The sequence below is a fragment of the Streptomyces sp. NPDC045431 genome (assembly GCF_040646655.1).
Taxonomy (GTDB): Bacteria; Actinomycetota; Actinomycetes; order Streptomycetales; family Streptomycetaceae; genus Streptomyces.
The window spans coordinates 402,514-459,328 of sequence record NZ_JBEZAQ010000004.1 but is presented as its reverse complement, the minus strand read 5'-3'; the positions used below and the strand labels follow the sequence as shown (position 1 = coordinate 459,328).

Annotated in this window: 53 protein-coding genes, 2 tRNA genes and 1 riboswitch (2 of these 56 running past the window's edge); of the genes, 35 read left to right on the top strand and 20 right to left on the bottom strand. The window is 71.7% G+C overall.

Features of this window, described 5'->3' with window-relative positions:
- The 4 genes from AB0A69_RS13185 to nudC form a co-directional block, all read left to right on the top strand.
- On the top strand, window positions 1-12 hold the end of the coding sequence (locus AB0A69_RS13185; protein WP_361419522.1) for an ATP-dependent DNA helicase. It extends 3,492 nt beyond the left edge of the window; 12 of the gene's 3,504 nt are visible here — the last part of the coding sequence; the start codon falls outside the window, past its left edge; the stop codon is at window positions 10-12.
- An 89-nt stretch (window positions 13-101) separates the two neighbouring features.
- Window positions 102-3,761 (top strand): UvrD-helicase domain-containing protein, encoded by a 3,660-nt coding sequence (locus AB0A69_RS13180; protein WP_361419519.1) that lies wholly within the window; start codon window positions 102-104, stop codon window positions 3,759-3,761.
- A 10-nt stretch (window positions 3,762-3,771) separates the two neighbouring features.
- Window positions 3,772-5,226, top strand: a complete 1,455-nt coding sequence (locus AB0A69_RS13175; protein ID WP_361419516.1) for a dipeptidase — start codon at window positions 3,772-3,774, stop codon at window positions 5,224-5,226.
- Between the two features lie 37 nt (window positions 5,227-5,263).
- Window positions 5,264-6,208: an NAD(+) diphosphatase gene (gene nudC / locus AB0A69_RS13170; protein ID WP_361419513.1), complete on the top strand. Its 945-nt coding sequence runs from the start codon at window positions 5,264-5,266 to the stop codon at window positions 6,206-6,208.
- A gap of 80 nt (window positions 6,209-6,288) precedes the next feature.
- On the opposite strand, the gene AB0A69_RS13165 is transcribed toward nudC, so the two are convergent.
- Window positions 6,289-6,531, bottom strand: a complete 243-nt coding sequence (locus AB0A69_RS13165) for a mycoredoxin (RefSeq protein ID WP_355362642.1) — start codon at window positions 6,529-6,531, stop codon at window positions 6,289-6,291.
- A gap of 192 nt (window positions 6,532-6,723) precedes the next feature.
- On the opposite strand from AB0A69_RS13165, the gene AB0A69_RS13160 reads away from it, so the two are divergent.
- From AB0A69_RS13160 to AB0A69_RS13140, 5 genes are all read left to right on the top strand, one after another.
- On the top strand, window positions 6,724-8,904 hold the full coding sequence (locus AB0A69_RS13160) for an ATP-dependent DNA helicase UvrD2 (protein WP_361419510.1): 2,181 nt from the start codon (window positions 6,724-6,726) through the stop codon (window positions 8,902-8,904).
- A 166-nt stretch (window positions 8,905-9,070) separates the two neighbouring features.
- A complete protein-coding gene (locus AB0A69_RS13155) occupies window positions 9,071-9,403 on the top strand; it encodes a hypothetical protein (protein ID WP_361419507.1) in 333 nt (110 codons plus the stop codon).
- Window positions 9,404-9,572: 169 nt separating this feature from the next.
- Window positions 9,573-9,941 (top strand): WhiB family transcriptional regulator, encoded by a 369-nt coding sequence (locus tag AB0A69_RS13150; protein ID WP_361419504.1) that lies wholly within the window; start codon window positions 9,573-9,575, stop codon window positions 9,939-9,941.
- Window positions 9,938-10,267 (top strand): hypothetical protein, encoded by a 330-nt coding sequence (locus AB0A69_RS13145; protein WP_361419501.1) that lies wholly within the window; start codon window positions 9,938-9,940, stop codon window positions 10,265-10,267. The genes AB0A69_RS13150 and AB0A69_RS13145 overlap by 4 nt, the downstream gene beginning before the upstream one ends.
- A 113-nt stretch (window positions 10,268-10,380) precedes the next feature.
- Window positions 10,381-10,578, top strand: a complete 198-nt coding sequence (locus AB0A69_RS13140; RefSeq protein WP_361419498.1) for a hypothetical protein — start codon at window positions 10,381-10,383, stop codon at window positions 10,576-10,578.
- 46 nt (window positions 10,579-10,624) lie between these two features.
- Here the strand turns inward: AB0A69_RS13140 and AB0A69_RS13135 are convergent, their stop codons facing one another.
- On the bottom strand, window positions 10,625-12,001 hold the full coding sequence (locus AB0A69_RS13135; protein ID WP_361419495.1) for an AarF/ABC1/UbiB kinase family protein: 1,377 nt from the start codon (window positions 11,999-12,001) through the stop codon (window positions 10,625-10,627).
- A 63-nt stretch (window positions 12,002-12,064) separates the two neighbouring features.
- Window positions 12,065-13,213, bottom strand: a complete 1,149-nt coding sequence (locus AB0A69_RS13130) for a TOMM precursor leader peptide-binding protein (protein ID WP_361419492.1) — start codon at window positions 13,211-13,213, stop codon at window positions 12,065-12,067.
- 202 nt (window positions 13,214-13,415) lie between these two features.
- On the opposite strand from AB0A69_RS13130, the gene AB0A69_RS13125 reads away from it, so the two are divergent.
- The 4 genes from AB0A69_RS13125 to AB0A69_RS13110 all read left to right on the top strand — a co-directional run bounded on the left by AB0A69_RS13125 (window position 13,416) and on the right by AB0A69_RS13110 (window position 17,239).
- Window positions 13,416-13,991, top strand: a complete 576-nt coding sequence (locus tag AB0A69_RS13125) for a M48 family metallopeptidase (protein WP_361419489.1) — start codon at window positions 13,416-13,418, stop codon at window positions 13,989-13,991.
- Window positions 13,992-14,099: 108 nt separating this feature from the next.
- On the top strand, window positions 14,100-15,770 hold the full coding sequence (locus AB0A69_RS13120) for a TerD family protein (protein ID WP_361419486.1): 1,671 nt from the start codon (window positions 14,100-14,102) through the stop codon (window positions 15,768-15,770).
- 13 nt (window positions 15,771-15,783) lie between these two features.
- Complete coding sequence (locus AB0A69_RS13115; RefSeq protein WP_361419483.1) at window positions 15,784-16,464, top strand: AIM24 family protein; 681 nt, start codon at window positions 15,784-15,786, stop codon at window positions 16,462-16,464.
- A 19-nt stretch (window positions 16,465-16,483) separates the two neighbouring features.
- A complete protein-coding gene (locus AB0A69_RS13110) occupies window positions 16,484-17,239 on the top strand; it encodes an AIM24 family protein (RefSeq protein ID WP_361419480.1) in 756 nt (251 codons plus the stop codon).
- 50 nt (window positions 17,240-17,289) lie between these two features.
- On the opposite strand, the gene AB0A69_RS13105 is transcribed toward AB0A69_RS13110, so the two are convergent.
- Entirely contained in the window at window positions 17,290-17,811 is a 522-nt protein-coding gene (locus tag AB0A69_RS13105; protein WP_361419477.1) for an NUDIX hydrolase, read from the bottom strand.
- Window positions 17,808-19,232: a zinc-dependent metalloprotease gene (locus tag AB0A69_RS13100; RefSeq protein ID WP_361419474.1), complete on the bottom strand. Its 1,425-nt coding sequence runs from the start codon at window positions 19,230-19,232 to the stop codon at window positions 17,808-17,810. The genes AB0A69_RS13105 and AB0A69_RS13100 overlap by 4 nt, the downstream gene beginning before the upstream one ends.
- Window positions 19,233-19,421: 189 nt before the next feature.
- Here AB0A69_RS13100 and AB0A69_RS13095 point away from each other — a divergent pair, with 189 nt between their 5' ends.
- From AB0A69_RS13095 to AB0A69_RS13080, 4 genes are all read left to right on the top strand, one after another.
- Window positions 19,422-20,534, top strand: coding sequence for an SDR family oxidoreductase (locus AB0A69_RS13095; RefSeq protein ID WP_361419471.1), 1,113 nt, complete (start codon window positions 19,422-19,424; stop codon window positions 20,532-20,534).
- Window positions 20,535-20,635: 101 nt separating this feature from the next.
- On the top strand, window positions 20,636-21,097 hold the full coding sequence (locus AB0A69_RS13090; protein ID WP_361419468.1) for a molybdenum cofactor biosynthesis protein MoaE: 462 nt from the start codon (window positions 20,636-20,638) through the stop codon (window positions 21,095-21,097).
- A gap of 161 nt (window positions 21,098-21,258) precedes the next feature.
- The gene (locus tag AB0A69_RS13085) at window positions 21,259-21,429 is read left to right on the top strand and encodes a hypothetical protein (RefSeq protein WP_361419465.1); all 171 of its coding nucleotides are present in this window, start codon (window positions 21,259-21,261) and stop codon (window positions 21,427-21,429) included.
- A gap of 71 nt (window positions 21,430-21,500) precedes the next feature.
- Window positions 21,501-22,589, top strand: a complete 1,089-nt coding sequence (locus AB0A69_RS13080; RefSeq protein ID WP_361419463.1) for a PDZ domain-containing protein — start codon at window positions 21,501-21,503, stop codon at window positions 22,587-22,589.
- Between the two features lie 198 nt (window positions 22,590-22,787).
- On the opposite strand, the gene AB0A69_RS13075 is transcribed toward AB0A69_RS13080, so the two are convergent.
- Window positions 22,788-23,345: a PPA1309 family protein gene (locus tag AB0A69_RS13075; RefSeq protein ID WP_361419460.1), complete on the bottom strand. Its 558-nt coding sequence runs from the start codon at window positions 23,343-23,345 to the stop codon at window positions 22,788-22,790.
- 137 nt (window positions 23,346-23,482) lie between these two features.
- On the opposite strand from AB0A69_RS13075, the gene AB0A69_RS13070 reads away from it, so the two are divergent.
- The 4 genes from AB0A69_RS13070 to AB0A69_RS13055 all read left to right on the top strand — a co-directional run bounded on the left by AB0A69_RS13070 (window position 23,483) and on the right by AB0A69_RS13055 (window position 28,838).
- The gene (locus AB0A69_RS13070; RefSeq protein ID WP_361419812.1) at window positions 23,483-26,467 is read left to right on the top strand and encodes a UPF0182 family protein; all 2,985 of its coding nucleotides are present in this window, start codon (window positions 23,483-23,485) and stop codon (window positions 26,465-26,467) included.
- A 37-nt stretch (window positions 26,468-26,504) separates the two neighbouring features.
- A tRNA-Met gene (locus tag AB0A69_RS13065) sits at window positions 26,505-26,578 on the top strand.
- Between the two features lie 209 nt (window positions 26,579-26,787).
- The gene (locus AB0A69_RS13060; RefSeq protein WP_361419457.1) at window positions 26,788-28,674 is read left to right on the top strand and encodes a tetratricopeptide repeat protein; all 1,887 of its coding nucleotides are present in this window, start codon (window positions 26,788-26,790) and stop codon (window positions 28,672-28,674) included.
- A gap of 90 nt (window positions 28,675-28,764) precedes the next feature.
- Window positions 28,765-28,838: transfer RNA gene (locus AB0A69_RS13055), tRNA-Met, on the top strand.
- 169 nt (window positions 28,839-29,007) lie between these two features.
- On the opposite strand, the gene AB0A69_RS13050 is transcribed toward AB0A69_RS13055, so the two are convergent.
- Window positions 29,008-29,424, bottom strand: coding sequence for a Fur family transcriptional regulator (locus AB0A69_RS13050; protein WP_355362603.1), 417 nt, complete (start codon window positions 29,422-29,424; stop codon window positions 29,008-29,010).
- A gap of 143 nt (window positions 29,425-29,567) precedes the next feature.
- Between AB0A69_RS13050 and AB0A69_RS13045 the strand changes: the two genes are divergently transcribed.
- Window positions 29,568-31,019 carry a catalase gene (locus tag AB0A69_RS13045; protein WP_361419454.1) on the top strand — a complete coding sequence of 484 codons (1,452 nt, stop codon included), beginning with the start codon at window positions 29,568-29,570 and terminating at the stop codon, window positions 31,017-31,019.
- 118 nt (window positions 31,020-31,137) lie between these two features.
- Here AB0A69_RS13045 and AB0A69_RS13040 read toward each other — a convergent pair whose 3' ends face one another.
- On the bottom strand, window positions 31,138-31,545 hold the full coding sequence (locus AB0A69_RS13040; RefSeq protein WP_361419451.1) for a CBS domain-containing protein: 408 nt from the start codon (window positions 31,543-31,545) through the stop codon (window positions 31,138-31,140).
- A 159-nt stretch (window positions 31,546-31,704) separates the two neighbouring features.
- Window positions 31,705-32,505: a histidinol-phosphatase gene (gene hisN / locus AB0A69_RS13035; RefSeq protein ID WP_361419448.1), complete on the bottom strand. Its 801-nt coding sequence runs from the start codon at window positions 32,503-32,505 to the stop codon at window positions 31,705-31,707.
- Window positions 32,506-32,625: 120 nt separating this feature from the next.
- On the opposite strand from hisN, the gene AB0A69_RS13030 reads away from it, so the two are divergent.
- Window positions 32,626-33,261: a TetR/AcrR family transcriptional regulator gene (locus tag AB0A69_RS13030; RefSeq protein ID WP_361419445.1), complete on the top strand. Its 636-nt coding sequence runs from the start codon at window positions 32,626-32,628 to the stop codon at window positions 33,259-33,261.
- Here the strand turns inward: AB0A69_RS13030 and AB0A69_RS13025 are convergent.
- The 4 genes from AB0A69_RS13025 to AB0A69_RS13010 form a co-directional block, all read right to left on the bottom strand.
- Window positions 33,153-33,482: a multidrug efflux SMR transporter gene (locus tag AB0A69_RS13025; protein WP_361419442.1), complete on the bottom strand. Its 330-nt coding sequence runs from the start codon at window positions 33,480-33,482 to the stop codon at window positions 33,153-33,155. The two genes, AB0A69_RS13030 and AB0A69_RS13025, sit on opposite strands and share 109 nt — an antisense overlap.
- Before the next feature lie 105 nt (window positions 33,483-33,587).
- The gene (gene rsgA, locus AB0A69_RS13020) at window positions 33,588-34,601 is read right to left on the bottom strand and encodes a ribosome small subunit-dependent GTPase A (RefSeq protein ID WP_361419439.1); all 1,014 of its coding nucleotides are present in this window, start codon (window positions 34,599-34,601) and stop codon (window positions 33,588-33,590) included.
- Between the two features lie 4 nt (window positions 34,602-34,605).
- A complete protein-coding gene (aroA, locus tag AB0A69_RS13015; protein WP_361419436.1) occupies window positions 34,606-35,925 on the bottom strand; it encodes a 3-phosphoshikimate 1-carboxyvinyltransferase in 1,320 nt (439 codons plus the stop codon).
- 86 nt (window positions 35,926-36,011) lie between these two features.
- Window positions 36,012-36,725, bottom strand: coding sequence for a M50 family metallopeptidase (locus AB0A69_RS13010; protein WP_361419433.1), 714 nt, complete (start codon window positions 36,723-36,725; stop codon window positions 36,012-36,014).
- A 130-nt stretch (window positions 36,726-36,855) separates the two neighbouring features.
- Between AB0A69_RS13010 and AB0A69_RS13005 the strand changes: the two genes are divergently transcribed.
- The 8 genes from AB0A69_RS13005 (at window position 36,856) to def (ending at window position 44,333) form a co-directional block, all read left to right on the top strand.
- Entirely contained in the window at window positions 36,856-37,671 is an 816-nt protein-coding gene (locus AB0A69_RS13005) for an SOS response-associated peptidase (RefSeq protein WP_361419430.1), read from the top strand.
- 39 nt (window positions 37,672-37,710) lie between these two features.
- A complete protein-coding gene (locus tag AB0A69_RS13000) occupies window positions 37,711-38,361 on the top strand; it encodes an alpha/beta family hydrolase (RefSeq protein ID WP_361419427.1) in 651 nt (216 codons plus the stop codon).
- A gap of 255 nt (window positions 38,362-38,616) precedes the next feature.
- Complete coding sequence (locus tag AB0A69_RS12995; protein ID WP_355362581.1) at window positions 38,617-39,273, top strand: sigma-70 family RNA polymerase sigma factor; 657 nt, start codon at window positions 38,617-38,619, stop codon at window positions 39,271-39,273.
- The gene (gene rsrA / locus AB0A69_RS12990) at window positions 39,270-39,581 is read left to right on the top strand and encodes a mycothiol system anti-sigma-R factor (RefSeq protein WP_355362579.1); all 312 of its coding nucleotides are present in this window, start codon (window positions 39,270-39,272) and stop codon (window positions 39,579-39,581) included. The genes AB0A69_RS12995 and rsrA overlap by 4 nt, the downstream gene beginning before the upstream one ends.
- A gap of 152 nt (window positions 39,582-39,733) precedes the next feature.
- Complete coding sequence (locus tag AB0A69_RS12985) at window positions 39,734-41,272, top strand: HD-GYP domain-containing protein (protein ID WP_361419423.1); 1,539 nt, start codon at window positions 39,734-39,736, stop codon at window positions 41,270-41,272.
- The gene (locus tag AB0A69_RS12980) at window positions 41,269-42,537 is read left to right on the top strand and encodes an HD domain-containing protein (protein ID WP_361419420.1); all 1,269 of its coding nucleotides are present in this window, start codon (window positions 41,269-41,271) and stop codon (window positions 42,535-42,537) included. The genes AB0A69_RS12985 and AB0A69_RS12980 overlap by 4 nt, the downstream gene beginning before the upstream one ends.
- Before the next feature lie 111 nt (window positions 42,538-42,648).
- A complete protein-coding gene (locus AB0A69_RS12975) occupies window positions 42,649-43,629 on the top strand; it encodes a hypothetical protein (protein ID WP_361419417.1) in 981 nt (326 codons plus the stop codon).
- Between the two features lie 71 nt (window positions 43,630-43,700).
- Window positions 43,701-44,333: a peptide deformylase gene (def, locus tag AB0A69_RS12970; protein WP_361419415.1), complete on the top strand. Its 633-nt coding sequence runs from the start codon at window positions 43,701-43,703 to the stop codon at window positions 44,331-44,333.
- A gap of 53 nt (window positions 44,334-44,386) precedes the next feature.
- Here the strand turns inward: def and AB0A69_RS12965 are convergent, their stop codons facing one another.
- From AB0A69_RS12965 to AB0A69_RS12940, 6 genes are all read right to left on the bottom strand, one after another.
- Window positions 44,387-45,400 (bottom strand): ribonucleotide-diphosphate reductase subunit beta, encoded by a 1,014-nt coding sequence (locus AB0A69_RS12965; RefSeq protein WP_361419412.1) that lies wholly within the window; start codon window positions 45,398-45,400, stop codon window positions 44,387-44,389.
- A complete protein-coding gene (locus AB0A69_RS12960) occupies window positions 45,400-47,769 on the bottom strand; it encodes a ribonucleoside-diphosphate reductase subunit alpha (protein ID WP_361419409.1) in 2,370 nt (789 codons plus the stop codon). The genes AB0A69_RS12965 and AB0A69_RS12960 overlap by 1 nt, the downstream gene beginning before the upstream one ends.
- 160 nt (window positions 47,770-47,929) lie before the next feature.
- A riboswitch (cobalamin riboswitch) is annotated at window positions 47,930-48,006 on the bottom strand.
- Window positions 48,007-48,095: 89 nt separating this feature from the next.
- A complete protein-coding gene (locus AB0A69_RS12955; RefSeq protein WP_361419406.1) occupies window positions 48,096-48,641 on the bottom strand; it encodes a GNAT family N-acetyltransferase in 546 nt (181 codons plus the stop codon).
- A gap of 76 nt (window positions 48,642-48,717) precedes the next feature.
- Complete coding sequence (gene mctP, locus AB0A69_RS12950) at window positions 48,718-50,346, bottom strand: monocarboxylate uptake permease MctP (protein ID WP_355362564.1); 1,629 nt, start codon at window positions 50,344-50,346, stop codon at window positions 48,718-48,720.
- Window positions 50,343-50,588 carry a DUF3311 domain-containing protein gene (locus AB0A69_RS12945; RefSeq protein WP_361419403.1) on the bottom strand — a complete coding sequence of 82 codons (246 nt, stop codon included), beginning with the start codon at window positions 50,586-50,588 and terminating at the stop codon, window positions 50,343-50,345. Before AB0A69_RS12945 ends, mctP begins: the two co-directional genes overlap by 4 nt.
- 252 nt (window positions 50,589-50,840) lie before the next feature.
- The gene (locus tag AB0A69_RS12940; protein ID WP_361419809.1) at window positions 50,841-51,608 is read right to left on the bottom strand and encodes a GntR family transcriptional regulator; all 768 of its coding nucleotides are present in this window, start codon (window positions 51,606-51,608) and stop codon (window positions 50,841-50,843) included.
- A gap of 322 nt (window positions 51,609-51,930) precedes the next feature.
- On the opposite strand from AB0A69_RS12940, the gene AB0A69_RS12935 reads away from it, so the two are divergent.
- From AB0A69_RS12935 to AB0A69_RS12920, 4 genes are all read left to right on the top strand, one after another.
- Entirely contained in the window at window positions 51,931-53,208 is a 1,278-nt protein-coding gene (locus tag AB0A69_RS12935) for an extracellular solute-binding protein (RefSeq protein WP_361419400.1), read from the top strand.
- A 71-nt stretch (window positions 53,209-53,279) separates the two neighbouring features.
- The gene (locus AB0A69_RS12930) at window positions 53,280-54,287 is read left to right on the top strand and encodes a sugar ABC transporter permease (protein ID WP_361419397.1); all 1,008 of its coding nucleotides are present in this window, start codon (window positions 53,280-53,282) and stop codon (window positions 54,285-54,287) included.
- 113 nt (window positions 54,288-54,400) lie between these two features.
- A complete protein-coding gene (locus tag AB0A69_RS12925; RefSeq protein ID WP_361419806.1) occupies window positions 54,401-55,192 on the top strand; it encodes a carbohydrate ABC transporter permease in 792 nt (263 codons plus the stop codon).
- Between the two features lie 8 nt (window positions 55,193-55,200).
- Window positions 55,201-56,718 carry a glycoside hydrolase family 3 protein gene (locus AB0A69_RS12920; RefSeq protein WP_361419394.1) on the top strand — a complete coding sequence of 506 codons (1,518 nt, stop codon included), beginning with the start codon at window positions 55,201-55,203 and terminating at the stop codon, window positions 56,716-56,718.
- Window positions 56,719-56,799: 81 nt separating this feature from the next.
- Here AB0A69_RS12920 and nagB read toward each other — a convergent pair whose 3' ends face one another.
- Window positions 56,800-56,815 carry the 3' portion of a glucosamine-6-phosphate deaminase gene (gene nagB, locus AB0A69_RS12915; protein WP_361419391.1) on the bottom strand. Its footprint extends 770 nt past the window's final position, so only the last 16 of its 786 coding nucleotides appear in the window; its start codon lies beyond the right edge, outside the window; the stop codon is at window positions 56,800-56,802.

Sequence of the window (56,815 nt, the reverse complement as noted above, 5' to 3'; positions counted from 1 at the left end):
ATCGTCGAGTGATCGCCGAGTGATCGTCGGCCGACCGTCGGCTGATCGTCGGCTGATCGTCGGGTCGGGACTGTCAGTGGGGCCGGTTAGCCTCGATGACCGTGACCACTCGCCTCACCGACCCCGAGCAGCTCAAGGAGCTTCTCGGCATCCCGTTCACCCCGGAGCAGACGGCCTGCATCACCGCGCCGCCCGCCCCGCAGGTCATCGTGGCCGGCGCCGGCTCCGGCAAGACGACGGTGATGGCCGCCCGGGTGGTCTGGCTGGTCGGCACCGGACAGGTCGCGCCCGAACAGGTCCTGGGTCTCACCTTCACCAACAAGGCGGCCGGCGAGCTCGCCGAGCGCGTCCGCAAGGCGCTCGTACGGGCCGGGATCACCGACCCCGACGTCATCTCCCCGTCCCACCCGTCACCCGGTCACCACCCCTCAACGACGGCGCAGAGCGCCGACCCCTACTACCTGCCGGGCGAGCCCCGCATCTCCACGTACCACGCCTTCGCCGGCCAGTTGCTCACCGACCACGGCCTGCGCCTCGGCCTGGAGCCCACCGCCCGCCTCCTCGCCGACGCCACGCGCTACCAGCTGGCCGCCCGCGTGTTGCGCGAGGCACCCGGCCCGTACCCGGCGCTGACCAAGTCGTTCCCGGCGCTCGTCAGCGACCTGCTCGCCCTCGACTCCGAGCTCGCCGAACACCTCGTACGCCCCGCCGACCTCCTCGCGTACGACTCCGACCTCCTCGCCGCCCTCGAGAACGCCCGCCTCACCAACGCCGACCTGCGCAAGGTCCCCGAGGCCGCCGCCGCGCGCCGCGAGCTCGCCGAACTCGTCATCCGCTACCGCGCGGCCAAGCGCGAGCGCGACCTGCTGGACTTCGGCGACCAGATCGCGCTCTCCGCCGAGCTCGCCATGACCCGCCCGGAGGTGGGGCGGATCCTGCGCGACGAGTTCCGTGTCGTCCTCCTCGACGAGTACCAGGACACCTCCGTCGCACAGCGCCTGCTGCTGTCCGGCCTGTTCGGCGGCGGTACGGGCCACCCCGTCACCGCCGTGGGCGACCCCTGCCAGGCCATCTACGGCTGGCGCGGCGCCTCCGTGGCCAACCTCGACGACTTCCCCGAGCACTTCCCGTACGCGGACGGAACCCCAGCCACCCGCTTCGCGCTCAGCGAGAACCGCCGCAGCGGCGGCCGCCTCCTGGACCTCGCCAACGGCCTCGCCGCCCCCCTGCGCGCCATGCACGCGGGCGTGGAGGCCCTGCGCCCCGCGCCCGGCGCCGAGCGCGACGGCACGGTGCGGATCGCGCTGCTGCCCACCCAGGCGGAGGAGATCGCCTGGCTCGCCGACTCCATCGCCCACCTCGTACGGACCGGCAAGGAGCCGGGTGAGATCGCCGTCCTGTGCCGTACGGCGACCGACTTCCCCGAGATCCAGGCCGCGCTCGTCGCACGCGACATCCCCGTCGAGGTCGTGGGCCTCTCCGGGCTGCTGCACCTCCCGGAGGTCGCCGACCTGGTCGCCGTCTGCGAGGTCCTCCAGGACCCGGGTGCCAACGCCTCCCTCGTACGCCTCCTCACCGGCCCGCGCTGGCGGATCGGCCCCCGCGACCTGGCGCTGCTGGGCCGCCGCGCGCGGCTCCTGGTCCACCGGGACCGCGACGGCGCCACGGACCCCGACGAGCGGCTGGCCGCGGCGGTCGAGGGCGTGGACCCGGCCGAGGTCGTCTCCCTCGCCGACGCCCTCGACACCTTCCTGGACGGGGGCGGCGCGGACGACGGCCTGCCCTTCTCCGCCGACGCCCGGGTCCGGTTCGCCCGCCTGGCCGCCGAGCTGCGCGACCTGCGCCGCTCCCTCGCCGACCCGTTGATGGACGTCCTGCACCGGATCCTCGCCACCACCGGCCTGGAGGTCGAGCTCTCCGCCTCTCCGCACGCCCTGGCCGCCCGCCGCCGCGAGACCCTCTCGAACTTCCTCGACATAGCCGCCCGCTTCGCGTCCCTGGACGGTGAGGCGACGCTGCTGGCGTTCCTGGGCTTCCTGCGCACCGCGGCCCAGTACGAGAAGGGCCTCGACAACGCCCTGCCCGGCGGCGAGAACACCGTCAAGGTCCTGACCGCCCACAAGTCCAAGGGCCTGGAGTGGGACGTCGTCGCCGTCCCCGGCCTGGTCACCGGCCAGTTCCCCAGCACCAGGTCACGCGAGTCGTGGACGGCCCAGCCGCAGGTCCTGCCGCACGCGTTGCGCGGTGACGCCCCCACCCTCCCGGCGATCGAGGACTGGGACGCGAAGTCGCTCACGTCCTTCAAGAACGCCATGAAGGATCACCAGCACACCGAGGAGCTCCGCCTCGGCTACGTGACCTTCACCCGCCCCCGCTCCCTCCTGCTGGCCTCCGCGCACTGGTGGGGCCCCACCCAGAAGCGCCCGCGCGGCCCGTCCCCGTTCCTGCACGCCCTGTACGACCACTGCGCGGCGGGCTTCGGCGAGATCGAGGCCTGGGCCGACGAACCCGAGGAGGGCGCCGAGAACCCCTCCCTGGAGGAGTCCGCGGCGGACCGCCCCTGGCCCCTGCCGCTGGACCCGGCGTCCCTCACCCGCCGCCGCACGGCCGCGGAGCGGGTGCTGCGGTACCTGGACACCGAGGGCGATGCGGCGCCGCCGTCGCCGACCGCCGCGGGCCCCGACCCCGACGAGCCGTGGCCCGACGAGCCCGTCGACCCGGACGAACCCGCCGACGTGGACGAACCCGTTGATCCGGACGAGCCCGTCGACCTCGACGAAGCCTGGCCCGACGGCCTCGCGGACTGGGACGACTGGGACGCCGTGGCACCCGGGCCGCCCTCCGCCGGTACCGACCGCGGGGCCGGACCCGGGGCTGACGCCGATACCGGCTCCGGCTCCGGCTCCGGCACCGCCACCGGCACCGGTGCCGGAGCCGTGCCCGCGCCCCGGCGCGCGGGAGCCGCCGACGGCCCCGCCGCGCGCCCCGGGGGCGTACCCCCGGTTCCGGGAAGGGGCGGACGGGTGGGGGAGGGGCTCACCCCCGAGGACGCCCGCACCATCGCCTCCTGGGACCGCGACCTCGACGCCCTCACCGCCGAGCTCCTCCGCGCCCGCGCCACCACGCGCGAGGTGCACCTCCCCGCGTCCCTGTCCGCCTCGCAGCTGCTGCGCCTCGCCGCCGACCCCGACGGCTTCGCGCAGGAGCTCGCCCGGCCCATGCCGCGCCCCCCGCAGCCCGCCGCGCGCCGCGGGACACGGTTCCACGCGTGGGTGGAGTCCCGCTTCGACGCGGTGCCGCTCCCGATGCTCGGGCCCGACGAGCTGCCCGGCGGCGAGGCGTACGCCGACGAGCCCGAGATCGCCGACGAACGGGACCTCGCCGCGCTGAAGGAGGCGTTCGAGCGGACCCCGTACGCCCACCTCACCCCGTACCGCGTGGAGGCGCCCTTCCAGCTCACCCTCGCCGGTCGCGTCGTCCGCGGCCGCATCGACGCCGTGTACCGGGACCGCGACAGCGGCGCGTACGAGATCGTCGACTGGAAGACGAACCGCTCCCACACCGGAGATCCCCTCCAGCTCGCGGTCTACCGCCTCGCCTGGGCCGAGCGGCACGGGCTCGCCCCGGAGGCGGTCGGCGCGGCCTTCGTCTACGTCCGCACGGGCGACGTCGTCCGCCCGGACCACCTGCCGGGACGCGCCGAGATCGAGCGCATCCTGCTCCGTGGGACGCCCGGCGGGCCGACCCCCGATCCCGGATAGGCTCAAGGGCATGAGCGACACCCCGGACAGCGCCGTCCAGTACGTACGTGCGTACATAGAGCAGCACCGCGCAGCCTTCCTCGACGACCTCGCCGAGTGGCTGCGCATCCCGTCCGTGTCGGCGCAGCCCGCGCACGCCCCGGACGTACGGCGCAGTGCCGAGTGGCTCGCCGCGAAGCTGACGGAGACCGGCTTCCCGGTCGCCGAGGTCTGGGAGACCGGGGACGGCGCGGGCGCCCCCGCCGTCTTCGCCGAGTGGCCCTCCGGGGACGCGACGGCACCCACCGTCCTGGTCTACGGCCACCACGACGTCCAGCCCGCGGCCCGCGAGGACGGCTGGAACACGGACCCCTTCGAGCCCGTCATCCTCGGAAACCGCCTCTACGCGCGCGGTGCCGCCGATGACAAGGGACAGGTGTTCTTCCACACCCTGGGCGTCCGCGCGCACCTCGCGCTGACCGGCCGCACCGCCCCCGCCGTCAACCTCAAGCTGCTCATCGAGGGCGAGGAGGAGTCCGGCTCGACGCACTTCCGGGAGCTCGTCGAACGGCACCGTGCCCGCCTCGCCGCCGACGCCGTGATCGTCTCGGACACCGGCATGTGGTCGGAGACCACGCCCACCGTCTGCACCGGCATGCGCGGCGTCGCCGACTGCGAGATCACGCTGTACGGGCCCGACCAGGACCTGCACTCGGGCGCCTTCGGCGGCGCCGTCCCGAACCCGGCCACGGCGGCCGCCCGCCTCGTCGCCGCCCTGCACGACGAGGACGAGCGCGTCACGATCCCCGGCTTCTACGACGACGTCGCGGAGCTCACCGACCGCGAGCGCGAGCTGATCGCGGAGCTTCCCTTCGACGAGGCGTCCTGGCTGACCACGGCGAAGTCGTACGCCACCCTCGGCGAGGCCGGCTACACCACCCTGGAGCGGGTCTGGGCCCGCCCCACCGCCGAGGTCAACGGCATCGGCGGCGGCTACCAGGGCCCCGGCGGCAAGACGATCGTCCCGGCCACAGCCCAGGTGAAGCTGTCGTTCCGGCTGGTCGCGGACCAGGACCCGGACAAGCTCGAAGCGGCCGTACGCGACTGGGTCGCCGCCCGCCTCCCGGCGGGCATCCGCCACGAGATCGTCTTCGGCGCCCCCACCCGTCCGTGCCTGACGCCGCTGGGCCACCCGGCCCTCCAGGCGGTCGCACGGTCGATGAGCACGGCCTTCGACGGCGCCAAGATCCGCTTCACGCGTGAGGGCGGCTCCGGCCCGGCCGCCGACCTCCAGGACGTCCTCGGGGCACCGGTGCTGTTCCTCGGCATCTCCGTACCGTCCGACGGCTGGCACGCGCCGAACGAGAAGGTCGAGCTCGACCTGCTGCTCAAGGGCGTGGAGGCGACCGCCCACCTCTGGAGCGACCTCTCCACGGCACTGCCCGCAGCGCCGTCCGCAGCACAGTCCGCCGCCGCGCTCCGCTGAACAGACACCCATTCACCCGGGGGAGTTGGAACCACCAGTGACCACCATGAGCAACGAAGCCCACCGGCCGATCAGCCTGACGGCCCCGAGCGGCATCGACCGCGCGGCACACCACCGCCTCGACGAGGCGTGGCTGGCCGCGGCGTGGAGCCACCCGACGACCCGGGTGTTCGTGGTCTCCGGCGGCCAGGCCCTGATCGACGACACCCCCGACGGCCGCACCGAACTGGTCATGACGCCGTCCTTCGAGGCCCCGGTCACGGAGACCCACCGGTACTTCCTGGGCACGGACGAGGACGGCGTCAGCTACTTCGCGCTGCAGAAGGACGCGCTGCCGGGCCGCATGGACCAGTCGGCCCGCCCGGCCGGTCTGCGCGAGGCGGGACTGCTGCTGTCGCCGCGCGACGCGGGGCTGATGGTGCACGCGGTGGCGCTGGAGAACTGGCAGCGGATGCACCGGTTCTGCTCCCGTTGCGGCGAGCGCACGGTGATCGCGGCCGCCGGCCACATCCGCCGCTGCCCCGCCTGCGGGGCCGAGCACTACCCGCGCACCGACCCGGCGGTGATCATGCTGGTCACGGACGACCAGGACCGTGCGCTGCTGGGCCGCCAGGTCCACTGGCCGGAGGGCCGCTTCTCCACGCTGGCGGGCTTCGTGGAGCCGGGCGAGTCGATCGAGCAGTCGGTCGCGCGCGAGGTCTACGAGGAGGCCGGCGTGACGATCGGCGAGGTGGAGTACGTCGCCAGCCAGCCGTGGCCCTTCCCCTCCAGCCTGATGCTGGGGTTCATGGCGCGCGCCACCTCCTACGAGATCAACGTGGACGGCGACGAGATCGAGGAGGCCCGCTGGTTCTCCCGTGACGAGCTGCGGGCCGCGTTCGAGTCCGGCGAGGTTCTTCCCCCGTACGGGATCTCGATCGCGGCCCGACTGATCGAGCTCTGGTACGGCAAGCCGCTCCCGAGGCCCGGAAATGCGGCCTGATCGGGCTCGGCCCGACCGGTTTCGGCCCGACCGGTTTCGGCCCGGTTTCGGCTCGACCGGTTGGGCCGGACCGGTTTCGGTCAGGCGCCGATCTTCTGCTTGACCTGGGCCAGCGAGGGGTTCGTCAGCGTCGTGCCGTCCGCGAAGAGCACGGTCGGCACGGTCTGGTTGCCCCCGTTGGCCTTCTCGACGAACGCGGCCGACTCAGGGTCCAGCTCGATGTTGATCTCGGTGTACGCGATGCCCTCGCGGTCCAGCTGGCTCTTCAGCCGCCGGCAGTAACCGCACCACGTCGTGCTGTACATCGTCAGGGTGCCCTGCATCGTCTCTGCGCTCCTCGCGTTCACTGGGGGTGGTGCCGGCCGGTTGCGGCACCAGGAGACAGAACGTACGCCCTCCGCCCGTCATTCCCGGGGTCGCACCGAGCGGCCGAGCGAGAGGATTAATACGACCGGGACCCCCGTCCTGTGGACAACCGGGCGGGACCGCCGTCGCCGACCTGGCAGCATGGCAGGGTGACAGCAGCAACGGACTCCACTCTCTTCCCGCAGGTCCCTCAGACGGCCGACGCGGTGCTCGACGGGCTCGACCCCGAGCAGCGCGAGGTGGCGACGGCCCTGCACGGTCCGGTGTGCGTGCTGGCGGGTGCCGGCACGGGCAAGACGCGCGCGATCACCCACCGGATCGCGTACGGCGTGCGGGCGGGCATACTCGCGCCCGCCAGTGTGCTGGCCGTCACCTTCACCAACCGGGCCGCCGGAGAGATGCGCGGGCGGCTGCGCCAGCTCGGCGCGGGCGGCGTCCAGGCCCGCACCTTCCACTCCGCGGCCCTGCGCCAGCTCCAGTACTTCTGGCCGAAAGTGGTCGGTGGCGACCTGCCCCGCCTGGTGGAGCGCAAGATCCAGTTGGTCGCCGAGGCCGCCGCGCGCTGCCGCATCCGGCTCGACCGCAATGAGCTGCGCGACACCACCAGCGAGATCGAGTGGGCCAAGGTCACCCAGACGGTCCCCGCCGACTATCCGGCCGCGGTCGCCAAGGCCCAGCGCGACGCCCCGCGCGACCCTGCCGAGATTGGCCAGATCTATGCCATGTACGAGCAGCTCAAGCGGGACCGCGGAGTCATCGACTTCGAGGACGTGCTGCTGCTGACCGTCGGCATCCTCCAGGACCGCCACGACATCGCCGAGCAGATCCGCCGCCAGTACCAGCACTTCGTGGTGGACGAGTACCAGGACGTCTCGCCCCTCCAGCAGCGGCTCCTCGACCTGTGGCTGGGCGACCGGGACAACCTGTGCGTCGTCGGCGACGCCAGCCAGACGATCTACTCCTTCACCGGGGCCACCCCCGACCACCTGCTGAACTTCCGCGCCCGCCACCCGAACGCCACCGTGGTGAAGCTCGTCCGCGACTACCGCTCGACGCCGCAGGTCGTCCACCTGGCCAACGGGCTCCTCGCCCAGGCCCGCGGCCGGGCCGCCGAGCACCGCCTGGAGCTGGTCTCCCAGCGGGATCCGGGCCCCGAGCCCGCCTACACGGAGTACGCCGACGAGCCCGCCGAGGCGGAGGGCACCGCCCGCCGCATCCGCGACCTGATCGCCGCCGGGGTCCCGGCCGGCGAGATCGCCGTGCTCTACCGGATCAACGCCCAGTCCGAGGTCTACGAGCAGGCCCTGGCCGACGCCGGCGTGCCGTACCAGCTGCGCGGCGCCGAGCGCTTCTTCGAGCGCGCCGAGGTGCGCGAGGCGGGCGTCGCCCTGCGCGGCGCGGCCCGCGCCGGCGGGAACGACTCGCTGCTCGACGACGCCGATGACCTGCCCTCGCAGGTGCGGGCCGTGCTGTCGACCAAGGGCTGGACCACCGAGCCCCCGGCCGGCTCCGGCGCCGTCCGCGACCGCTGGGAGTCGCTGGCCGCCCTGGTCCGGCTCGCCGAGGACTTCGCCCGCGCCCGCCCGGACGCCACGCTCGGCGACCTGGTGACCGAGCTCGACGAGCGGGCCGCCGCCCAGCACGCCCCCACCGTCCAGGGCGTCACCCTCGCCTCGCTCCACGCGGCGAAGGGCCTGGAGTGGGACGCCGTGTTCCTGGTCGGCCTCACCGAGGGCATGATGCCGATCACCTACGCCAAGACGGACGAGCAGGTCGAGGAGGAGCGCCGCCTGCTGTACGTCGGCGTCACCCGGGCCCGGCTGCACCTGTCGCTGTCCTGGGCGCTGTCGCGCTCGCCCGGCGGCCGCGCCTCCCGCCGCCCCACCCGGTTCCTCGCCGGACTGCGCCCCGGCTCGGCGTCCCCCGGCACCCGTACCGCCGGCGGGGGCGGCGGCGTCGAGCGCGGCAGCGGCGGCTCCCGCCGCAAGCGCCGGGGCCCGGTGCAGTGCCGGGTGTGCGGCAGCACCCTCACCGACGCCGGCGAGATGAAGCTCATGCGCTGCGAGGGCTGCCCCTCCGACATGGACGAGGGCCTCTACGAGCGCCTGCGCGAGTGGCGGTCGGATCAGGCCAGGGAGCTCGGCCAGCCCGCGTACTGCGTCTTCACGGACAAGACCCTGATGGCGATCGCGGAGGCCGTGCCGTCGACCGATGGCGAGCTCGCCGCCATCTCGGGCGTCGGGGCGCGCAAACTGGACCGCTTCGGCGCCGACGTTCTGGCCATTTGTGCAGGTCAGGAGGTCGGTGAGAGCGGAGGGGAAGACTCCTGAAAACTCGTCGGAAAAATAGTTTGCGCCCACAGCAGTGATCCCCATAGGTTCTTAACCACGAGAACAGCGGCTTCTCTGAAGCCCTGTCCTTGTGCTGTACTTATCCGAATACGCGTGGGACCGGCTCCAACCGATCCCCCCAAGACGCCGAGAGGAGGCGATTTCAGTGATCAGCATCAACACCAGCCCCATCAGCACCACCGCCAAACTGGCCGGTCACTCGGTCGTCTCCGCCTGCTCGCTCGGCCTCTCCGGTTCGGCGTTCATTGGCACCGGTATGTCCGGCCTCGTGGCCGAGCGTCCCGCCATGCTTCCGACGGATCTTCCCGTCCGAGAGCGCAATGAGCGACCGACCAAGGCACTGGAAGCAGCAGTAGTGAAGGCACAGGCCCAGGCCTATGCCTTTGCGGCGGCCGGTGCCGAAACCAAGAAGCAGACGCAGCACCACCACACGATGTGGGCCTTCCGTGGGCTCGAACCCTGGAGTGATCCAGCCTGATCCAGCATCAGGCCGGCGCCTTCAGGGCCGCGGAACCCCACCCGGGATCCGCGGCCCTTCTGTTTTCCCTGATGAGGGAGACGGAGCGAAGGGGCCTCGGGACAAGGCAGAACCCGGTACCAGCCCACCGGCCAACAGGCCGGACCGACCAGACGAGGAAGACAGAACCGTGCAACTCGAAGCGCACGCCCCGTCCGTACCGCCTTCACAGACGATCACACCGCCCGGCCTCACGGAGGACCCCGCTTTGACCCCCCTCACCGCGCTCACCGCGCTCGACGACGCCATCGAGAACCTGGGCGTACCCGTTCCCTGCCGTGCTTACGACCCCGAGGTCTTCTTCGCCGAGTCGCCGGCCGACGTCGAGTACGCCAAGTCCCTCTGCCGGACCTGCCCCCTCATGGAGGCCTGCCTGGCGGGCGCCAAGGAGCGGCGCGAACCGTGGGGCGTCTGGGGCGGTGAGCTCTTCGTCCAGGGCGTCGTCGTCGCCCGCAAGCGGCCGCGTGGCCGCCCGCGCAAGAACCCGGTCGTGGCATGAACGCCACTGCCGGAACCATCGACCGCCCTCTGACGCACGATCCCCAGAAGCAGGCCCCCATGTCCTCTTCCGCGAGCGAGCCCAACGGCTCCGCCACCACCCCAGCTGCCACCACCATCGGCGCGAACGTCTCGCGTCAGAACAGGAACCGTGAGATGCAACTCCTCCAAGAAGCCCTGGCCCGTGCCCATATGCACGAGCGCATGCGGGAAGTGAACGCGGAACGCCAGGCCGTGCGCCTGGTCGCCGCCCGCCGTATGCAGCGCCGCGCCGAGCGTGTCTCGCTGCGCGCCCGCCGCGCTCTGGCCATGGCTGTTATGCACTAAGTGCCCCACGGCACTGAGCCAGACAGTGGAACCTCGCGGGGGCCGGTCCGCACGGACCGGCCCCCGCGGTGCGTTGCACGCGGCCCCGGCCCGTGCGGGGTTATCGTCTCGTAGTGAACGAGCGGACTCCTCCCCCCGAGCCGCGGGGCAAGCAGAGCGTGGTGTGCTCCCGCTGCGGCAAGACCGCCGACAAGCTGCCGGTGACCTGGACCTGTTCCGTGGAGAACGGCAGCCGCCGCTACTTCTGTGACGACTGCGCCCGCGCCCACCTCAGAGCCATCGAGAGCAGACTCGACTCCGCCTGGTGGTGACGGGGCCCGCCGGCCGGCGCGGCCCGGCGCCGCCCCGCCGGCCGTTTCAGGCCTGCACCTCCACCACGGCCGCGTCGTCCTCGCCGTCGTCCTCCGGCAGGAAGCCCGGCAGCCACGACTCCAGCTCGTCCCGCAGCCGCACCGTCGCGTTCAGCTGGCACAGCACCCCGATCGTGCTCAAGGTCACCCGGTGGATCAGGAGGTAGGACGGCGGCAGGTTGAGCTGCTTACCCAACTGGTAGGCGGGAGACCGGACATCGGCGATCCGTGCCGCCTGGGCACGTATCCAGCCGCGTGTGAAGGTGAACGCGTCCACCTCCGCCGGCTCGATGATCGGCAGCAGATACTCCAGCACCGCGTCCGGCTCGAGCTCGATCGTCTCCTTGACGAACCCCTCGGCGCACAGGAGTTCGTAGACCGTCTCCGCCTCTCCCTCGAGGGTCATCCGCAGGCAGGTTCCGATGGTGTCCGGCAGACCGCCCGGCAGCCGGTCCACCGTTCCGAAGTCCAGCACCCCCAGCCGCCACTCGCCCTCGCCGCCGTCCGCCGCGGGCAGCAGCCGGAAGTTCCCCGGGTGCGGATCGGCGTGCAGCAGACCCGTGCGGGCGGGCCCCGAGAACAGGAACCGCGCCAGCAATTGCCCCGCCCGGTCCCGCTGCTCCGGCGTACCGTCCGTGATGATCTCCGCCAGCGGTATGCCCTCGATCCACTCGGTCACCAGCACCTGCTCGCACTGGTGCACCACATCCGGCACCACCACATCGGGATCGTCCGCGAACTCCGCCGCGTGCTGCCGCTGCGCCTCCGCCTCCAGGCTGTAGTCCAGCTCCTCCGCGACCCTGTCGCGCAACTCGGTGATCAGCGGCTTGATGTCCATGCCCGGAACCAACGGCCCCAGCAGCCGGGCGAAGCGACTCAGCTGCGCCAGGTCGGACAGCAGCGCGTCGCCCGCCCCCGGGTACTGCACCTTCACCGCCACTTGACGGCCGTCGTGCCACACGGCCCGGTGCACCTGACCGATCGACGCGGCCGCCGACGGCTTGTCCTCGAACTCCAGGAACAACTCGCGCCATTCCGCGCCCAACCGCTCCTCCAGCACCGAGTGGACCGTACGGCTCGGCATCGGCGGAGCCGCCTCCTGGAGCTTGGTGAGCGCCGCACGGTAGGGGCCGGCGACCTCCTCGGGAAGCGCGGACTCGAAGACGGACAGCGCCTGCCCGAGCTTCATCGCGCCGCCCTTCAGCTCGCCCAGCACGCGGAACAGCTGGTCCGCCGTCCGCTGCTGCAGCTCCCGGGCCACTATCTCCGCCGACTTGCCGCCGATCCGCTTGCCCAGCCCCCATGTGGCCCGACCGGCGAAGCTCAGCGGCAACGCGGCCAACTTGGCGGTACGGGTGACCGCCTTCCGGGGAAGATCAGACATGTTGCCCCTCCACATCCCAGGCTGCCGTGCCGCGTTGCCTCCGGCATGACTGCGTTGACGCCGTTACCCCGCCATTGTGTCCTGCTCGGCCCCGGCCTCCGAGGTGCGCTCCCCCTCGCCGCGGCCCGCCGCACCACAGGCGCAGTCGGGGTGCGGGGCGATCCGCTGCGCCCGCCAGTCCAGCAGCGGCAGCGACGTCTCCCAGCGGGTCCCCGTGCTCGTCGGCAGCTCCCCGTCCAGGAACGCCAGCGCGTGCGCCGCCGCCAGCCCCGCGGCCGCCGTCGCCAGGCCCAGGTCGCAGGCCGGCACCCGGCTCCGCCGGCCCGAGCGCCACTGCGCCAGCATCCGCGGCCACGCAGGGTCGCGGTCCACCCGCTCCAGATCCAGGCACCGTGCGCATGCCGTGCCACCTGGGAGCACCAGCGGCCCCACCACACCCGTGGCCTCGATGACCCCCGCGTACAGATGGGGTGTGCCCGTGGCCACCCAGTCGTCCGCCGTCAACGGGTCCGGGGCGTACGCCGACAGCCCGTCCCGCGGAGCCACCACGACCAGCGACAGACCCGGCTCCGAGCCCGCCGGCCGCCCCGCCCGCGGTACGGTCCGCGGCGCGCGGCCGGCCGGTGCCGCCCGGCTCACCAGCCGCCGGGCCGCCGCGTCCCGCCGCTCGCCCACCGCCTGGGCCGGCAGCCCGCCGGGTGCGACGTCCCACGGCTCCACGCGATCGCCGTCCAGCACCTCCACCCGGCCGACCCCGGACGCCGACAGCAGCGCCGCGATGCTCGCGCCCACCCGCCCCGCGCCCCGCACCTGCACCCGCATCGATCGCCGGGCCGCCAACCGCCGTATCGCGCCGCCCGGCTCGCGGTGGACGACGGAGAGCGACGCGAGATCGGCGCGCAGCCGGTCGAGCGCTCCGTCCTCCTTGCGCAGCGCGTCCGCCGCCGGATCGCCCGCCGCCGCGTCGTCCAGCAGTCCCGCCTCCGCCAGCCGGGCCACCAGCGCCTCCATCCGGCCCTCCGGCAGCCCCAGCGCCCGGGCCTCCTCACGCAGGAGCCCCAGCCCCCGCGTCCCGTCGAAGAGGCCGAGCAGACTGCCCGTCGTCGTATCCACCGGACCCAGCACCACCGCGTGTGCCGGTGTCGTCCCGAACTGCACGTACTGCAGATTCCGCCATGCCCGCCGCAGTGCGGGCTTCACCATCGGATGCATATCCGCCCCCGTGATCCCTGCCTGAATCCCCGTTGATCCGTTGCGGCCAGAATGCCCGTCGCGGCCGATACCGGTGGAAAGTTGTCCACAGGGCCGAGGTATTAGTCGTTTAGTCGTTCAAATGGTGCGGGCTATGGATGGATCATGCGGGAACCCGGCCGGAGGGAGGACTTCCCCCGTTGACAGCGGGTAACGTCGGGGCGTGCCCGCCGACCCGCAGCCCAGCCTGACCAGCGACCCGTCACGCCCCCCGGGGGCCGGCGCGGTCGAGGTCCGAAGGAGCTCCCGGCGCCGCCGGACGGTATCCGCCTACCGCGAGGGCGACCGGACGATCGTGCTCATCCCCGCCCGCATGTCGGAGGCGGAGGAGCGCCGCTGGGTGACCGTGATGCTCGACAAACTCGCGGCCCAGGAGAGCAAGCGCACCCCGGGCGACGGTGAACTGGCCGAGCGCGCCGCGCGCTTGTCCGGCCAGTACTTCGAGGGCAGGGCCAGGCCGACGTCCGTGCGGTGGGTCACCAATCAGAACACCCGCTGGGGCTCCTGCACACCCGGGGAGGGCAGCATCCGCCTCTCGCACCGGTTGCAGGGCATGCCGGAGTACGTCATCGACTACGTACTCGTCCACGAACTGGCCCACCTGCTGGTGCCGGGCCACGGGCCGCGGTTCTGGCGGCTGCTGGAGGCGTACCCCCGCACCGAGCGGGCCCGCGGCTACCTCGAAGGCGTCGTCGCGGCGGCCCGCCTGCCGCATCCACCGCCCGGTCGCGGAGAGTGATATTCACCGATCCTGTACCGAACGTGTACCGGCTTGGCTCGATGTCGTAGGGAGCCGTTAGCCTGGCGCGACGGATTCATGTTTCGGGATGGGGGACGGTCGTTACGCATGGCCAGGGAATTCCAACGCGGCCACAAGGCCAAGATCAGTGATCTGACGCCCGGGACCGATCTGTACGTGGGTGTGCAGATCGCGGCGCCCGGTCTCACCTTCGACATCAGCTGTTTCGGTCTCGACGCCGACGAACGGCTGTCCGACGACCGGTATTTCATCTTCTTCAACCAGCCGAAGTCGCCCGAGGAGTCCATCCAGCTGCTGGGCCCGCAGGCCGGCGACACCGAGTCCTTCCGTGTCACGCTCGACCGCGTCCCGGCGCACATCCACAAGCTGTCCTTCACCGCGACGATCGACGGCGCCGGACAGATGTCGCAGGTCGGGCCCGGACACATCCGCATCGTCGCGGGCGGCGAGGAAGTGGCCCGGTACGCCTTCACGGGCGCCGAGTTCAGCACCGAGCGCGCGGTCATGCTGGGCGACTTCTACCTCAAGGACGTCTGGCGGTTCGCCGCCGTCGGCCAGGGCTTCGACGGCGGCCTGGAGGCGCTGCTCAAGAACTTCGGCGGCGAGGTCGCCGAGGAGGAGCCCGCCGCCCCGCAGGCCCCGCAGAGCGCGGCGCCGGGCTTCGCCCCGCCCGCGTTCGCCCCACCTGCCGCTCCCGCGCCCTCCGCACCACCTGCGCAGCCGCAGGCTCAGCCGCCGCAGCCGGCACCGTCGTTCGGAGCCCCGGTCGCGCCGGTCGCCCCGGTCGCCCCTGCCCCGGTGCCCACGCCCGCCCCGGAACCCCCGGCGCCCGCGCCGCAGCCCATGCACGCCGCCCCGACCATGGCCGCACCGATGGCCCCGCCGACCGCGCCGACGCCGCCGCCCGGGCAGTCGCCGTACGGACAGCCGCCGCAGCAGCCGCACTTCGGCCCGGGCCAGGGCCAGGTCCCCGGCCAGACCCCCCCGTACGGTCAGCCGGCCCCGGCCCCGTACGGCCAGCAGCAGTACGGACAGCCCGCCTACGGTCAGCCGCAGTACGGCCAGCAGCCGCCCGCCGGCATGGCGCCGAGCGGCGGCGCCGGACTGGAGGCGGCGCTCCAGAAGTACCGCGAAACCGCCACCGGTCAGCGCTGGACCCCGCAGAACCAGCAGCTCATGCGGGTCGACCTCGCCATGGGCGGCATGCCCGTCCTCGCCCGCCAGGGCAGCATGGTCATGTACCAGGGCAAGGTCGAATTCGGCTACAAGGGCGCCGGTTTCTCCGGCCGCATCGTCGGCAACGCCACCGGCCAGGAGATGCAGCTGATGCGCTGCACCGGCCGCGGCCAGGTCTTCCTCGCCGAGAACGGCGCCCACCTGCACCCCATCGAGCTCCAGGGCGACGGCATCTGCGTCTCCGCCGAGAACGTCCTCGCGTTCGACGAGTCGCTGCAGTACGAGGTCCGCCGCATCGAGGGCCACGGCATTCCGGGCGGCGCGCTGTTCACCATGCAGTTCACCGGCACCGGCACGGTCGTCGTCAAGACGCACGGCGTCCCCGTCGTCCTTCCCGTCACACCGACCACCTTCGCCGACTGCAACGCCGTCGTCGCCTGGTCGTCCGCGTCCCAGGTGATCCTCTCCAGCCAGGTCCGGCTGCGCCGCAACGCCTACCCCGGCCACAGCGGGGAGACCGTCAACCTGCAGTTCCGGGGCGCCCCCGGCAACTTCATCATCGTCCAGCCGTACGAGGTCTGAGGGAGCCCGAAGAATGAACCAGCAACTCGCGGGCTACGCCCCCACCCCCGTCGCGGCCCGGATGGAGAACCACGGCCGCCACATGCTCAAGGTCGCCATGGCCTCCGGCCAGGACCTGTACGCGCGCACCGGCTCGATGGTGTCCTACGAGGGCTTCGTCCAGTACGAGCCGAACCCGCCCGCCGTCCGCCAGATCGCCTCCCAGTGGATCACCGGCGAAGGCGCACCGATCATGAAGTGCTCCGGCGACGGCCTGCTGTACCTCGCCGACTACGGCGCCGACGTCGTCGTCATCAATCTCAACAACGACGCGATCTCCGTCAACGGCACCAACGTGCTGGCCTTCGACGCGCACCTCCAGTGGGGCGCCGAGAGGGTCAAGGGCCTGGCCAAGTTCGCCGGACAGGGCCTGTGGAACGTACAGATCGCCGGTACGGGCTGGGTCGCCCTCACCTCGCGCGGCACCCCGATCGTGGTCGACTGCGGCCGCGGCGAGGACGAGACGTACGTCGACCCCGACGCGCTCGTCGCCTGGTCGCCGACGCTCAAGGTGAAGGGCAAGCGCAGCTTCAAGGCCTCCTCCCTGATCGGGCGGGGCAGCGGGGAGGCGTACCAGATGGCCTTCTCCGGCCAGGGCATCGTCGTCGTACAGCCGAGCGAGGACAGCACCGACCGCCTGCGGATCCGGGGCTGAGGGGGAGCGAGAACACACCATGCAGAGCCCGCTTTTCAGCTACACGGAACAGCAGACCCAGGACCGGTACGCCGTCCAGAACCCGCAGCTCCTGCGGGTGGCGCTCACCGGCCACGACGACGTTCTCGCCCGCAAGGGGGCCATGGTCGCCTACCAGGGACTGATCGACTTCGACGGCGAGTACCAGAACCAGACGCAGCGCCGTGCCCGTGCCAACACCGGTGAGGGCCTGGACCTGATGCGCTGCTCCGGCCAGGGCACCGTCTACTTCGCCAACCTCGCGCAGTACATCCACGTCGTGGAGGTCGACCAGGAGGGCATGACCGTGGACAGCGCCTATGTGCTGGCGCTCGACTCCACCCTGCACACCGAGGCCATCGCCGTGGACAGCCAGTACGGCATCTCCGGCTCCGGCAAGTACCAGCTGAACATCTCCGGCCGCGGCCAGGTCGCCCTGATGACCTCCGGACAGCCGCTGATGATGCACGTCACGCCGGAGAAGTACGTCAGCGTCGACTCCGACGCGATCGTCGCCTGGTCGTCGTCGCTGCGCGTCCAGATGCAGGCCCAGACCCACTCCTCCAGCGTGCGCCGCCGCCGCGGCTCCACGGGGGAGGGCTGGGAGCTGAGCTTCCTGGGGCAGGGCTTCGTGCTCGTCCAGCCCAGCGAGGTCATGCCGCCCCAGGCGGCCCAGATCGGGCAGGGCGTCGGCGCGCAGTTCGGTGTGGGCCAGCACGGCGCACACGCCCAGAACCAGAACAACGCCTGGAACTGAGCGCCGTGGGCGGGTGAGGGGCGGCGGCCAGGGCCGGCCGCCCCTTACCGCTACGGAACCGCCCGGGCCGCCTCCACCAGCCGTACGACCGAGTCGTCGGCCACCGCCGCCACCTCGTCGTACGCGAACCAGCGCAGGTCCAGCGACTCCTCGCTGATCGCCTCCACCGCGTCCGGCGGCGCGACCGCCACGTACTGCAGGTCCAGGTGCCAGTGGCAGGGCGCCGGGATCGGGTGCCGGTCCAGCCGCACCGGGCCGCCCGGACGCAGAGCGAGCCCCGGAATCCCCGACTCCTCCGTCGCCTCCCGGAGCGCCGCCGCGGCCACGGTCTCGTCGCCGGGCTCGCAGTGCCCGCCCATCTGCAGCCACATCCCGAGCTTCTTGTGCAGGGTCAGCAGCACCCGGCCGCGCGCCGGATCGACCACCAGCGCGCTCGCCGTCAGATGCCCGGCCTCGCACGCCTTCCACATGCCGTCCGGGTGCGCCGCCAGGTGATCGAGATAGAGCTGCCGCAGCTCGGGCTGGTCCTCGTACGCCTTCAGTACGAGGACGGCGTCGTCGTGCAGGCTCACTTGTCGGTGTCGTCCTCGTCGTCGCGCTGAGGCCCCTCGGGCCGGTCCTGGTTGCCCGCGGCCTCGCCGAGCATCTTGTCGAGCTCCGAGAAGTCCAGGTGCTCGCGGTGGACGAAGCCGTCCGGGTCGTCCAGGTCGGACGCCGTCGGCAGCATGTCCGGGTGCTGCCACAGGTCGTCGCGGCCGTCCACGCCGCGCGCGTCCGTCAGCGACGCCCACAGCCGGGACGCGTCCCGCAGGCGGCGCGGACGCAGCTCCAGGCCGATCAGGGTGGCGAAGGTCTGCTCGGCCGGCCCGCCCGAGGCCCGGCGCCGGCGCAGTGTCTCGCGCAGCGCGGCCGCCGACGTCAGCCGGGACTTCGCGGCCTCGTGCACCACGGCGTCCACCCAGCCCTCGACCAGCGCCAGCGCCGTCTCCAGGCGGGCCAGCGCGGCCTTCTGCTCGGCCGTGTCCTCCGGCTGGAACATGCCCTGCTGGAGCGCTTCCTGCAGCTGCTCCGGATTGGACGGGTCCAGACCGCTGACCGCGTCCTCCAGCTTGGTCGTGTCGACCTTGATCCCGCGTGCGTACCCCTCGACCGCGCCGAACAGGTGCGAGCGCAGCCACGGCACGTGGGCGAAGAGCCGCTGGTGGGCGGCCTCCCGCAGCGCCAGGTAGAGCCGCACCTCGTCCTTCGGGACGCCGAGGTCCTTGCCGAAGGCCTCCATGTTCAGCGGGAGCAGCGCGGCCTTGCCGGCCGGGCCCAGGGGCAGGCCGATGTCCGTCGAGCCGACCACCTCGCCCGCCAGCACGCCCACGGCCTGACCGATCTGCTGGCCGAACATGGCGCCGCCCATGGAGCGCATCATGCCGAGCAGCGGCCCGGCCATGGCCTGCATCTCCTCGGGGAGGACGTCGCCCATGGCGGCACCCACGCGCTCGGCGACCGGGTCCACCAGCTGCTGCCAGGCGGGGAGCGTCGCCTCGACCCACTCCGCGCGGCTCCACGCCACGGCCGAGTGGGCACCGGACGGGAGGGACGTCACACCGTCCAGCCACAGGTCCGCCAGACGCACGGCCTCCTCGACCGCGGCGCGCTCGGCCGGACCCACGCTGGAGTCCTTGGTGCCGTCCGAGGTGCCCTGGGCGACCGTCTGGCGCGCGATCTGCTTGGCCATGTCCCAGTTGACGGGACCGCCCTCGTAGCTCAGCATCTGGCCGAGCTGCTGGAAGGCCGCCCCCAGATCGTTGGGGTTCAGCGAGCCGAACATCGCGGCGAACGGGTTGTCCGCGCCGCCCATGCCACCTGGCAGACCGCCGAACCCGAAGGGGTTGCCGGGGGCACCGGCACCCTTGTCACCTTCGGAGGGCTTCTTCTTGCCCTCGTCGCCGTCCTCCGGCTCCTCCGGCGGAAGGCCGAATCCGAATGGGGTGTCACTCACGGGTTTCCTCGGCTCGTAGGGCCGCCGGCTTCTGCCGACGGCGGCTGCCCGACAACACCACCAGCGTAGACATCCGAGCCGGACATGGGCTCGGTGCTTCACTGAGTCCTGGCCTGCGGCAGGATGGACGCCACCTGGTACGTACGCGTCATTCACGTACGTACTGAAGACAACCGCTGGAGACGCCCGGTGAGTTCCCCAGATCCGCAGGTTCGCGCAGCGCGAAACCTCTCAACCCAGTCCGCCGCCCGCCGGCCCGTCGTCGCGGTCACCGGTGCCGCCTCCGGCGTCGGTGACCTGCTGACCCGGCGCCTCGTCGAGTCCGAGCAGATCAAGCAGGTCATCGCCATCGACGAGCGCAGAGGCGAGGTCTCCGAAGCGCACTGGCACATCCTGGACGTCCGGGACCCGGCCATCGCCGAGAAGCTGCGCGGCGCGGACGTGGTGGTGCACCTCGCCCTCGACCTCGACCTGGAGACCGACGCGGCCGCCCGCACGGCGTACAACGTCCGCGGCACCCAGACCGTGCTGACCGCCGCCGCGGCGGCGGGCGTGCACCGGGTGGTGCTGTGCACGTCGGCCATGGTCTACGGGGCACTGCCCGACAACGACGTCCCGCTCTCCGAGGACGCCGAGCTGCGGGCCACCGCCGAGGCCACCGGGGTGGGAGACCTCCTGGAGATCGAGCGCCTCGCACGCCGGGCGCCCCGCGCGCACCCCGGCCTGAACGTCACGGTCGTGCGCCCCACCGTCCTGGTCGGCGGCGGTACGGACACGGCGCTGACCCGCTACTTCGAGTCGCCGCGCCTGCTCGTGGTGGCCGGGTCCCACCCGACCTGGCAGTTCTGCCACGTCGAGGACCTGGTCAGCGCGCTGGAGTACGCGGCGCTGGAGAAGGTCGAGGGGGAGTTCGCCGTCGGCTGCGACGGCTGGCTGGAGCAGGAGGAGGTCGAGGAGCTCAGCGGCATCCGCCGCATGGAGCTGCCGTCCGCGGTGGCCCTGGGCGCGGCGGCCCGCCTGCACCGGATCGGCCTCACGCCGTCGCCCGCCGGTGACCTGGCGTACACGATGCATCCCTGGGTGGTGAGCGTCGGACGGCTGCACGACGCCGGCTGGCGCCCGCGCTGGACCAACGAGGAGGTCCTCGCCGCGCTCCTGGAGGAGGTCCAGGGCCGCCACACGGTCGCCGGACGCCGCCTCGGCCGCAAGGACGCGACCGCGGCGGGCGCGGCGGGCGCGACGGTGGCGCTGCTCGGCACGGCGGCACTGGTACGGCGGGCCCGCAGGCGCCGCGGCCTGTAGCGCCGACCGGCCGGAGCTGTAGAAGGCTCCAACGCGCGCGTGGACGGGCCGGGCGAAAGCGCTATTCCGCGATGTCAGTGCCGTGCGGCACGATGGGCGGTATGGCACCCACGTACGACCACCCCGGCGAGCACGCGGCGGCGGACCCGATCCGGCTGCTGGAGATCCGCGACACCCCGCTGTCCCTGGACGAGGTCTTCCAGGCCGTCGGTGACGACGCGGCCGGCGGCACCGCGCTCTTCGTGGGCACCGTGCGCAACCACGACGGCGGCGCCGACGTCGACGCCCTCGGGTACTCCAGCCACCCGAGCGCCGAGGCCGAGCTGCGCCGGGTCGCCGAGAAGGTCGTCGCGGAGTTCCCGGTCCGTGCGCTGGCCGCCGTGCACCGGGTGGGCGATCTGGCCGTCGGGGATCTGGCGGTGGTCGTGGGCGTGTCGTGCCCGCACCGCGCGGAGGCCTTCGCGGCCTGTCGCAAGCTGATCGACGACCTCAAGCACGAGGTGCCGATCTGGAAGCACCAGCGCTTCTCGGACGGCACCGAGGAGTGGGTGGGGGCCTGCTGAGCGGACCCGTCGGCGGGTGGTCGCATCCGTCGGGTGGGACGATCGTCCGATTTGCGTAACCGCACCCCGGGCACGAGCGTTGAAATGGCGGATGGTTAATCTGCTGATCAGCCAGTGGCGAGTGAGCCGGTGGCGTTCGTTCATGGGGACGGGAGGTCGCGATGGCGGTTCTGGCGTGGTTGCTGATTCCGCTGTTCGCCGCCATCGGTGCCGCGATATGGGGGAGCTGGGCCTCGCGCACCCGTACCACGGAGGACGTGGCCGAGCTCGCCGGGTACGCCCGCTTCCGTGACGCGATGGAGAAGTCCCACTCCCGCGGCGGCCCCGTCTGAGGGCCCGGGAGTCACCCCGTACGGACCGGCCCCAGGGGTGCACTGACAGACGCGTCCCGTACTGTCGTTCCATGCCACGCCGCACTGCGACGATGCTCGCTTCAACCCTCATCCTCATCGCGCTGCTCTGCGCGGGCGTGTTCATCAAGGTGCCGTACTCCGAGATGAGCCCGGGGCCGACGGTCAACACGCTCGGTGAGTCCGGCGGCGAGCCGGTGCTGCAGATCTCCGGCCACAAGACGTACCCGGCCTCCGGGCACCTCAATATGACGACGGTCAGGGTCACCGGTGCGGACTACAGGATGAACCTGGTCGAGGCCGTGTACGGATGGCTCGCCCACGACAGTGTCGTGGTGCCGCACGAGACCCTCTACCCGAACGGCAAGACCGAGGAGCAGTCCTCCCAGGAGAACGCCGAGGAGTTCAGCCAGTCCCAGGAGAGCGCCAAGGTGGCCGCGCTCGGGCAGCTGGGGATCCCGGTGGCGTCGCGTGTCGTGGTCTCCTCCGTCCAGAAGGACAGCCCCGCCGAGAGCACGCTCCACGCCGGCGACGTGATCAAGGCGGTGGACGGCACGGCCGTCAAGGAGCCGCAGGACGTCGCGAAGCTGGTCACCAAGCACCAGCCCGGCGAGAAGGTCGTCTTCACCATCGTCCCTGCGAAGGCGGCGGCCGCGGCGGAGAAGGCGGGCCAGGAGCCCACCACCACCGAGCAGCTCGCGATCACCACGAAGAAGTCGCCCGAGGGCGACCGGGCGATCGTCGGCATCCAGGCCGGTGTCGATCACGCGTTCCCGTTCCCCATCGACATCTCGCTCGCCGACGTGGGTGGCCCCAGCGCGGGCCTGATGTTCTCGCTGGGCATCTACGACAAGCTGACGCCCGGCGACCTGACGGGCGGCACGTTCGTCGCCGGTACGGGCACCATCGACGAGAAGGGCAAGGTCGGCCCGATCGGCGGCATCGACATGAAGCTGGTCGGCGCGCGGAACGCGGGCGCCCGCTACTTCCTGACGCCCGCCGACAACTGCGCCGCCGCGGCCTCGGACACGCCCGACGGCCTCACCCTGATCAAGGTGGAGACGATCGACGGCGCGGTGAAGGCCCTGGAAAAGGTCCGCAAGGGCGACACCGCGGGCCTCCCGAGCTGCTCGGCGTCGTAAGCGTCGAAAGCACCGTACGTGCCGTATGCGCCGTATGCGCCGTATGCGTCGTATGCGTCGTATGCGTCGTATGCGTCGTAAGCGCCGTACGCGCTGTAACGCCGTAGAGAGGTCGCTTGCGCCGTGAACGGCGCACATACGAGAGGCGCGGCATCCGCCGCGCCCCCTCCGTACCCGCGCCGCCACAGCGCGGCCGCCTCAGCCCTCGAACGTCGCCGCCAGGGCCTCCGCCAAGCCGGGGACCAGGTCGGCGCCCGTGAGGACCTCCGTCGGGGAGTCCTTCTCGCGCAGCCGCAGCGCCGACTCCCGGGCCCCGTTGCGCAGCACCGCCACCGTCATCCGGACCTCCTGGCGGTCCGGGTGACCGGCGACCCACTTCGCCAGCGCCGCCTCGTCGAGCCCCTCCGGCACGGACGCCTCGGCGGACGGCGGCAGCATCAGCCGCTCCACCGTCATCGCGCACCCGGCGACCGCATCCGGCCACGCGATCGTGGCGAGGAACTCGTCGAGGGGCCGGTCGGCGGGGATCTCGTCCTGCTCGATCGGGGTGAGCGGCGCGGCGGCCTCGTCCGCGTCGAGACCGAGCTGGGACGCGAGCCCCGGCTCCTGGGAGCGCAGCCGTGCGGTGTCGACGAGGGCGAAGAGCCGGGCCGGCTGGTCCCAGCCGAGACCGGAGGCGTACTCGTCGATTTCGAGCACCGCGCGGGTGAGCGGACTGGCGGCCATCGGGGGGCCGGAGGGAGAAACGTTGGACATGGGCAATATCCTGCCTCCTTTCCACCCGGATACGGGAACTAGGTAAAGCCTGAGTAAGTTGCATCAGTGGGCCCTACGCTCGCTGGGCCCGCTCAGACACGACCGCGAACTTCGAGGGGCGCACGTTGGCTTTCCAGATGCCGGACCGCGGCGGAGGCCCGACCGGGCCACGGATCAGAGTCGGCCGGCCGTCCCGGCGGGCCCGCACCCTGCTCATGACGCTGGGGGTGCTGGCCGTGCTGGCCATGCTCTTCGTCATGTTCGCCGGGTTCTGGACGGACTGGCTCTGGTACCGGTCGGTCCACTACTCCTCCGTCTTCACCACCACCCTGTGGACCAAGATCGGCCTGTTCGCCGTCTTCGGCCTGCTCATGGCGACCGCCGTCGGGCTGAACATCTGGCTCGCCCACCGGCTGCGCCCGCCACTCAGCGCCATGTCGCTGGAACAGCAGAGCCTGGACCGCTACCGGATGGGCGTGGCGCCCTACAAGAAGTGGGTGTTCCTGGCGATCACCGCCCTGGTCGGGCTGATCGCCGGCGCCTCCGCCTCCGGCCAGTGGCGCACCTGGCTGATGTGGGTGAACGGCGTGTCGTTCGGCCAGAAGGACCCGCAGTTCGGGCTGGACGTCTCCTTCTTCACCTTCGACCTGCCCTGGTACCGGTTCCTGCTCGGCTTCGGCTTCGCCGCGACCGTGCTGTCACTGATCGCCGCCGCCCTGACGCACTACCTGTACGGCGGGCTGCGCATCACCAGCCCCGGCGCGCGTGCCACCGGAGCCGCCACCGGACACCTCTCCGTCCTCCTCGGCATCTTCGTCTCGCTCAAGGCCGTGGCGTACTGGCTCGACCGGTACGGCCTCGCCGTGAAGTCCAGTGACTTCAAGGCGACCGGCAACTGGACGGGCCTGCGGTACGTGGACGCCAACGCCTACCTGCCGGCCAAGACGATCCTCTTCTGCATCGCCGCCATCTGCGCCGTGCTGTTCTTCGCGACGCTCTGGCGCCGCACCTGGCAGCTGCCGGTCATCGGCTTCGGCCTGATGGTGCTGTCGGCGATCCTCATCGGCGGGCTGTACCCGGCGATCGTGCAGAAGTTCCAGGTCCAGCCGAACGAGCAGGCCAAGGAAGCCCCGTACATCGCCAAGAACATCGAGGCGACGCGCAAGGCGTACGACATCGACGAGGCGGAGCCGGAGAACTACTCCGGCAAGTCGACCGTCAAGGCCAAGGACAAGCTGCGCAGCGACGCCGACTCGGCCGCCAGCTACCGCGTGGTGGACCCGAACATCGTCTCGCCCACCTTCCAGCAGCTCGAACAGCGCCGGAAGTACTACCAGTTCCCGACCACCCTGGACGTCGACCGATACCAGGGCAAGGACACGGTCGTCGGTCTGCGCGAGCTCAACATCCGCGGCATCCCGAAGCGGAACTGGATCAACGACCACTTCACGTACACCCACGGCTATGGCGCGATCATGGCCACGGGCACGGGGACGGACGCCAACGGCTCGCCCATCTTCACCGAGGCCGGTCTGCCCACCTCCGGCCAGCTCAAGACGTACGAGCAGCGGATCTACTACGGCGAGAAGACCGAGCAGTACTCGATCGTCGGCGGCCCGCAGAAGGAGCTCGACTACGAGCAGAACGGCGAGAAGACCACCAGCTACAAGGGCAAGAGCGGGGTCAGCCTCGAGAACACCTTCAACCGCGCGGCGTACGCGGTGGCCTTCAGCGAGCCGCAGATCCTCTACTCCGGAGCCATCGGCGACGGTTCGCGGATCCTCTACAACCGCACGCCCAAGCAGCGCGTCGAGGCGGTCGCCCCGTGGCTGACCATCGACGGCGACGCCTACCCGGCGGTCGTCGGCGGCCGCATCCAGTGGATCGTCGACGCCTACACGACGACGAACGGCTACCCGTACGCGTCCCGTACGACCCTGGGGGCGACGACCACGGACTCGCTGACCGCCGGCAACGAGACCCGCGCGGTGGTCGCCCAGCAGAACCAGGTCAACTACATCCGCAACTCGGTGAAGGCCACCGTCGACGCCTACGACGGCACGGTGAAGCTGTACCAGTGGGACACCGAGGACCCGGTCCTGAAGACCTGGATGAAGGCGTTCCCCGGGACCGTCCAGCCGAAGGACGCCATCAAGGCGGACCTCAAGGAGCACCTGCGCTACCCGCAGGACATGTTCAAGGTCCAGCGCGAGCTGCTCACCCGCTACCACGTCAAGGACGCGGCGCAGTTCTACAGCGGCAGTGACGCCTGGCAGGTGCCGGACGACCCGACCAACAAGAACGGCCAAGCCGTTCCGCCGTACTACCTGAGCATGAAGATGCCGGGTGACACGGCGCAGCGCTTCTCGCTGACGACGACGTTCACCCCCAACGGGCGGCCCAACCTGGGCGGCTTCATGGCGGTCGACGCCGACGCCAACAGCAAGGAGTACGGCCGGATAAGGCTGCTGCGGGTGACGCAGGACGTGCCCGGCCCGGCGCAGGTCCAGAGCAAGCTCAACGGCCTGCCGTCCGTCGCCCAGTTCGTCCGCGACATGAAGGGCGCCGACTCCGACATCCAGTACGGCAACCTGCTGACGGTGCCGCTCGACGGCGGGTTCCTGTACGTCGAGCCGGTGTACGCGCAGGGCCGCAACGCCCTCTATCCGCTGCTGAAGAAGGTGGCCGTGTCGTACGTCGACGCGGACCAGCCGGAAGGCGACACCACCAAGGACACCACGGTGTTCGAGGACAACCTCGCCAAGGCGCTGAACGCGGTCTTCGGGGTGGAGGGCAGCACGCCCACCACGCCGCCCCCGCCGGGTGACACCACCACGCCGCCGGCCACCGGCGACGCGGCGCTGAAGCAGGCCATCGCGGACGCGCAGAAGGCGTTCACGGACGGCGAGGCGGCGCTGAAGAAGGGCGACTGGGCGGCGTACGGCAAGGCCCAGGAGGCCCTCGCGGACGCCCTGCGGCGCGCCGCGGCGGCGGACGCGGCGGCCAAGGCCGACCAGAAGCCGGCGGACGGGAAGCCGGCCGACCCGAAGCCGGCCGACCCGAAGCCGGCCGACGGCAAGCCGGCGGACCAGAAGCCCGCCGACCAGAAACCCGCAGGTTAAAGGCCCACCCCGCGTCGTGATACTGTGGTTTCACCGACGCGGGGTGGAGCAGCTCGGTAGCTCGCTGGGCTCATAACCCAGAGGTCGCAGGTTCAAATCCTGTCCCCGCTACTGAAGTCAAGGGCCCGGATCTTTCGAGATCCGGGCCCTTGGTGTGTGCCGGGGGAGTGCAAGGTACGACGCGCCAAGCGGCGGCCGGGTGGGGGCAGTTGGAGTGACTCGTGTTTGACTTGTCTCCCTGTGGGCATGTCGACAAAACGCTGAAGTGACCTCACTGGCTGCGGTATACCAGGTGTACGCGGTTTGCGGGTGGTGCGACGATGGAATTCATGGGGGACAGGGCAACGCTTTTGGAAACAGGGCGGTTTGTGGACGGTGCGGAGACCGGCGACGCCGTCGAGACCGAGGCACGGCACCGTCGCGCCGCCGACGCCGGCGACACCGCGTCGATGAGCATCCTCGGAGCCATGCTGCTGCGCCGCGGCGACCTCGACGGCGCCGAGCCGTACCTGCGCGCGGCCACCGCCGACGGCGACCGTGCCGCCGCCAACAACCTGGGTGTCCTGCTGCACCAGCGCGGATACGCGGAGGAGGCCGCCGGCTGGTGGCGCATCGCCGCCGTGGCCGGCTCCGCCGCCGCCGCACACGCGCTGGGCCGTTACCACCGCGAGCGCGGTGACGAACCCGCCGCCGAGTACTGGCTGCGCCAGTCCGCCGAGCAGGGCCACGCCCTCGGCGCGTACGCCCTCGCCGACCTGCTGGAGCACCGCAGCGACGTCGGCGCCGAGCGCTGGCTGCGCGCCGCCGCCGAACAGGGCCACCGCGAGGCCGCCTACCGCCTCGCCCGCGCCCTGGAGCGCAAGGCGGAGGAGCAGGGCGACAGCGCCACCACGACCGGCACGGGTCCCAGCACCGGTACCCGCCTCGGTACCGGCACGGGCCCCAGCACCGGCACCCGCCTCAGCGCCGGAACCGGCACCCGCTTCAGCGCCGGAGCCGCGACCGAGACCGCCGAGCAGTGGTACCGGCAGGCCGCCGCACGCGGGCACCGCCGTGCCGCGCTCCACCTCGGCGCCATCCTCGAAAAGCGCGGCGAGCTCAAGGAGGCCGGCCGCTGGTACCTCACCTCCGCCAAGGACGGTGAGCCCCGCGCCGCCTGCGCGCTGGGCTTCCTGCTGCGCGACGCCGGCGACGAGGACAGCGCCGCCGTGTGGTGGCTGCGCGCCGCCCAGGACGGCGACGGCAACGCCGCCAACGCGCTGGGCGCCCTGCACGCCGCCCGCGGCGAGCACCAGACCGCCGAGCGCTGGTACCGCGCGGCCACCGACGCGGGCGACGTCAACGGCGCGTACAACCTCGGGCTGCTGTACGCCGCCCAGAACCGCGTCGCCCAGGCCGAGCAGTGGTACCGCCGCGCCGCCTACGCCGGCCACCGCGAGGCCGCCAACGCCCTCGCCATCCTGCTCCTCCAGAGCGGCGACCCGAACGGCGCCGAGCCCTGGTTCTCCAAGGCGGCCGAGGCGGGCAGCGTCGACGCCGCCTTCAACCTCGGCATCCTCTACGCGGGCCGCGACGACGACCGTACGGCGCTGACCTGGTACGAGCGCGCCGCCGCGGCCGGCCACACCGAGGCCGCGCTCCAGGTCGGCATCGCCAAGCTCCGGGACGGCGACGAGCAGGAGGCCGAGCGCCACCTGCGGATCGCCGCGGGCGGCGGCAGCGCCGAGGCGGCGTTCCGCCTGGCCAGCGTCCTCGACGCGCGCCAGCCGCCGCCGGGCGCGCCCGCACTGGGCGAGCCGCAGGCGGCCAAGAGCGAGTGCGAGGAGTGGTACGAGCGGGCGGCCGAGCAGGGCCACCGCCGCGCCCAGGTGCGGATCGGCATGCTCGCCGCCGCGCGCGGCGACACCACCGAGGCGGCCCGCTGGTACCGGGTGGCCGCCGAGGCGGGCAGCCGGAACGGCGCCTTCAACCTCGGCCTGCTCCTCGCCCGCGACGGGAACGAGCGCGAGGCGGCCCTGTGGTGGACCCGCGCCGCCCGCGCCGGGCACGGTCGGGCGGCCCTGCGCCTGGCGCTGCTCGCCGCCCGCCGGGGCGAGCTGGCCGAGGGGCGCCGCTGGTGCTCGCGCGCGGTCGAGCTGGGCCCGGCGGAGGTGGCCGAGCGGGCGGCGCGGCTGAGCGAGGCACTGCACCAGGAGCTCACGGCGTAGCGCGACCCGTCGGGTAACGCGGGTCACTCCCCAAGGCCCCCTTATGGATTTGCGCTGGTCCACGCCGTCCCGTAAGGTTGTGTTCAACGACGCGGGGTGGAGCAGCTCGGTAGCTCGCTGGGCTCATAACCCAGAGGTCGCAGGTTCAAATCCTGTCCCCGCTACTGAAACCGAAGGCCCGGATCCTGATGGATCCGGGCCTTCGGCATGTGCGCGCATCGCGCCCGTCGCCCGCCATGCGAAAGCACCATGTGGCAAGCGCCAGGCGACAACCGCCATGCGAAAAGCCCCCGGTTTTCCGGGGGCCTTTTCAGCAAGACGAGTCAGGACGAGTCAGGCGGTCGCGCAGTTGGGGCACACGCCGCGGTACGTGACCTCCACGTCCGAGATCGTGAAGCCGAAGCGCTCCGTGTCCGGCAGGTCGGACAGCGGGTCACCGGACGGGTGCACGTCGCGGATCGCGCCACACTGCGCGCAGACCAGGTGGTGGTGCGGGCGGTGGGCGTTCGGGTCGTACCGCTTGGCGCGGCGGTCCGTAGAGACCTCCAGGACCTCACCCAGTGACACCAGCTCACCCAGCGTGTTGTACACGGTCGCTCGGGAGATCTCCGGGAGTCGCTCCACCGCGCGCGCGTGGACCTCGTCAGCCGTCAGATGGACGTGTTCGCCATCGAGGACCTCGGCCACGACACGGCGCTGCGCGGTCATACGCCAGCCGCGTCCGCGCAGTCGTTCCAACAGGTCGCTCATGCAGACCAGCCTAACAGGGAGGGGACTCAGTCCCGAACGGGTGTGGCTTTGGATAGACGCTTGACTTAGACAATGTCCATTGTAGGATCGGGAACGGCATTAGCCAAGGGACAGGACTTGCAGGAATGACGCAGGAGGCGCACGTGACGCAGGGACCGCTTACCACGGAGGCCGGCGCGCCGGTCGCCGACAACCAGAACAGCGAGACCGCGGGCGTCGGTGGTCCGGTTCTGGTCCAGGACCAGCTGCTGCTGGAGAAGCTCGCGCACTTCAACCGCGAGCGCATCCCGGAGCGCGTGGTCCACGCGCGCGGCGCCGGTGCGTACGGCACCTTCAAGGTGACGGCGGACGTCACCCCGTACACCCGCGCGAAGTTCCTCTCGGAGGTCGGCAAGGAGACCGAGGTCTTCCTCCGCTTCTCGACCGTCGCGGGCAACCTCGGTGCGGCCGACGCCGTGCGCGACCCGCGCGGCTTCGCGCTGAAGTTCTACACCGAAGAGGGCAACTACGACCTCGTCGGCAACAACACCCCGGTGTTCTTCATCAAGGACGCCATCAAGTTCCCCGACTTCATCCACACCCAGAAGCGCGACCCGTACACCGGCTCGCAGGAGGCGGACAACGTCTGGGACTTCTGGAGCCTGTCGCCCGAGTCGACGCACCAGGTGACCTGGCTCTTCGGTGACCGCGGCATCCCCGCCTCGTACCGCCACATGGACGGCTTCGGCTCGCACACCTTCCAGTGGAACAACGAGGCCGGCGAGGTCTTCTGGGTCAAGTACCACTTCAAGACCGACCAGGGGATCAAGTGCCTCACCCAGGCCGAGGCCAACAAGCTCGCCGGTGAGGACCCGGACTCGCACCAGCGTGACCTGCGCGAGGCGATCGAGCGCGGCGAGTACCCGTCCTGGACCGTCGGCGTGCAGATCATGCCCGCCGCCGACGCCGCGACGTACCGCTTCAACCCGTTCGACCTGACCAAGGTGTGGCCGCACGCGGACTACCCGGTCATCGAGATCGGCAAGCTGGAGCTCAACCGCAACCCGGAGAACATCTTCGCCGAGGTCGAGCAGTCGATCTTCAGCCCCGCCCACTTCGTGCCGGGCATCGGCCCGTCGCCGGACAAGATGCTCCAGGGCCGCCTCTTCGCGTACGGCGACGCCCACCGCTACCGCGTCGGCATCAACGCCGACCACCTGCCGGTGAACCGCCCGCACGCCACCGAGGCGCGGACGAACAGCCGTGACGGCTTCCTGTACGACGGCCGCCACAAGGGTGCGAAGAACTACGAGCCGAACAGCTTCGGCGGCCCGCACCAGATCGACCGCCCGCTGTGGGCGCCGATCCAGGTGACCGGCGCGACCGGCGAGCAGCCGGCGCCCGTCCACGCCGAGGACAACGACTTCGTCCAGGCGGGCAACCTCTACCGGCTGATGTCGGAGGACGAGAAGAACCGTCTGATCGAGAACCTCTCCGGCTTCATCGCCAAGGTCTCGCGCGACGACATCGTCGAGCGCGCGATCAACAACTTCCGTCAGGCCGACGGAGACTTCGGCAAGCGGCTGGAGGCCGCGGTCCAGGCCCTGCGCGGCTGAACAGCACTGGATCGCTTGTCGTAGGAAGAGGGCCGGCTCCCGCAGGGGGGCCGGCCCTCCGGCCTTTCGGTGCCTTTTGGTGCCCGTCGGTACTTGTCGGCCGCCTGCCGGCAGCGGCCTACGCCAGGACGGCCGCCGCCTCACGTCGCCGTACGGGCGACGCCCAGCAGCGGATGATGTCGCGCACGGAGACGATGCCGACCGGGCCGGTGCCGTCCAGCACGATCAGATGCCGGAAACCGCCGTGCGCCATGGCGGTGGCGGCCTCGTCCAGGGTCCACTCCGGTGCGGCGAAGACCACGTCGGTCGTCGTGTGCGCACCGGCGGTCTCCAGGTCCGGGTTCTGGCCGGCGCCGACGGATACGAGGATGTCGCGTTCGGTGAGGATGCCGAGGCCGCTGGTGTCGTGGTCCAGGACGACGGCCGCGCCGACGCGGCGCGCCGCCATCAGGGCGGCCGCCTGGCGGAGTGTGTGCGCGGGTCCGATGGTGAGGACCACCGTGCTCATGGCGTCACGGACGAGCATGGATGGAGCCACCTCCTTGGGTGAACCGTCTCTTCGAGAACGGATTCACAAGTTCACAAGTGGGGGGACTCTTAGAGTGGCAGTCCGGTGGTGCCGCAACAAGGGGTCTGCATCACCTGGCGCACATACGCCACGACGCTCCGTGCGCGCCGGTGGTCGTCAGGAGCGCTGGTTCAGGTACCCCAGCAGCTCTTCGTGCAGCAGGCCGTTCGACGCCGCCGCGTTCCCGCTGTGCGGGCCGTGCTTCCCGTCCAGGCCGGTGAAGACACCGCCGGCCTCCTGCACCACGATCGCGTTCGCCGCCATGTCCCACAGCGACAGCTCCGGCTCCGCGCACATGTCCACCGAGCCCTCGGCGACCATCATGTACGGCCAGAAGTCGCCGTAGCCGCGCGTACGCCAGCACGCACGCGTGAGGTCCAGGAAGCCGTCGAGACGGCCCTGTTCCTCCCAACCGCTGAGCGAGGAGTACGCGAACGACGCGTCGGACACGTCCGCCACCTTCGACACGTGGAGGCGCGTGGCCGACGACAGGCTCCGCCCGGTGTACGCGCCCAGCCCCTTCGCCGCCCACCAGCGGCGCCCGAGCGCGGGGGCCGACACCACGCCCACCACCGGCTGGAAGCCGCCCTCGCCCGCCTCCATGAGGGAGATCAGCGTCGCCCACACGGGTACGCCGCGGACGTAGTTCTTGGTGCCGTCGATCGGGTCGATCACCCAGCGGCGCGGGCCCGTGCCCTCGACGCCGTACTCCTCGCCGAGGATCGCGTCGCGCGGCCTCGCCCGCTGCAGCTGGCCCCGGATCAGCTCCTCGGCGGCCCGGTCGGCCTCGCTCACCGGCGTCATGTCCGGTTTGGTCTCGACCTTGAGGTCGAGCGCCTTGAACCGGTCCATGGTGGCGGCGTCGGCGGCATCCGCGAGGACGTGGGCAAGACGCAGATCATCGTGGTAATCGGCCATGGCCCGCACTCTATCCCGGCGGACCGGCACCTTCCGCAGGGAGTCTTGACAGTGCGTGGCCACCCGTCAACTCTGTGCGCAGAGCCGCCTGGTGGTGAGCCGCTGGTCTGGGAGGCGACGATGCCCACTGCCCGAGACGCCCTGCTCGACGCCGCCCGTGCGGCGCTCGCGGACCTGCCCTGGCCGGCGGTCCGGATGGTCGAGGTCGCGGCCGCCGCCGGGGTGTCCAGGCAGACGCTCTACAACGAGTTCGGCAGCAAGGAGGGATTGGCCCGTGCCCTGGTGCGGCACGAGACGGACGCGTACCTGAGCGGTGTCGAACGGGTCCTCGCCGAACGGACCGACCCCGTCGACCGGTTCCTCGCGCTGACCGAATGGACCGTCCGGGAGGCCCGGGCGAAACCCCTGCTGCGCGCCCTGCTCACCGGCTGCTGGACCGAACGGCTCCCGGCGCCCCGCCCCGCCCGTCCCCGTACGCGCGTGGCGGCCGCTCCGCCCGCGCAGCGCCGCGCCGACGAGGGGCCCCCGGCGCCCGGACAGCTGGTGGCGGCGGTGCGGGACCGGCTGCGGGCGGCGGCGGGCCCGGGCGTGGACCGGGACGCCTGCGAGCTGCTCGTACGCCTCGCGCTGTCGTACGTCGTCGCGCCTCAGTGGGAGGAGCCGGACAGCTGGAGGCCGATGACGCCGACGATCACCAGCGTGATCGAGATGATCTTCAGCACGGACACCAGGTCACCGAGGAAGATCATGCCGTAGATGGCGGTCCCCGCCGCTCCGATGCCGGTCCACACGGCGTACGCCGGGCCGACGTCCAGCTTCCGCAGTGAGAGGGTCAGCAGGCCGAAGCTGCCGAGCGCGAAACAGGCGAAGGCGACCGTCGGCCACAGCCGGGTGAAGCCGTGCGAGAGCTTGAGGCAGACCGCGAAACCCGTCTCCAGTAAACCGGCGACGATCACCAGCAGCCACGCCGTCCTCACAGTGCCTCCCGCGTCCGTGGTGATCCGTGACTGCTTCGCCGGACTTGGCCCGACTTGGTGCGATTATGCACTCGCCGGGCGGCGCGAAACGCAGACGTGCGCGACTCAGTCGCCTTCGCGTCGCTCACGCGTGGCGAGAAGTCGCCGCAGCGAGTACAGCCGCGCCGGATCCGCGTGGCCCTCGGCCACCCACTCGTCCAGTGCGCAGTCCGGCTCGTCGTGGCTGCACGCGCGCGGGCAGCCCTCGGTGCCCGGCACCAGCTCGGGGAAGGCGTTGATGACCCGGGACGGGTCCACGTGGTGCAGCCCGAAGGACCGCACGCCCGGGGTGTCGATCACCCATCCGTCCGCGCGGTCGAGGGGCAGGGCCAGCGCCGAGGTGGTGGTGTGCCGGCCGCGTCCCGTCACCGCGTTGACGTCACCGGTGAGCCGGCGCCGCTCCTCCGGCACCAGCGCGTTGACGAGCGTCGTCTTGCCGACGCCCGAGTGGCCGACGAACGCGGTGGTGCGGCCGGCGAGGTACTCGCGGACCCGGTCGGCGGCGGTGTGCCCGTCGTACAGCTCCTCGCGGCTGGTCACCACGTACGGGATGTCGAGCGCGCCGTACAGCTCCAGCAGCTTCTCGGGCGGGGCGAGGTCGGACTTGGTCAGCACCAGCAGCGGTTCGAGTCCGCCGTCGAACGCCGCGACCAGGCAGCGGTCGACCAGCCGGGGCCGCGGCTCGGGGTCGGCGAGGGCGGTGACGATGGCCAGCTGGTCGGCGTTGGCGACCACGACCCGCTCGAACGGATCGTCGTCGTCGGCCGTACGGCGCAGGACGGACGAGCGCGGTTCGATCCGTACGATCCGGGCCAGCGTGTCCTTCTTGCCGGACAGGTCACCGACGAGCGACACCCGGTCGCCCACCACGGCGGCCTTGCGGCCCAGCTCCCGGGCCTTCATCGCCATGACCGAACGGCCGTCGACGAGCACCGTCAGACGGCCCCGGTCCACGGTCAGGACCATCCCCTCCGCCGCGTCCTCGTGCTTGGGGCGGATGGTGGTGCGGGGGCGGTTGCCCTTGCGGTTGGGCCGCGAACGGATGTCGTCCTCGTCCGTGTGCTTGCCGTAGCGGCGCATGTCGTCAGGCCTCGAGCATTCCGGTCCACATCTGCGGGAAGTCCGGCAGGGTCTTGGCGGTCGTCGCCACGTTCTCGATCAGTACGCCGTCGACGGCGAGGCCGATGATCGAACCGGCCGTCGCCATGCGGTGGTCGTCGTACGTGTGGAAGACGCCGCCGTGCAGCGGGCGGGGGCGGATGTGCAGCCCGTCCGCGGTCTCGGTGACATCGCCGCCCAGCTCGTTGATCTCCTTGGTGAGCGCGGCCAGGCGGTCCGTCTCGTGCAGGCGCAGATGGGCCACGCCGCGCAGGGTCGAGGGCGAGTCGGCGAGCGCGGCGACCGCGGCGATGCCGGGCGTGAGCTCGCCGACCTCGCTCAGGTCCACGTCGATGCCGTGGATCGCGCCCGTACCGGTGAAGGTCAGGCCCTGCTCGGTGAGCTCGCAGGAACCGCCCATCTCGGTGAAGATCCGGCGCAGCGCGTCACCGGGCTGGGTGGTGCTGGACGGCCAGTCGGGGATGGTGACCCGCCCGCCGGTGACCAGGGCGGCGGCCAGGAACGGCTGCGCGTTGGACAGGTCCGGCTCGACGGTCAGGTCGCGGCCGAGCAGCGCGGAGGGGGAGACCCGCCACACGTTCGGCTCGCCGCCCGTCTCCGGCTCGTCGACCTGGGCGCCGACCGCGCGCAGCATGTCGACGGTCATCCGGATGTGCGGCATGGACGGCAGCTTGGAGCCGGTGTGCCGGACCTCGACGCCCTGGTTGAAGCGCGGCGCCGACAGCAGCAGGGCGCTGACGAACTGAGAGGACGAGGAGGCGTCGATCTCCACCGGGCCGCCGTCCAGGGCGCCGCTGCCGTGCACGGTCAGCGGCAGGCAGCCGCGCCCGTCGTCGTCGATGCGGGCGCCCAGGGCGCGCAGGGCGTCGATCACGCCGTGCAGCGGCCGCTCGTGGGAGCGCGGGTCGCCGTCGAAGTGGACCGGGCCGTCCGCGAGCGCGGCGACGGGAGGCAGGAAGCGCATCACCGTGCCGGCGTTGCCGACGTCGACGGTGGCCGGGCCGTGCAGGCCCGCGGGGATGATCCGCCACCGCTCGCCGGTGCCGTCGGGGCCCACGCCCTCCTCGATGCCGACACCCAGGGTGCGCAGGGCCTCGGCCATCAGCAGGGTGTCGCGCGAGCGCAGCGGGCGGCGCAGCCAGCCGGGCTCGGAGGCGAGGGCGGCGAGGACCAGACCGCGGTTGGTGACCGACTTGGACCCGGGCACGGTGACGGTCGCGTCGACGGCTCCGCGCGCGTGGGGAGCGGGCCAGAGATCGGAGGGCACGGGGCTGCTATCGGTCATGCCCCTCACTTTAGACGGGCCCTATGGCCAGAGGTCACCTGCGCCGGATTCTCATGATCAGCTGACCGGCCGGCCGACCGCGGTGCTCACAGCCCCAGCATCCAGCGCCCCCCGCCGATCAGCGAGCACACCGACACCGTGTGGAAGAAGAACAGCCACAGAACGGGCGGTACGTGGGTGAGCCGCGAGAGCTGGTCGGCGTCCGAGTCCGGCGCACCGCCGTGCCGCCGCTTGGCCTGGAGCTCGAAGGCGGGGCGTACACCGCCCATAAGGAGGAACCACACCGCGCCGTACGCGAACGCCGCCTGGACGTCCGGTCCCGTCAGCCACGACACCAGCAGGAAGGCCGCGCCGGTGACGATCACGGTGAGCGCCCCGTACGCGTTGCGGATCATCACGAGCATCGCCGCGAGGAGCGCCGTCGCCACCCACAGCAGCAGCGTGACGCGGTGCGCCGCCAGCAACCAGGCGCCGCCGAGGCCGAGCAGGGGCGGCGCGGTGTAGCCGGCGGCCGCCGTGAGGATCATGCCCAGCCCGGTCGGCCTGCCGCGGCTGACGGTCAGGCCGCTGGTGTCGGAGTGCAGCCGGATGCCCTGCAGACGGCGGCCGCTGACCAGGGCGACCAGGCCGTGGCCGCCCTCGTGGGCGATGGTGATGGCGTTGCGGGCGAGGCGCCATATCCCGGGCGGCGCGGTGACGGCGAGGGCGGCGACGGCCGTGGCGATCACGAGCCACCTGTCGGGGGCCGGCTGGGTACCGATGAGGCGGTCCCAGAGGGCGGCGAGGCTCGTGCTGTCCATGGTGGGGCGGCTCCCTGGAGTCGTGGGCGTACGGAGCATCCTCCGCGTCCGGCGGGCACGGACTCAAGCCCCGCCCGTCGCGCACGCCCCCTAGGCTCGTATCCGCACACACAGGAGGGGTGGTCACACGATGTGCGGACGGTACGCGGCGAGCCGGAGGCCCGAGGACCTGACGGGTCTCTTCGGCGTCGAGAAGTGGGATCCCAAGGAGACCCTGGACGCCGACTGGAACGTGGCTCCCACCAAGGACGTCTACGCGGTCCTCGAACGCCCCCTCAAGGGAGCGGACTCCCGACGCCCCGTCCGGCAGCTGAGGGCCCTGAAGTGGGGGCTCGTCCCGTCCTGGGCGAAGAACCCGGAGGGTGCCGCCCGGATGATCAACGCGCGGGCGGAGACCGTCCACGAGAAGCCCTCCTTCCGGCAGGCCTTCACCACGCGCCGGTGCATCCTGCCCGCCGACGGTTATTACGAGTGGGTGACCGGCGCCGACGAGCGGCAGCTGGAGGAGCAGGGCAAGCGCAAGCGCACGCGCAAGCAGCCGTACTTCGTCACGCCCGCCGACGGCTCGGTCTTCGCGATGGCGGGACTGTACGAGTTCTGGCGCGACCCCACCCTTCCGCCCGACCACCCGCAGGCCTGGTGGGCCACCTGCTCGGTGATCACCACGGAGGCGGACACCGACCCCCTGGGCGTGGCCCCCGCCGAGGGCCCGCGCTCGCTGGCGGACATCCACCCGCGCATGCCCCTGATGCTGACGCCCGACCGCTGGGACGCCTGGCTGGACCCGGCCCGTACGGAGGTGGAGGACCTGCGCTCGCTGCTCACGCCGCCGCCCGCCGGCCTGATGCGGGCCTATCCGGTGACGCCCGCCGTCAGCAACGTCCGCAACAACGGCCCCGAGCTGGTCGAGGAGCTGCCCGGCCCGGTGGAGGAAACCCTCTTCTGAGGACCGGGTTCCAGGGCCCCGGCTTGGCACCATGGCACCGTGACCAACAGTGAGATCGTGCCGACCGGCGTCGGCGACGCCCGTATCACCTGGTACGCCGCCGAGGGCGACGCCCGCCTCGTCGTGGCCCTCGGCCACGGCGCAGGGGGCGGTGTCGAGGCGCGGGACCTGCGGGCGCTCGCCGCGAGCCTGCCGGCCGCCGGGGTGACCGTCGCCCTCGTCGAACAACCGTGGCGCGTCGCCGGGAAGAAGCTCGCCCCCGCGCCCAAGACCCTGGACGCCGCCTGGCGGGACCTCTGGCCCGCCCTGCGCGTGCCCGGCCTGCCGATCGTGGCCGGTGGGCGCAGCGCCGGGGCCCGCGTCGCCTGCCGCACCGCCGGTGAGCTGGGCGCCCGTGCCGTCCTCGCGCTGAGCTTCCCGCTCCACCCGCCGGGCAGGCCGGAGAGCTCCCGCGCACAGGAGCTCCTCGGCGCGGGCGTACCGACCCTCGTCGTCCAGGGCGGGAACGACCCCTTCGGCAGGCCGGGGGAGTTCCCGGAGGCAGGGCCCGGGGAGCGGTACGAGCTCGTGGAGGTCCCCTACGGGGACCACGGGTTCGCCGTGCCGAAGCGGGCGGCGGTGACCCAGGAGGAGGCGCTCGCGGTCATCACCGGGGCGGTCGGGAAGTGGGTGAGTGGCCTGCGGGAATGAGAAGCGGCCGGGGCGTTGTTGTGACGGGCGTCGGTGTACAGAGCAGAGCCAGGAGAGGGAGTCCGTCGCATGGGTTCGATCAGCTGCCCGAGCCGGTCCGAGGCCACTGAGCTGGACTGGACCGTGCTTCCCGCGGCCAGGACCGTCCCTGTCCGGGCATCGGGCGGAGCGAATCTGAAGGGACTGGCGCCGGAAGGTCGACTATTCTCCGATTCGAGCGGGTCCGCACTCGGTCTCGCCACAGCGCTGGAGGAGGTGGGTCCGGTCACTGGGACCGACACAGGGACCAACGAAGGCCCCGAGGAGACGGAGTCCGAGCGCAACGCGCGCTTCGAACGGGACGCCCTCGGCTACCTCGACCAGATGTACTCGGCGGCCCTGCGCATGACGCGCAACCCGGCCGACGCCGAGGACCTGGTCCAGGAGACGTATGCCAAGGCGTACGGGTCCTTCCACCAGTTCCGGGAGGGGACCAACCTCAAGGCCTGGTTGTACCGGATCCTCACCAACACCTTCATCAACTCGTACCGCAAGAAGCAGCGCGAGCCCCAGCGCAGCGCCGCGGAGGAGATCGAGGACTGGCAGCTCGCCCGCGCCGAGTCGCACATGTCCACCGGTCTGCGGTCCGCCGAGTCGCAGGCGCTGGACCACCTGCCCGACTCCGATGTGAAGGAAGCCCTCCAGGCCATCCCGGAGGAGTTCCGCATCGCCGTGTATCTGGCCGACGTAGAGGGCTTTGCGTACAAGGAGATCGCGGACATCATGGGGACGCCCATCGGTACGGTGATGTCCCGACTGCACCGTGGCCGCCGCCAGTTGCGCGGCATGCTCGAGGACTACGCCCGCGAACGCGGACTGGTCCCCGCGGGCGCCGGAGAGTCGTCGAACAACGGGAAAGGCTCGGGCTCATGAGCTGCGGAGAGCCGCACGAGACGGAATGCGCAGAGGTCCTGGACCATCTCTACGAGTTCCTCGACCGTGAGATGCCCGACAGCGACTGCACCAAGTTCGAGGTGCACTTCGAGGAGTGCTCCCCGTGCCTCGAGAAGTACGGGCTCGAACAGGCCGTGAAGAAGCTGGTCAAGCGGTGCTGCGGCCATGACGACGTACCGAGCGACCTGCGGGCCAAGGTCATGGGGCGCATCGAGCTGATCCGCGCGGGCGAGACCGTGCCCGACCACGACGTGTCCGCCGGGCCCGCCCCCGCCACCCAGGAGTAGGCCCGGGTCGGCCGTGCCGGTCGACCGCACGCGCCGGTCGACCGCGCGGCGTGGTCACCCGAAGGGGCTAATCGATTCCGTCCGCCGCCACCGGGAGGGCACCGGCTCGTAGCCTGGCGCTCGATTCGGAGGGCCGGCGGGAGGCGGAAACGGTGGCGGGCATTCCGGTGGGGGCGTGGGCATACATCGCGGGCGCCGTCCTGTGCGCCTCCGCGTCCGCGCTGCCCGCGTTCGACCCGGCCGCCGAGACCCCCTGGGGCGCGGTCGTGCTCCTCGCCGCGCTCTACGCCTTCTGCGAGTGGCCCGCCCGGTGGTCGGTCACCGGGCGGGCGACCGGGCGCGTCCCGGGCGGCTCCGCCGTACCGGTGAGCGCCGGGTCGTTCTTCCCCGTCCTGCTCGCCGCCGCGCTGCTGCTGCCACCCGCCGCGGCCGCCCTCGTGGCCGTGCCCGGGGCGCTGACCGCCCCCGTCGAGCACCGGCCCGCCACCCCTCGCCGGATCTGGCGCGCCGCACGGCTGGCCATCGCCGCCTGGGCGGCCGCGTGGGCCGCCGGGCAGACGGCGGTCGCCTTCGGCGGCGGCCCCGACGCCCTGTCGGCCGCGCCCGGCTTCCCGTACGTCCTGCTCCCCGCCGGCCTTTCGGCGCTCGCCTTCTGCCTCGTCCTCACCGCCCTCGACGGCGGCATCCTCGCCACCGCCGAACGCCTGCCGGTGCGCAGCGCCTGGCGCGGGCTGCTGCCGCGTTCGCTGGCGCCGCACGCCGTGCACGGGCTGGCCGGGCTGATGATGGCCGTGCTGTGGCGCAGCCCGTACGGCTGGCCCGCCGCGCTCTTCGTGCTGCTGCCGATGTACGTCTCCTGCTGGATGTTCGCGCAGTACCACCGCGAGCGCGCCGCCCACCAGGCGACGATCCGGGCGCTCGTCCAGGCCGTCGACATCAAGGACACCTACACCCGCGGCCACAGCGAGCGCGTCGGCCACGCATCGGTGCTGATCGCCCGCGAACTGGGCATGGACGAGGCGCGCCTGGAGGTGATCCGCTTCGCCGGGATCCTTCACGACGTCGGAAAGCTCGGCGTGCCGACCCGGGTGCTGCGCAAGGACGGACCGCTGACCCCGGAGGAGCGGCGGGTGATCGAGCTGCACCCGGAGTACGGGCACGAGATGGTGCGCGGCATCGGGTTCCTGGGCGAGGCGCGGGCGGCGATCCTCCACCACCACGAACGGATGGACGGCAGCGGCTACCCGTACGGGCTGCGCGGCCGCCAGATCCCCGAGTTCGCGCGCGTGGTGGCCGTCGCGGACGCCTTCGACGCGATGACGTCGACCCGCTCCTACCGGCGCGCGCGGCCGGTCGCCACGGCGCTCGCGGAGCTGGAGCGCTGCGCGGGCACGCAGTTCGACCCCCGGATGGTGCGGGCCCTGGTGCGGGCGCTGGAGCGGCACGGCTGGGAGCCGGCGGTCACCGCCGACGACTCCCGCGACCCAGCGCGCCGAAACGTCCCTCCACCACGCGACCTGCCGCACCCCCCGGGACCGGCGCCCGAGGACGTGCCCGACGCCGCTGCCCGGGACGGCGACGCAGGGCACGGCGACGCGCGGGACGGCGCCGTGCGGGACGGCGCCGTGCGGGACGGCGCCGTGCGGGACGGAGACGTGCGGGGCCGCGACGCGCGGGGCCGGGCCCGGTGAGGGCGCTCGGGGCCGCCCACGCGGCCGCCGCCGCGCTCACCGCCGCCGGACTCGCCTGGACGCTGTGGCACGGCGTCGCCGAGCCCGGCACCGCGCTCGCCTTCGGCCTGCTCATCGCCGTCGGGGAGCTCGCCCGCTGGGCCGCCCGGCCCGGCGTGGCGGCCGGGCCCGTGCTCGCGGAGCCCTGGGGCCGGGAAGCCGCGCCCCTCGGCGCCGCCGGGGCCCTCGCGTACGCGCTGCTCGGCGAGTCCGCCGGGCGGCCCACCACCCACGGCGTGCTCCAGACGATCGCCGTCGTCTTCGCCGGGGCGCTCGTCGGAGCCGTACCGCACGTCGCCCGGGGCTGCGGGCCGGCGCTGGACCACCTGGCCCGCCGGGTGCTGACCACGGCGTTCGCCGCCGTCTGCTTCCAGCCCCTCTACAACTCCGGACGACTGGACGAGACCGTCGGACAGGGCCCCTATTACGCCCTGTTCCTGGCGCTCCTGCTGGTCCTGACCGCCCTGTGCGACGCCGTCCTCGCCGCCCTCATGCTGCGCGCCCGCACGGGCTACCGGTACGGGCCCCTCCTCCGCGACGAACTGCGCGCCCTGCTCGGCGTCGGTTCCGCGGTGTGCGCGACCGGCGCCGTCATCGCCCTCGCCGTCGCGGCCGCCGGACTGTGGGCGCTTCCCCTCTTCTGCGTACCCCTGCTCCTCACCCAGCTGTCCTTCCGCCGGTACGCCGCCGTCCGCGCGACGTACCGCCAGACCATCGCCTCCCTCGCGCGTGCCACCGAGATCGCCGGGTACACGACCCCGGGACATGCCCACCGGGTGGCGGCGCTCAGCCTCGCCGTGGGGCGGGAGCTGGGCCTGTCGGAGCCCGACCTGACCGTGCTGGAGTACGCCGCGCTGATGCACGACATCGGACAGCTGTCCCTCGTAGACCCCGTACCGGAGGGGGCCACCGCCCTCCTCCCGGCCGCCGAGCAGCGGCGCATCGCCCTCCTCGGCGGGGCCGTGGTGCGCCAGACCGGCGTGCCGGCGGCCGTCGCGGTCGTCGTGGAGCGGCAGGCCGACCCGTACCGGGAGCAGCCGCCGCCCGCCCGGATCGTCCGCGCCGTCAACGCGTACGACGATCTGGCCGGGGAAACCGCCCAGGGATCCCTCACCGCCCTCGAGCAGCTGAGGCTGGGCACCGCGCGCGACTACCACCCCGCGGTGGTGGAAGCCCTGGCCAGGGTGGTGGCCCGGGGCTGCGTCACGGGTCGCGCAGCTGGGTAACCCATGGGTAATGAGCGGGCGCCCGACCCGGCATGGTTGGATGCGAACAAGAGGGTGTCCGGGGGCAGAGACCTTCAGCGAAAGCGACCGGCAGACCGGCAGGCGGGAATCGTGAGGATCTTCGGGAAGGTACGGCATCGGCCCTCCGCCTCGTGGCGGCAGGCCACCGACCGCGCGTTCACGCTGATCGGGGACGGGCGGTACGAGGACGCGGGCGCGCTGCTGACGCGGGCGGCGGACCTGGAGCCCTGGCTCTCGGAGTCCTGGTTCAACCTGGCGCTGCTGCACAAGTTCCGGCACGACTGGGAGCAGGCGCGCGCGGCGGGCCTGCGGGCGGTCGCGCTGCTCGACAAGGACACCGGCGCCCCGGACTGGTGGAACGTCGGCATCGCCGCCACCGCGCTCCAGGACTGGCCGCTGGCGCGCCGCGCCTGGCAGGCGTACGGCCTGAAGGTGCCGGGGGCCGCCGCGGCGGGCGGTGAGCCGACCGGGATGGAGCTGGGCAGCGCCGCCGTACGGCTGTCGCCGGAGGGCGAGGCCGAGGTGGTGTGGGGCCGCCGGCTCGACCCGGCCCGGATAGAGGTGCTCTCCATTCCGCTGCCGTCCTCGGGCCGGCGCTGGGGCGAGGTCGTGCTGCACGACGGTGTCCCCCATGGAGAGCGCACCACGTCCGCCGGGCACAGCTTCCCGGTGTTCGACGAGATCGAGTTGTGGGCGCCGTCCCCCGTACCGACCTGGGTGGTGCTCCTGGAGGCGGCGACCGAGGCCGATCGGGACGCCCTGGAACGGCTCGCGGCCGACGCCGGGTTCGCCGCCGAGGACTGGTCCTCGTCCGTACGGCTGCTGTGCCGGCCCTGCTCCGAGTCGCGGATGCCGAGCGCCGAGGGCGAGGGCGAGCACCTGGACCCGCACGACCACAGCGAGCCGGGGCACCCGGGCCCGCTCGGGCACCGCTCGCCGGGCGAACTGTGGGTGCCGGAGCGCGAGTGCGGCATCGCGGCGCCCGCCGGACTGGTCCGCGGGCTGCTGGACGGCTGGGTGGCGGACAGCCCGGACAGCCGCGAGTGGCGGGATCTCGAAGAAGTCTGCTGAGCCGGGTCGTAGGCTGTACCAGCACATCAGGCATGCATGCATCGGGTACTGAGAAAGGCGCAGAGGCGGACATGGCGCAGCAGGAGACGGATCCGTACGTCGACGACGAGGGTTTCATCATCGACACGGAGGGCTGCGAGGAGCGCGAGCGCGCCCACCGGGAGCGCGGCACGTCCCGCCCGATCACCGTCGTCGGGAACCCGGTGCTCCACAAGGAGTGCAAGGACGTCACCGAGTTCGACGACTCGCTGGCCCGGCTGATCGACGACATGTTCGCCAGCCAGCGGACCGCCGAGGGCGTCGGCCTGGCGGCCAATCAGATCGGTGTGGACCTGAAGGTCTTCGTCTACGACTGCCCGGACGACGAGGGCGTCCGGCACGTGGGTGTCGTCTGCAACCCCGTGCTGGAGGAGCTGCCGCCGGAGCTGCGCGTGCTCGACGACTCCAACGAGGGCTGCCTGTCCGTCCCGACGGCGTACGCCTCGCTGGCCCGGCCCGACTACGCCGTGGTGCGTGGCCAGGACGCCAAGGGCAACCCCATCAAGGTGCGCGGCACCGGGTACTTCGCCCGCTGCCTCCAGCACGAGACGGACCACCTGTACGGCTACCTGTACATCGACCGCCTGTCGAAGCGTGACCGCAAGGACGCGCTGAAGCAGATGGAGGCGGGTACGCCGCGCTACCCGGTCGTCGCCAACGACTGAGCCGTCCGGCTCGACGGGCCCCGCTCACCCGGTGAGCGGGGCCCGCCGTCGTCTCAGAAGTCCTCGTCGAGGTCGACCGAACCCTCCACCGCCACCTGGTAGGCGGAGGGGCGGCGCTCGAAGAAGTTCGTGAGCTCCTGGACGCCCTGGAGCTCCATGAACGAGAACGGGTTCTCCGAGCCGTACACCGGCGCGAAGCCGAGGCGCATCAGGCGCTGGTCGGCGACGCACTCCAGGTACTGGCGCATCGACTCGGTGTTCATGCCCGGAAGGCCGTCGCCGCACAGGTCGCGACCGAACTGGAGCTCCGCCTCCACCGCTTCCCTCAGCATGTCGGTGACCTGCTGCTGGAGCTCGTCGTCGAAGAGGTCCGGCTCCTCCTTGCGGACGGTGTCGACGACCTCGAACGCGAAGTTCATGTGCATCGTCTCGTCACGGAAGACCCAGTTGGTGCCGGTCGCCAGGCCGTGCAGCAGACCGCGCGACCGGAACCAGTACACGTAGGCGAAGGCACCGTAGAAGAACAGGCCCTCGATGCAGGCGGCGAAGCAGATCAGGTTCAGCAGGAAGCGGCGGCGGTCGGCCTTCGTCTCCAGCCGCTCGATCTTCTCGACGGAGTCCATCCACCGGAAGCAGAACTGCGCCTTCTCACGGATGGAGGGGATGTTCTCCACGGCGTCGAACGCCGCCGCGCGGTCCTCCGGGTCGGGCAGGTAGGTGTCGAGCAGCGTCAGGTAGAACTGGACGTGCACGGCCTCCTCGAACAGCTGCCGCGACAGGTACAGCCGCGCCTCGGGCGAGTTGATGTGTTTGTAGAGCGTCAGCACCAGGTTGTTCGCGACGATCGAGTCACCGGTCGCGAAGAACGCGACCAGCCGGCCGATCAGGTGCTGCTCGCCGGGCGTCAGCTTGGCGAGGTCGGCGACGTCGGAGTGGAGGTCGACCTCCTCCACGGTCCAGGTGTTCTTGATGGCGTCCCGGTAGCGCTCGTAGAAGTCCGGGTAGCGCATGGGGCGCAGGGTCAGCTCGAAGCCCGGGTCGAGAAGGTTCTTTTCGGTAGAGCTCATCACTGGCAGGCCTCGCAGGACTCGGGGTTCTCAAGGGAGCAGGCGACGGCCTCGGGGTCGGCGGCCTGCTGCACGGGGATGGTGGGTGCCGCGGACGCGGCGCGGGCGATCCGGGTCGCCGGGCGCGAACGCAGGTAGTACGTCGTCTTCAGGCCCTGCTTCCAGGCGTACGCGTACATCGACGACAGCTTGCCGATGGTGGGCGTCTCCATGAACAGGTTCAGCGACTGCGACTGGTCCAGGAACGGCGTACGGGCCGCCGCCATGTCGATCAGGCCGCGCTGCGGGATCTCCCACGCCGTGCGGTACAGCGTGCGGATCTCCTCCGGCACCCACGAGAAGCCCTGCACGGAGCCGCTCGACTCGCGCAGCGCCTCACGGGTCTGCGCGTCCCAGACGCCCAGCCGCTTCAGGTCCTCCACCAGGTACGAGTTGACCTGGAGGAACTCGCCGGACAGCGTCTCGCGCTTGAAGAGGTTGGAGACCTGCGGCTCGATGCACTCGTACACACCGGCGATCGAGGCGATGGTCGCGGTCGGCGCGATGGCGAGCAGCAGCGAGTTGCGCATGCCGACGGCGGCGATGCGCTCGCGCAGGGCCGCCCACCGCTCCGGCCAGGTGAGCTCGGTGTCGTAGTGGTCGGGGTGCAGCACACCGCGCGCGGTGCGGGTCTGCTCCCAGGCGGGCAGCGGGCCGTTGCGCTCGGCCAGGTCGGCGGAGGCCTCGTACGCCGCCAGCATGATCCGCTCGGCGATGCGCGTCGACAGGGCGCGCGCCTCGGGGGAGTCGAACGGCAGGCGCAGCTTGAAGAAGACGTCCTGGAGGCCCATCGCGCCCAGGCCGACCGGCCGCCACTTGGCGTTGGAGCGCCCGGCCTGCTCGGTCGGGTAGAAGTTGATGTCCACGACCCGGTCCAGGAAGGTCACGGCGGTGCGGACGGTCGCGTCGAGCCGCTCCCAGTCGATGTCCCCGCCGCTGACGAAGGCGCCCAGGTTGACCGACCCGAGGTTGCAGACGGCCGTCTCGCCGTCGTTCGTCACCTCGATGATCTCGGTGCAGAGGTTCGAGGAGTGGACGACCGTGCCGGGCTCGGCGGTCTGGTTGGCCGTACGGTTCGAGGCGTCCTTGAACGTCATCCAGCCGTTGCCGGTCTGTGCGAGGGTCCGCATCATCCGCCCGTACAGGTCACGGGCCGGCATGGTCTTGCGGGCCAGTCCCTTGGCCTCGGCGGCGCGGTAGGCGGCGTCGAACTCCTCGCCCCACAGGTCGACCAGCTCGGGCACGTCCGCCGGCGAGAACAGCGACCACGCGGCGTCGGCGTTGACCCGGCGCATGAACTCGTCCGGGATCCAGTGCGCGAGGTTGAGGTTGTGGGTGCGCCGGGCGTCCTCGCCGGTGTTGTCGCGCAGCTCCAGGAACTCCTCGATGTCCGCGTGCCAGGTCTCCAGGTACACGGCGGCCGCGCCCTTGCGCCGCCCGCCCTGGTTCACGGCCGCGACGGAGGCGTCGAGGGTCTTCAGGAACGGCACGATGCCGTTGGAGTGCCCGTTCGTGCCCCGGATCAGCGAGCCGCGGGCGCGGATGCGCGAGTACGACAGGCCGATGCCGCCCGCGTGCTTCGAGAGCCGCGCCACCTGGTGGTAGCGGTCGTAGATCGAGTCCAGCTCGTCCAGTGGCGAGTCCAGCAGGTAGCACGACGACATCTGCGGGTGGCGCGTACCGGAGTTGAACAGCGTGGGGGAGGAGGGCAGGTAGTCGAGGCGGCTCATCAGGCCGTACAGCGCCGCGACCTCGTCCAGCGCCCGGACGCTGTCGTCCTCGGCCAGCCCGGCCGCCACCCGGAGCAGGAAGTGCTGCGGCGTCTCGATGACCTTGCGCGTGATCGGGTGGCGCAGCAGGTAACGGGAGTAGAGCGTCCGCAGCCCGAAGTAGCCGAACCGGTCGTCGGCCGCCGGGTCGACCAGCCCGTCCAGCCGCTCGCGGTGGACGCGGACGAAGTCGGCGGTGCGGTCGGCGATCAGCCCCTCGCGGTGCCCCACGGCGACGGAGCCGGAGAACGACGTGACGCCCTGCGAGGCCGCCTCCGCCGCGATGCCGATGGTCAGCAGCCGGGCCGCGAGCCGCGAGTACGCCGGGTCCTCGGCGATCAGCCCGGCGGCCGCCTCGGTGGCGAGCTCCCGCAGCTCCGCCTCGTCCGAGCCGGCGTGCCGGCCGCGCAGCGCGGCGGCGGCGACCCGGCCGGGGTCGGTGTCGGGGAGGTCTGCGGTCAGGTCGGTCAGGGTGCGCAGCAGGACGGTCCCGGGACCGTCGCCGGCGTCGTTCCCGTCGCTCTGGCTCGCTGACACCGGATCGGCTGGCGCGATGGTCACGTGGGGCTCTCCCTCGCTCGGCTCGGGGCCACCGGCGGCGGGGCACGGCAGAGCGGGGCGCCTCCGGCACAGGGGCGCACGTATCCGCGTCCACCGGCCCATTCCGCGAGGCCCGGACGTCTGGGCACCCGGGCCGGACGGTCCGGGCGCGCTGCCGGCAGGTGCTCGGACTCATGGGTGCCCAAAGGCACACCAACACACCGTTGCGGGACAGTTCCGGATTCGCACCGGATTCCCCTGCGACGACAGCGAGATGAGCATACATGTGGGGGGCGGCCGCTGAGCCACCCCCCACATCTTGTGTCGGCCGCCACAAGACGGGCCGGTCAGAGGTCGAGCGCGTACGTACGCAGCGTCACCCCCGGGACCGGCGTCCAGTCGCGCTCCGGGGTGCGTACGAACCCCAGCCGCTCGTACACGCGGTGTGCGGTCCGCATCGCCTGCTGGGAGGAGAGCACCACCCGGCGGCAGCCGTCCGCCGCCCGTGCCCGCTCCACGCACGCCCGGACGAGCGCCTCCCCGGCGCCGCGCCGCCGGTCCTCGCACGCGACCGCGAGCATCCGGATCTCGGCCTCGCCGTTCCCCGCCAGCTCGGCCAGGGGCCCGCCGCCCGGGGCGAACGTCACGCCGCCCAGCAGCCGCTCGCCCCGTCCGGGCACGCCCGGCTCCGCGGCGCCCGGCTCCACGCCGCCCCGCTCCACGGCCACGAGGACCTCGGCGTCGGCGGCCCGCCCGGCCACGTCCCGCAGTTCGATCAGATACTCGTCGCTGTCGGCGAAGGCCAGCAACCCGTCGGCGAGGTACGCCTGCGCCGTGAGCTCGCCCAGCGCCGCGTGCTCCTCCGGCCGTACCGCCCTGATGGTGATGTCCATGGGGCCAGAGTGCACAAAGAAGCGGGCCGCCGCGCCTCCGTGAGGGAGGCACGACGGCCCGTCGTACGCGGATGGGTCAGTGGCCCGAGCCCGCCGTGGCCTTGGGGAGCTCCACCTGGACGCCCGGGTCGCCCGCGTCCGCCGTGTAGTCCTCCGGCGAGGTCTCGTCGATGCCCTCCGGGGCCTTGACGGCCTTGAGGACGAAGGTGAGGACGACGACGACCAGGACGTTGAGGACGAAGGCCGTCAGGCCGATGTAGCCGATCTCGCCGATGCCGGGGATCTCGGCGGACGAGCCGCCGAAGTGCTTCTGCGTCGGGCTGGCGACGCCGTACGCCGCCGCCGTGCCGTAGACCATGCCGACCGCCCAGCCGGCGAGCAGCGCCCAGCGGTGGAACCAGCGGGTGAACAGGCCGCCCACCAGCGCCGGCAGGGTCTGGAGGATCCAGATGCCGCCCAGCAGCTGGAAGTTGATGGCGACGGTCTTGTCCATGGTGAGGACGAAGGCCAGCGCGCCCACCTTCACCAGCAGCGACACCAGCTTGGACACCTTGGTCTCCTGCTCCGGTGTGGCGTCCGGCTTCAGGAAGTCCTTGTAGATGTTGCGGGTGAAGAGGTTGGCGGCGGCGATGGACATGATGGCCGCCGGGACCAGCGCGCCGATGCCGATGGCCGCGAAGGCGACGCCCGCGAACCAGTCCGGGAACATGTTCTCGAACAGCTGCGGGATGGCCAGCTGGCCGTTCTGCACCTTCACGCCCGCCGCGATGGCCATGAAGCCGAGCAGCGCCAGCAGACCCAGCATCAGCGAGTACAGCGGCAGGATCGTGGTGTTGCGGCGGATCACGTCACGGCTGCGCGAGGAGAGCGTCGCCGTGATGGAGTGCGGGTACATGAAGAGCGCCAGCGCCGAGCCGAGCGCGAGGGTCGCGTAACCCCACTGGCCCATCTCGCCCGGTACCAGGGCGCCGCGCGGCTTGTCGGTCGCCGGGTTGATCTGCGCGTACGCCTCGCCGGCCTTGCTGAAGATCTCGTCGAAGCCGCCCAGCTTGATGGGGATGTAGATGATCGCCACCGCGATGACGATGTAGATCAGCGTGTCCTTGACGAAGGCGATCATCGCGGGCGCCCGCAGCCCGGAGGAGTACGTGTACGCCGCGAGGACGCCGAAGGCGATCAGCAGCGGCAGGTCCTTGATGAACCAGTGCGTGGTCTCGCCGCCGCCCACGCCCATCACGTCCAGCACCGCCTGGATGCCGACGAGCTGCAGCGCGATGTACGGCATGGTGGCGAGGATGCCGGTCAGGGCCACCGCCAGCGACAGGCCCTTCGAACCGAACCGCCCGCGCACGAAGTCCGAGGTGGTGACGTAGCCGTGCTTGTGCGACACCGACCACAGGCGCGGCAGGAAGGTGAAGATCAGCGGGTAGACGAGGATCGTGTACGGGACGGCGAAGAAGCCCGCCGCGCCCGCCGCGTAGATCGCCGCCGGGACGGCGACGAAGGTGTACGCCGTGTAGAGGTCGCCGCCCAGCAGGAACCAGGTGATCCAGGTGCCGAACGACCGGCCGCCCAGGCCCCATTCGTCCAGGCTGTGCTCGTTCTCGGCCTTGCGCCAGCGGGAGGCCATGAAGCCCATCACCGTGACGGCCAGGAAGAAGAAGATGAAGACGGCGAGCGCGACGCCGTTCACGCCGTCCTTCACTGCGACGCACCCCCCTTGCGGGACCGCTGGTCACGGTGCCACAGCTTGTACGCCACCATCGTCAGCACGGTCGATATGACGACCCAGGCCATCTGGTACCAGTAGAAGAACGGGATCCCTGCGAGCTTCGGCTCGACCTTCGCGTACGAGCTGACCCAGAGCATCGCGACGAAGGGCGCGAACAGGCAGAGCGCCACCACCACCCGCACGGGGGTGACCACTGGTTGTTTCTCCTGTGTCATACGGCGTTCCGTCCCCTCACTGATCACCTGGCGTCATGCGCACGCAATCTAAGGGACCGTCCCGCCCCATGGAACCCCAGTCCGCATAACGGACGTGTCTCGGGCGGGCGTTGCGGGGCGTTGGGGGGGGCGTCGCGGGGCGTTGCAGGGTGTCGTGGAGCGGGCGGAAGGCGACGGGAGGGGCCGGCGCACACGGCGCCGGCCCCTCCCTCGTACCTCGTCCGCGTCGTCGCCGCGGCGGGCGTCCGCCCGTCAGTCGTTCGGGCGCTTCAGCCGCGCCACGAACTTGTACCGGTCGCCCCGGTACACCGAGCGCACCCACTCCACCGGCTTGCCGTCCTCGTCCAGCGAGTGGCGCGACAGCATCAGCATCGGCAGGCCCACGTCCGTACCGAGCAGCCCGGCCTCGCGCGGCGTGGCCAGCGAGGTCTCGATGGTCTCCTCGGCCTCCGCGAGCCGGACGTCGTAGACCTCCGCCAGTGCCGTGTACAGCGAGGTGTACTTGACCAGCGACCGCCGCAGCGCGGGGAAGCGCTTCGCGCTCAGGTGCGTCGTCTCGATGGCCATCGGCTCGCCGCTCGCCAGCCGCAGCCGCTCGATGCGCAGCACGCGGCCGCCGGCCGAGATGTCGAGCAGCCCGGCGAGGGTGTCGTCGGCCGTGACGTACCCGATGTCCAGGAGCTGCGAGGTGGGTTCGAGGCCCTGGGCGCGCATGTCCTCGGTGTACGAGGTGAGCTGGAGCGCCTGCGAGACCTTCGGCTTCGCGACGAACGTGCCCTTGCCCTGGATGCGTTCCAGCCGGCCCTCGACGACCAGCTCCTGGAGCGCCTGGCGCACGGTGGTGCGAGAGGTGTCGAACTCGGCGGCGAGCGTGCGCTCCGGGGGCACCGGGGTGCCCGGGGGCATGGTCTGCGTCATGTCGAGCAGATGCCGCTTGAGCCGGTAGTACTTGGGCACGCGTGCGGTGCGAGTGGCCGTTCCGCTCTCGCTCTCGGTGCTGCCGCCCCCGTCCGTGGCCATGGCCGCCCGCCTTCCCGACTCCTGTGCTGCTGCCGTCACCGGCTCCTCCGTCCCTTGCGGCTCACATGGTGGCACGGACCGGTCACGGGTCGTCGCCCCTCCTCAGGTGTCGGTCTCGTAACGGAGCCGACTGCCCTTCTTATACACCCTTGACACCCCTAAAGGTCTAGGCCAAGCTCCCGGTTACTGGTCTAAACCATTAAAGGCCGGTCCCAGTCCCACGGGCAGCACAGGCAGGACACGTACACCAGTACACGTCGTATGGCCGTCGTATGGCTTCGCGGTGGGGGCAAGGGTTGCAGGCATCCCTGAGGAGGGTGGCGTGAAGCGCAAGCTCATCGCGGCGATCGGCGTCGCGGGCATGGTGGTCGGCGTGGCGGCGTGTGGTTCCGACAAGGGCGGGGACGCCGCGGGGGGCGGCGCCAAGGAGCTCACCGTCTGGCTGACGGTCGACGCCCAGAACAACTGGCCGGACCTGGTGAAGGCGGCCGACGACGCGATAGCGAAGAAGTACCCGGGCATCAAGATCAAGCACGAGTACTACGGCTGGCCGGACAAGAACGCCAAGCTCGACGCCGTACTCGCCACGGACAAGGCGCCGGACGTGGTCGAGATGGGCAACACCGAGATGCTCGGCTACATGGTCAAGGGCGCCTTCGCCGAGGTCGACCCGAAGAAGTTCGAGCAGTCGGACCAGTGGCTGGACGGACTCAAGGAGTCCGTCACCTACGAGGGCAAGACCTACGGCGTCCCCTACTACGCCGGCGGCCGCGTGGCCACCTGGCGCAAGGACCTGGCCGCCGAGGTCGGCGTGAAGACCCCGCCGAAGACGTACGCCGAGCTCACCGCCGCCCTGGACAAGATCCAGGCGAAGAAGGGCGGCAAGTTCAGCGCCTGGTACCAGCCTTCGCCGGACTGGTACGCCGCGATGTCCTTCGTGTACGACGCGGGCGGCTCCATCGCCAAGAAGGACGGCGACACCTGGAAGGCCAACCTGTCCTCGCCCGAGTCCCTCAAGGGACTCAACGAGTACAAGAAGGTCCTCGACACCTACATGAAGGCCGACAAGACCAAGGACGAGTCGGACCGTCCCATCGTCTTCGGCCAGGGCAACGCCGCCATGATCTTCGCGGCCGGCTGGGAGGGCGGCACCGCCGCCGACCCGAAGAACGACAAGACGGGCAAGCTCAAGGACAACCTCGAGAACTTCGTGATGCCCGGCCCGTCCGGCAAGAACATCCCCGTCTTCCTCGGCGGTTCCGACCTCGCCATCCCGGTCAAGTCCAAGGCACAGGACGTCGCGGCGGAGTGGATCAACGCCTACACGGGCGCCAAGGGCCAGAAGGGCCTGCTCGCCAAGGGCAACCTGCCCAACAACAAGACGGACCTCGCGACCCTGAAGGCCGACCCGAAGACGACGGTCGCCGCCACCGCGGCCGAGTCCAACTGGTTCGTCCCCATGGCGCCCGGCTGGGGCCAGGTCGAGAAGGCGCAGACCCTCAAGACCCTGCTCCAGGAGATCGGTACCGGCAAGAAGTCGGTCGAGGCCGCCGCGAAGGACGCGGACGCCGCGATCGACAAGGTCATCAACACCAAGTGACCTGACGCCGGGGCCCCGCCACCGCCGGGCGGGGCCCCGGCGCCCGTACGAGAAGAGGGACCGCTGTCGCGATGAGTGCCGCCGACACAACCACTGCCAAGGTGCCGCCCACGCGGCCATCGCGGGTACGGAAGTCCGCCCCGCCCGGTGGCCCCGCGAAGCGGGCCGCACAGCCCGGGAAGCCCGGGACCGGGGGAGCCGCGGTGCCGTGGGCGCTGCTCGCGCCCTGCCTGCTCGTCCTCCTGCTGGTCCTCGGCTATCCGCTGGTGCGGCTGGTCACCCTCGCCTTCCAGAAGTTCGAGCAGCCCCAGCTCTGGGGCTTCAAGGAGCCCGAGTCCGTCGGCTTCGGGAACTTCGCCAAGATCCTCGGGGACGGCGAGTTCTGGACCGTCGTACTCCGGACCGTGCTCTTCGCCGCCGGCGCGGTGATCTTCACCATGGTCATCGGCATGCTGATCGCCCTGCTGCTCCAGCGGGTCTCCGGCTGGGTCAAGACCCTGATCAACATCGCGCTGGTCGCGAGCTGGGGCATGCCCATCATCGTCGCCACCGCCATCTTCAAGTGGCTCTTCGACGCCGACTACGGCGTGCTGAACTGGCTGCTCAGCCAGGTGCCGGGCGTCGACATGATCGGGCACAACTGGTTCGCCAGCGGCCCCCAGGGCCTCGCCGTCATCATGCTGTTGGTCGTCTGGGGCGCGGTGCCCTTCGTCGTCATCACGCTCAGCGCCGGCCTCACCCAGGTGCCCAAGGAGCTGGAGGAGGCCGCCCGCCTCGACGGCGCCGGCGCCTGGGGCGTCTTCCGGTACGTCACCCTGCCGATCCTCAAGCCCATCATCGTGATGCTCACGACGCTCTCGGTGATCTGGGACATGGGCGTCTTCCCGCAGGTCTTCGTGATGCGCAACGGCCACCCGGAGGCCGAGTTCCAGCTCCTGACGACGTACTCGTACGACAAGGCCTTCGTGGTCAACGACTACGGCGGCGGCTCGGCGATCGCGGTCGTCACCGTGGTCCTGCTGCTCGGTGTCGTCGCCGTGTACATGCGTCAGATGCTCAAGATCGGAGAAGTCGAGTGAGCGCCACGACCACCGCGCCGCGCGCCGCGTCCGGGGCCACGCCGGGGGCCGGTTCCGCGGGCAGGCCCGGGCGTACGCCGGAGGGAAGGCCCGGCCGCAAGCTCGGCTGGAACCTGATCGGCCTGCTCGTCTTCGTCTCCATCGGCTTCCCGGTCTACTGGATGCTGAACACGGCGTTCAAGCCGGCCAAGGACGCCATCGACCCCGATCCGCACTTCTTCCCCCGCACGTTCACCCTGGAGAACTTCGAGCGGGCCCTCCAGGTCGCGGACTTCTGGGGCCCGGTCGGCCGCTCGCTGATCGTCTCGTTCGTCGTCGTCCTCATCGGCATCGTCGTCGGCATGCTGGCCGCACTCGCCATCTCGCGCTTCGCCTTCCGCGGCCGCAAGATCGTCATCGTCGGCATCCTCGCGGTCCAGATGGTCCCGCTCGTCGCGATGATCATCCCGGTGTTCCTGCTGCTCAACGACCTCGGTCAGTACGACAAGCTCACCGGCCTGATCATCACGTACCTCACCTTCATCCTCCCCTTCACGGTGTGGACGCTGCGCGGCTTCATCGTCAACATCCCCAAGGAGCTGGAGGAGGCGGCGATGGTCGACGGCTGCACCCGCACCGGCGCCTTCGTCCGGGTGGTGTTCCCGCTGCTCGCCCCCGGCATGGTCGCGACCTCCGTGTACGGCTTCATCCAGGCCTGGAACGAGTACCTGTACGCCCTGATGCTGATGAGCCAGCAGAACCAGACGGCCACCGTCTGGCTGGGCAACTTCACCACCAAGAACGGGACCGAGTACGCCCCGATGATGGCCGGCGCCACGATGATGGCCGTCCCCGTCGTCATCCTCTTCCTCCTCGTCCAGCGCAAGATGGCCGCGGGTCTGACCGCCGGCGCAGTGAAGGGATAACGGCCCCCATGACGACTCTCGTACGCGGCGCCTCCCCGACCCTCGTCCGGGACGCGCTCGCCGTCCTGCAGCCGGGCTTCGCCGGCACCACGCCGCCCGACTGGCTGCTGCGCCGCATCGGCGAGGGGCTCTCCTCCGTCGGCCTGTTCGGGCGCAACGTCACCGGCCCCGAGCAGCTGGCCGCGCTGACCGCCCGGCTGCGGGCCGAGCGGGACGACCTGCTCGTCGCGATCGACGAGGAGAGCGGCGATGTCACGCGCCTGGAGGTGCGGACCGGCTCGTCCTTCCCCGGCAACTACGCGCTCGGCACGGTCGACGACACCGGCCTGACCCGGGCCGTGGCGGCGGAGCTCGGCCGCCGGCTCGCCGCCTGCGGCGTCGACTTCAACTGGGCGCCCTCCGCGGACGTCAACTCCGACCCGGACAACCCGGTCATCGGCGTCCGCTCCTTCGGCGCCGACCCGCGGCTGGCCGCCCGCCACACCGTGGCCTACATCGAGGGCCTGCAGTCCGCCGGCGTCGTCGCGTGCACCAAGCACTTCCCCGGGCACGGCGACACCAATGTCGACTCGCACCACGCGATTCCCCGCATCGATGTGGACCTCGCCACACTGCACGCCCGTGAGCTGGTACCTTTCCGCGCCGCCATCGCGGCGGGTTCCAAATCGGTGATGAGCGCGCATATCCTGCTTCCCGCGCTCGACCCCGACCGCCCGGCCACCCTGAGCCCGCAGATCCTCACCGGTCTGCTGCGCCAGGAGCTGGGCTACGACGGCCTGATCGTCACCGACGGCATGGAGATGCAGGCCATCGCCGCGACGTACGGGATCGAGCGCGGCTCCGTCCTCGCGATCGCGGCGGGCGCCGACGCGATCTGCGTCGGCGGCGGCCTGGCGGACGAGGGGACCGTACTGCGGCTGCGCGACGCGCTGGTGGCGGCGGTACGGACCGGCGAACTGCCCGAGGAGCGCTTGGCCGACGCGGCCGCGCGGGTACGCGCGCTGGCGTCGTGGACCCGGGCGCACCGGGCCAGGGGGGCTCAGACGGGGCCGGGCGCGGCTTCAGAGGAGGGGACCGCGCCCGGCGCCGACATCGGCCTCGTGGCGGCCCGGCGGGCGCTGACCGTCACGGGCACGCGGGAGCCGCTCACCGGCCCGGCGTACGTCGCCGCCTTCACCCCCGCCACCAACATCGCGGTCGGCGACGAGACCCCGTGGGGCGTCGGCCCGGAGCTGGCGCGGCTGCTGCCGTCCACGACGACCGGCACGTACGCCTCCGACGCGGCCGTGGACCGGGTGCTGCGGGACGCGGGGGAGCGGCCCATCGTCGCTGTGGTGCGGGACACCCACCGCCACCCGTGGATGGGGCGGACGCTGGACGCCCTGCTGGTGGCCCGGCCCGACACGATCGTCGTGGAGATGGGCCTGAACCAGGCGCCGGCGCGCGGGGCGCTGCACATCGCCACGTACGGCGCGGCGCGGGTCTGCGGCACCGCGGCGGCGGAGGTGATCGCGGGCGCCGTCTGAGCGTCGCGCGTACGTCGAGGGGCCCGGTTCCGGGGGGAAACCGGGCCCTTCGTGCGTTGTGCGTGTGCGCGTGTGCGCGTGTCAGATGCCCTGCCAC

Excerpts from the sequence above, each read along its gene's own strand:
- AB0A69_RS13175 (WP_361419516.1), top strand. The coding sequence starts at position 3,772 with ATGAGCGACACCCCGGACAGCGCCGTCCAGTACGTACGTGCGTACATA.
- AB0A69_RS13165 (WP_355362642.1), bottom strand. The coding sequence starts at position 6,531 with ATGCAGGGCACCCTGACGATGTACAGCACGACGTGGTGCGGTTACTGC.
- AB0A69_RS13145 (WP_361419501.1), top strand. The coding sequence starts at position 9,938 with ATGAACGCCACTGCCGGAACCATCGACCGCCCTCTGACGCACGATCCC.
- AB0A69_RS13135 (WP_361419495.1), bottom strand. The coding sequence starts at position 12,001 with ATGTCTGATCTTCCCCGGAAGGCGGTCACCCGTACCGCCAAGTTGGCC.
- AB0A69_RS13130 (WP_361419492.1), bottom strand. The coding sequence starts at position 13,213 with ATGCATCCGATGGTGAAGCCCGCACTGCGGCGGGCATGGCGGAATCTG.
- AB0A69_RS13120 (WP_361419486.1), top strand. The coding sequence starts at position 14,100 with ATGGCCAGGGAATTCCAACGCGGCCACAAGGCCAAGATCAGTGATCTG.
- AB0A69_RS13115 (WP_361419483.1), top strand. The coding sequence starts at position 15,784 with ATGAACCAGCAACTCGCGGGCTACGCCCCCACCCCCGTCGCGGCCCGG.
- AB0A69_RS13110 (WP_361419480.1), top strand. The coding sequence starts at position 16,484 with ATGCAGAGCCCGCTTTTCAGCTACACGGAACAGCAGACCCAGGACCGG.
- AB0A69_RS13090 (WP_361419468.1), top strand. The coding sequence starts at position 20,636 with ATGGCACCCACGTACGACCACCCCGGCGAGCACGCGGCGGCGGACCCG.
- AB0A69_RS13085 (WP_361419465.1), top strand. The coding sequence starts at position 21,259 with ATGGCGGTTCTGGCGTGGTTGCTGATTCCGCTGTTCGCCGCCATCGGT.
- AB0A69_RS13080 (WP_361419463.1), top strand. The coding sequence starts at position 21,501 with ATGCCACGCCGCACTGCGACGATGCTCGCTTCAACCCTCATCCTCATC.
- AB0A69_RS13075 (WP_361419460.1), bottom strand. The coding sequence starts at position 23,345 with ATGTCCAACGTTTCTCCCTCCGGCCCCCCGATGGCCGCCAGTCCGCTC.
- AB0A69_RS13070 (WP_361419812.1), top strand. The coding sequence starts at position 23,483 with ATGCCGGACCGCGGCGGAGGCCCGACCGGGCCACGGATCAGAGTCGGC.
- AB0A69_RS13060 (WP_361419457.1), top strand. The coding sequence starts at position 26,788 with ATGGAATTCATGGGGGACAGGGCAACGCTTTTGGAAACAGGGCGGTTT.
- AB0A69_RS13050 (WP_355362603.1), bottom strand. The coding sequence starts at position 29,424 with ATGAGCGACCTGTTGGAACGACTGCGCGGACGCGGCTGGCGTATGACC.
- AB0A69_RS13040 (WP_361419451.1), bottom strand. The coding sequence starts at position 31,545 with ATGCTCGTCCGTGACGCCATGAGCACGGTGGTCCTCACCATCGGACCC.
- hisN (WP_361419448.1), bottom strand. The coding sequence starts at position 32,505 with ATGGCCGATTACCACGATGATCTGCGTCTTGCCCACGTCCTCGCGGAT.
- AB0A69_RS13030 (WP_361419445.1), top strand. The coding sequence starts at position 32,626 with ATGCCCACTGCCCGAGACGCCCTGCTCGACGCCGCCCGTGCGGCGCTC.
- rsgA (WP_361419439.1), bottom strand. The coding sequence starts at position 34,601 with ATGCGCCGCTACGGCAAGCACACGGACGAGGACGACATCCGTTCGCGG.
- aroA (WP_361419436.1), bottom strand. The coding sequence starts at position 35,925 with ATGACCGATAGCAGCCCCGTGCCCTCCGATCTCTGGCCCGCTCCCCAC.
- AB0A69_RS13010 (WP_361419433.1), bottom strand. The coding sequence starts at position 36,725 with ATGGACAGCACGAGCCTCGCCGCCCTCTGGGACCGCCTCATCGGTACC.
- AB0A69_RS13005 (WP_361419430.1), top strand. The coding sequence starts at position 36,856 with ATGTGCGGACGGTACGCGGCGAGCCGGAGGCCCGAGGACCTGACGGGT.
- rsrA (WP_355362579.1), top strand. The coding sequence starts at position 39,270 with ATGAGCTGCGGAGAGCCGCACGAGACGGAATGCGCAGAGGTCCTGGAC.
- def (WP_361419415.1), top strand. The coding sequence starts at position 43,701 with ATGGCGCAGCAGGAGACGGATCCGTACGTCGACGACGAGGGTTTCATC.
- AB0A69_RS12965 (WP_361419412.1), bottom strand. The coding sequence starts at position 45,400 with ATGAGCTCTACCGAAAAGAACCTTCTCGACCCGGGCTTCGAGCTGACC.
- AB0A69_RS12955 (WP_361419406.1), bottom strand. The coding sequence starts at position 48,641 with ATGGACATCACCATCAGGGCGGTACGGCCGGAGGAGCACGCGGCGCTG.
- AB0A69_RS12945 (WP_361419403.1), bottom strand. The coding sequence starts at position 50,588 with ATGACACAGGAGAAACAACCAGTGGTCACCCCCGTGCGGGTGGTGGTG.
- AB0A69_RS12940 (WP_361419809.1), bottom strand. The coding sequence starts at position 51,608 with ATGGCCACGGACGGGGGCGGCAGCACCGAGAGCGAGAGCGGAACGGCC.
- AB0A69_RS12930 (WP_361419397.1), top strand. The coding sequence starts at position 53,280 with ATGAGTGCCGCCGACACAACCACTGCCAAGGTGCCGCCCACGCGGCCA.
- AB0A69_RS12920 (WP_361419394.1), top strand. The coding sequence starts at position 55,201 with ATGACGACTCTCGTACGCGGCGCCTCCCCGACCCTCGTCCGGGACGCG.